The organism is Thermostichus sp. MS-CIW-37, assembly GCF_054060065.1.
In genome coordinates this window covers 1-53,322 of the sequence record NZ_JBSSCV010000023.1, presented here as the reverse complement: position 1 = coordinate 53,322, position 53,322 = coordinate 1, and the positions used below count along the sequence as shown (strand labels likewise).

45 protein-coding genes and 2 pseudogenes are annotated in these 53,322 nt (G+C 58.0%); 18 read left to right on the top strand and 29 right to left on the bottom strand.

Annotated features, from left to right (window positions below; all coding sequences use genetic code 11):
* The 4 genes and pseudogenes from ACVWYZ_RS10825 to sufR form a co-directional block, all read right to left on the bottom strand.
* Positions 1-105 (bottom strand): annotated as a pseudogene (locus ACVWYZ_RS10825) (IS5-like element ISSoc13 family transposase); the annotation flags it as partial.
* Between the two features lie 155 nt (positions 106-260).
* The gene (folB, locus tag ACVWYZ_RS10820; RefSeq protein ID WP_457467051.1) at positions 261-707 is read right to left on the bottom strand and encodes a dihydroneopterin aldolase; all 447 of its coding nucleotides are present in this window, start codon (positions 705-707) and stop codon (positions 261-263) included.
* Between the two features lie 141 nt (positions 708-848).
* Positions 849-1,919 (bottom strand): 3-deoxy-7-phosphoheptulonate synthase, encoded by a 1,071-nt coding sequence (locus ACVWYZ_RS10815; RefSeq protein ID WP_457467050.1) that lies wholly within the window; start codon positions 1,917-1,919, stop codon positions 849-851.
* Between the two features lie 289 nt (positions 1,920-2,208).
* Positions 2,209-2,925 carry an iron-sulfur cluster biosynthesis transcriptional regulator SufR gene (gene sufR, locus ACVWYZ_RS10810; RefSeq protein WP_457467049.1) on the bottom strand — a complete coding sequence of 239 codons (717 nt, stop codon included), beginning with the start codon at positions 2,923-2,925 and terminating at the stop codon, positions 2,209-2,211.
* Positions 2,926-3,104: 179 nt separating this feature from the next.
* On the opposite strand from sufR, the gene sufB reads away from it, so the two are divergent.
* The 5 genes from sufB to ACVWYZ_RS10785 all read left to right on the top strand — a co-directional run bounded on the left by sufB (position 3,105) and on the right by ACVWYZ_RS10785 (position 8,887).
* Complete coding sequence (gene sufB, locus ACVWYZ_RS10805) at positions 3,105-4,541, top strand: Fe-S cluster assembly protein SufB (RefSeq protein ID WP_414349663.1); 1,437 nt, start codon at positions 3,105-3,107, stop codon at positions 4,539-4,541.
* A gap of 245 nt (positions 4,542-4,786) precedes the next feature.
* Positions 4,787-5,185, top strand: a complete 399-nt coding sequence (gene mscL, locus ACVWYZ_RS10800) for a large-conductance mechanosensitive channel protein MscL (RefSeq protein WP_011431004.1) — start codon at positions 4,787-4,789, stop codon at positions 5,183-5,185.
* A gap of 97 nt (positions 5,186-5,282) precedes the next feature.
* Positions 5,283-6,098, top strand: coding sequence for a Fe-S cluster assembly ATPase SufC (sufC, locus tag ACVWYZ_RS10795; protein ID WP_457467048.1), 816 nt, complete (start codon positions 5,283-5,285; stop codon positions 6,096-6,098).
* A complete protein-coding gene (sufD, locus tag ACVWYZ_RS10790; RefSeq protein WP_457467047.1) occupies positions 6,095-7,387 on the top strand; it encodes a Fe-S cluster assembly protein SufD in 1,293 nt (430 codons plus the stop codon). Before sufC ends, sufD begins: the two co-directional genes overlap by 4 nt.
* A gap of 336 nt (positions 7,388-7,723) precedes the next feature.
* Positions 7,724-8,887 carry an S-layer homology domain-containing protein gene (locus ACVWYZ_RS10785; protein ID WP_457467046.1) on the top strand — a complete coding sequence of 388 codons (1,164 nt, stop codon included), beginning with the start codon at positions 7,724-7,726 and terminating at the stop codon, positions 8,885-8,887.
* A gap of 38 nt (positions 8,888-8,925) precedes the next feature.
* On the opposite strand, the gene ACVWYZ_RS10780 is transcribed toward ACVWYZ_RS10785, so the two are convergent.
* Positions 8,926-9,561 carry an exopolysaccharide biosynthesis protein gene (locus ACVWYZ_RS10780; protein WP_457467054.1) on the bottom strand — a complete coding sequence of 212 codons (636 nt, stop codon included), beginning with the start codon at positions 9,559-9,561 and terminating at the stop codon, positions 8,926-8,928.
* Positions 9,562-9,691: 130 nt separating this feature from the next.
* Here ACVWYZ_RS10780 and ACVWYZ_RS10775 point away from each other — a divergent pair, with 130 nt between their 5' ends.
* The 4 genes and pseudogenes from ACVWYZ_RS10775 (at position 9,692) to ACVWYZ_RS10760 (ending at position 12,262) form a co-directional block, all read left to right on the top strand.
* Positions 9,692-10,117 carry a hypothetical protein gene (locus ACVWYZ_RS10775; RefSeq protein WP_457467045.1) on the top strand — a complete coding sequence of 142 codons (426 nt, stop codon included), beginning with the start codon at positions 9,692-9,694 and terminating at the stop codon, positions 10,115-10,117.
* Between the two features lie 193 nt (positions 10,118-10,310).
* A pseudogene (locus ACVWYZ_RS10770) lies at positions 10,311-10,493 on the top strand (ATP-binding cassette domain-containing protein); the annotation flags it as partial.
* A 150-nt stretch (positions 10,494-10,643) separates the two neighbouring features.
* A complete protein-coding gene (locus tag ACVWYZ_RS10765; protein WP_457467044.1) occupies positions 10,644-11,246 on the top strand; it encodes a DnaJ domain-containing protein in 603 nt (200 codons plus the stop codon).
* Positions 11,237-12,262, top strand: a complete 1,026-nt coding sequence (locus ACVWYZ_RS10760) for a hypothetical protein (protein WP_457467043.1) — start codon at positions 11,237-11,239, stop codon at positions 12,260-12,262. The genes ACVWYZ_RS10765 and ACVWYZ_RS10760 overlap by 10 nt, the downstream gene beginning before the upstream one ends.
* A 164-nt stretch (positions 12,263-12,426) precedes the next feature.
* Here the strand turns inward: ACVWYZ_RS10760 and ACVWYZ_RS10755 are convergent, their stop codons facing one another.
* The 9 genes from ACVWYZ_RS10755 to trmFO all read right to left on the bottom strand — a co-directional run bounded on the left by ACVWYZ_RS10755 (position 12,427) and on the right by trmFO (position 23,285).
* A complete protein-coding gene (locus tag ACVWYZ_RS10755) occupies positions 12,427-13,407 on the bottom strand; it encodes a tyrosine-type recombinase/integrase (protein WP_457467042.1) in 981 nt (326 codons plus the stop codon).
* A gap of 72 nt (positions 13,408-13,479) precedes the next feature.
* Entirely contained in the window at positions 13,480-14,832 is a 1,353-nt protein-coding gene (accC, locus tag ACVWYZ_RS10750; protein ID WP_457467041.1) for an acetyl-CoA carboxylase biotin carboxylase subunit, read from the bottom strand.
* A gap of 158 nt (positions 14,833-14,990) precedes the next feature.
* On the bottom strand, positions 14,991-15,926 hold the full coding sequence (ispE, locus tag ACVWYZ_RS10745; RefSeq protein ID WP_457467040.1) for a 4-(cytidine 5'-diphospho)-2-C-methyl-D-erythritol kinase: 936 nt from the start codon (positions 15,924-15,926) through the stop codon (positions 14,991-14,993).
* Positions 15,927-16,031: 105 nt separating this feature from the next.
* Complete coding sequence (locus ACVWYZ_RS10740; RefSeq protein ID WP_414388642.1) at positions 16,032-16,484, bottom strand: hypothetical protein; 453 nt, start codon at positions 16,482-16,484, stop codon at positions 16,032-16,034.
* A 246-nt stretch (positions 16,485-16,730) separates the two neighbouring features.
* Positions 16,731-18,752 (bottom strand): FHA domain-containing protein, encoded by a 2,022-nt coding sequence (locus tag ACVWYZ_RS10735; protein ID WP_457467039.1) that lies wholly within the window; start codon positions 18,750-18,752, stop codon positions 16,731-16,733.
* Positions 18,753-18,927: 175 nt separating this feature from the next.
* Positions 18,928-19,470, bottom strand: coding sequence for an FHA domain-containing protein (locus ACVWYZ_RS10730; protein WP_414419741.1), 543 nt, complete (start codon positions 19,468-19,470; stop codon positions 18,928-18,930).
* A gap of 530 nt (positions 19,471-20,000) precedes the next feature.
* Positions 20,001-20,465: a hypothetical protein gene (locus tag ACVWYZ_RS10725; protein WP_414332256.1), complete on the bottom strand. Its 465-nt coding sequence runs from the start codon at positions 20,463-20,465 to the stop codon at positions 20,001-20,003.
* Between the two features lie 118 nt (positions 20,466-20,583).
* Positions 20,584-21,795: an acetate kinase gene (locus ACVWYZ_RS10720; RefSeq protein WP_457467038.1), complete on the bottom strand. Its 1,212-nt coding sequence runs from the start codon at positions 21,793-21,795 to the stop codon at positions 20,584-20,586.
* A 110-nt stretch (positions 21,796-21,905) separates the two neighbouring features.
* Positions 21,906-23,285, bottom strand: coding sequence for an FADH(2)-oxidizing methylenetetrahydrofolate--tRNA-(uracil(54)-C(5))-methyltransferase TrmFO (gene trmFO, locus ACVWYZ_RS10715; RefSeq protein ID WP_457467037.1), 1,380 nt, complete (start codon positions 23,283-23,285; stop codon positions 21,906-21,908).
* 183 nt (positions 23,286-23,468) lie between these two features.
* Here trmFO and trpD point away from each other — a divergent pair, with 183 nt between their 5' ends.
* On the top strand, positions 23,469-24,500 hold the full coding sequence (gene trpD / locus ACVWYZ_RS10710; RefSeq protein WP_414329730.1) for an anthranilate phosphoribosyltransferase: 1,032 nt from the start codon (positions 23,469-23,471) through the stop codon (positions 24,498-24,500).
* 51 nt (positions 24,501-24,551) lie between these two features.
* Here the strand turns inward: trpD and ACVWYZ_RS10705 are convergent, their stop codons facing one another.
* A complete protein-coding gene (locus ACVWYZ_RS10705) occupies positions 24,552-25,178 on the bottom strand; it encodes a nitroreductase family protein (RefSeq protein WP_011431721.1) in 627 nt (208 codons plus the stop codon).
* A gap of 275 nt (positions 25,179-25,453) precedes the next feature.
* Between ACVWYZ_RS10705 and dapA the strand changes: the two genes are divergently transcribed.
* Together dapA and ACVWYZ_RS10695 are read left to right on the top strand one after the other, a co-directional pair.
* Positions 25,454-26,374 carry a 4-hydroxy-tetrahydrodipicolinate synthase gene (dapA, locus tag ACVWYZ_RS10700; protein ID WP_414329732.1) on the top strand — a complete coding sequence of 307 codons (921 nt, stop codon included), beginning with the start codon at positions 25,454-25,456 and terminating at the stop codon, positions 26,372-26,374.
* A 219-nt stretch (positions 26,375-26,593) separates the two neighbouring features.
* Positions 26,594-28,429: a ribonuclease J gene (locus ACVWYZ_RS10695; RefSeq protein ID WP_457467036.1), complete on the top strand. Its 1,836-nt coding sequence runs from the start codon at positions 26,594-26,596 to the stop codon at positions 28,427-28,429.
* Positions 28,430-28,500: 71 nt separating this feature from the next.
* On the opposite strand, the gene ACVWYZ_RS10690 is transcribed toward ACVWYZ_RS10695, so the two are convergent.
* On the bottom strand, positions 28,501-29,460 hold the full coding sequence (locus tag ACVWYZ_RS10690; protein WP_457467035.1) for an SGNH/GDSL hydrolase family protein: 960 nt from the start codon (positions 29,458-29,460) through the stop codon (positions 28,501-28,503).
* Between the two features lie 160 nt (positions 29,461-29,620).
* On the opposite strand from ACVWYZ_RS10690, the gene ACVWYZ_RS10685 reads away from it, so the two are divergent.
* The 3 genes from ACVWYZ_RS10685 (at position 29,621) to purD (ending at position 33,582) form a co-directional block, all read left to right on the top strand.
* Entirely contained in the window at positions 29,621-30,910 is a 1,290-nt protein-coding gene (locus tag ACVWYZ_RS10685; RefSeq protein ID WP_457467034.1) for an HD domain-containing protein, read from the top strand.
* Between the two features lie 83 nt (positions 30,911-30,993).
* Positions 30,994-32,184, top strand: a complete 1,191-nt coding sequence (locus tag ACVWYZ_RS10680; RefSeq protein WP_457467033.1) for a glycosyltransferase — start codon at positions 30,994-30,996, stop codon at positions 32,182-32,184.
* A gap of 102 nt (positions 32,185-32,286) precedes the next feature.
* Complete coding sequence (gene purD, locus ACVWYZ_RS10675; protein ID WP_457467032.1) at positions 32,287-33,582, top strand: phosphoribosylamine--glycine ligase; 1,296 nt, start codon at positions 32,287-32,289, stop codon at positions 33,580-33,582.
* 366 nt (positions 33,583-33,948) lie between these two features.
* Here purD and ACVWYZ_RS10670 read toward each other — a convergent pair whose 3' ends face one another.
* The 11 genes from ACVWYZ_RS10670 to ACVWYZ_RS10620 form a co-directional block, all read right to left on the bottom strand.
* Complete coding sequence (locus tag ACVWYZ_RS10670; protein ID WP_457467031.1) at positions 33,949-34,437, bottom strand: nitrate reductase associated protein; 489 nt, start codon at positions 34,435-34,437, stop codon at positions 33,949-33,951.
* A 24-nt stretch (positions 34,438-34,461) separates the two neighbouring features.
* Positions 34,462-36,597 (bottom strand): molybdopterin oxidoreductase family protein, encoded by a 2,136-nt coding sequence (locus tag ACVWYZ_RS10665; protein ID WP_457467053.1) that lies wholly within the window; start codon positions 36,595-36,597, stop codon positions 34,462-34,464.
* A 108-nt stretch (positions 36,598-36,705) separates the two neighbouring features.
* Positions 36,706-37,239 (bottom strand): Uma2 family endonuclease, encoded by a 534-nt coding sequence (locus ACVWYZ_RS10660; protein WP_457467030.1) that lies wholly within the window; start codon positions 37,237-37,239, stop codon positions 36,706-36,708.
* A gap of 33 nt (positions 37,240-37,272) precedes the next feature.
* Positions 37,273-38,115: an ABC transporter ATP-binding protein gene (locus ACVWYZ_RS10655; protein WP_457467052.1), complete on the bottom strand. Its 843-nt coding sequence runs from the start codon at positions 38,113-38,115 to the stop codon at positions 37,273-37,275.
* A 38-nt stretch (positions 38,116-38,153) separates the two neighbouring features.
* Positions 38,154-40,145, bottom strand: a complete 1,992-nt coding sequence (locus ACVWYZ_RS10650; RefSeq protein ID WP_457467029.1) for a nitrate ABC transporter ATP-binding protein — start codon at positions 40,143-40,145, stop codon at positions 38,154-38,156.
* 72 nt (positions 40,146-40,217) lie between these two features.
* Positions 40,218-41,177 (bottom strand): nitrate ABC transporter permease, encoded by a 960-nt coding sequence (gene ntrB, locus ACVWYZ_RS10645; protein WP_011431708.1) that lies wholly within the window; start codon positions 41,175-41,177, stop codon positions 40,218-40,220.
* Positions 41,178-41,337: 160 nt separating this feature from the next.
* Positions 41,338-42,660 carry a CmpA/NrtA family ABC transporter substrate-binding protein gene (locus ACVWYZ_RS10640; protein ID WP_414330505.1) on the bottom strand — a complete coding sequence of 441 codons (1,323 nt, stop codon included), beginning with the start codon at positions 42,658-42,660 and terminating at the stop codon, positions 41,338-41,340.
* A gap of 61 nt (positions 42,661-42,721) precedes the next feature.
* Positions 42,722-44,269: a ferredoxin--nitrite reductase gene (locus ACVWYZ_RS10635; protein ID WP_414389720.1), complete on the bottom strand. Its 1,548-nt coding sequence runs from the start codon at positions 44,267-44,269 to the stop codon at positions 42,722-42,724.
* Between the two features lie 484 nt (positions 44,270-44,753).
* Positions 44,754-45,893 (bottom strand): CAP domain-containing protein, encoded by a 1,140-nt coding sequence (locus ACVWYZ_RS10630; protein ID WP_457467028.1) that lies wholly within the window; start codon positions 45,891-45,893, stop codon positions 44,754-44,756.
* Between the two features lie 16 nt (positions 45,894-45,909).
* The gene (locus ACVWYZ_RS10625; RefSeq protein ID WP_187147246.1) at positions 45,910-46,056 is read right to left on the bottom strand and encodes a hypothetical protein; all 147 of its coding nucleotides are present in this window, start codon (positions 46,054-46,056) and stop codon (positions 45,910-45,912) included.
* Between the two features lie 549 nt (positions 46,057-46,605).
* Positions 46,606-47,091 carry an ureidoglycolate lyase gene (locus tag ACVWYZ_RS10620; RefSeq protein ID WP_011431703.1) on the bottom strand — a complete coding sequence of 162 codons (486 nt, stop codon included), beginning with the start codon at positions 47,089-47,091 and terminating at the stop codon, positions 46,606-46,608.
* 221 nt (positions 47,092-47,312) lie between these two features.
* On the opposite strand from ACVWYZ_RS10620, the gene ACVWYZ_RS10615 reads away from it, so the two are divergent.
* Genes ACVWYZ_RS10615 through ACVWYZ_RS10605 form a run of 3 tightly spaced genes read left to right on the top strand, consistent with a single transcriptional unit; the run spans position 47,313 to position 51,769 of the window.
* Positions 47,313-48,098: a hypothetical protein gene (locus ACVWYZ_RS10615; protein WP_457467027.1), complete on the top strand. Its 786-nt coding sequence runs from the start codon at positions 47,313-47,315 to the stop codon at positions 48,096-48,098.
* Positions 48,095-48,736, top strand: a complete 642-nt coding sequence (locus ACVWYZ_RS10610) for an ABC transporter permease (protein ID WP_414351185.1) — start codon at positions 48,095-48,097, stop codon at positions 48,734-48,736. Before ACVWYZ_RS10615 ends, ACVWYZ_RS10610 begins: the two co-directional genes overlap by 4 nt.
* A gap of 18 nt (positions 48,737-48,754) precedes the next feature.
* Positions 48,755-51,769, top strand: coding sequence for an ATP-binding protein (locus ACVWYZ_RS10605; protein WP_457467026.1), 3,015 nt, complete (start codon positions 48,755-48,757; stop codon positions 51,767-51,769).
* Between the two features lie 3 nt (positions 51,770-51,772).
* Here ACVWYZ_RS10605 and ACVWYZ_RS10600 read toward each other — a convergent pair whose 3' ends face one another.
* Positions 51,773-53,032 (bottom strand): ABC transporter substrate-binding protein, encoded by a 1,260-nt coding sequence (locus tag ACVWYZ_RS10600; RefSeq protein ID WP_457467025.1) that lies wholly within the window; start codon positions 53,030-53,032, stop codon positions 51,773-51,775.
* Positions 53,033-53,106: 74 nt separating this feature from the next.
* The coding region (locus ACVWYZ_RS10595) for a zinc ribbon domain-containing protein (protein ID WP_457467024.1) at positions 53,107-53,322 on the bottom strand (216 nt) is incomplete at its 5' end.

Genomic DNA, 53,322 nt, shown 5'->3' with positions numbered 1-53,322 from the left:
AAACTGTTTGCAGTTTGCTTCTTTCCCAATGTTAACTCTCTCTTCTGTCTGTAAAAAAGCCAATATCTTCTGCCATTTGTTTTCATCTAAAAAAATCAACTTCATCCTCTCTCCTCTATAAATTGTTCTCTCTATCCTAACATAAGATCAACACGACCCAGATCGATGTGCCGGGTAGCCTGTTCGATCCAGTCCTCAGAGGTACGAGAAGCAAGTTCTAGAGCAAGCACAGGGTCGGTAGGAAAGGGTTAAGAGAAGTTCTAGGGACGAACAATCTCCACAGTAACCCGCCCCGTCAGCTCCGGGATCGGGGGATGACACTTGGTCAATCGGATCTTAGCTTTGCTGGCCCCCGTCTCCCGCAGCACCATTTCGGCAATCGCCTCCGCCAAACTCTCGATCAGCACAAACTGATTGCTTTTCACCAATTCCGCAATCCCGGCCACAGCAGAACGGTAGTCGAGGGTGTCGCGCAACTGGCCGCTGAGAGCAGCCGGGCGCAGATCCGCCCACAACTCGAAATCCACCTCAAACCATTGCCCCAAAGCCCGTTCCGCCTCATCAAAACCGGTATAACCGTAGTAGCGCAGGCCGGAGACGATCAGCCGATCCCGCAACTGCTCAGGGGGTTGCCGAGGGATCCGATCGGGATCCGGATAGGGCTGCTGACCGTCGCTGCTAACACTGGTGGGGATCTGTAGCTCCATCACAACCTCCCAGCTCGACCTGGAGACCCTATCCCGCAGGGCCTGACGAAACAACGAAACCTTGGCTCGACCCTAGGAGCAGGCTGCCCCTTGTCCCCATTTCCTTTTTGATTCTTTAACAAACTCCGGGATCCCCATCCCTCAATGGCTGAGGGCCAACGCTCTCCCCTCTACGGTCGCTGCCATCTCCCGCAACAGATCTTCCGTCTCTTCCCAGCCGATGCAGCCATCGGTGATGGAAACCCCGTACTGGAGCGGTGCCCCCTCATGCCAGGTTTGCTTGCCCGGATAGAGGTTGCTCTCCAGCATCAGTCCCATCAAAGCCCGCTGCCCCGCCTGGTACTGCTGTAGCACCGCCTGACAGACGGATCCCTGGTTGCGGTAATTTTTGTGGGAGTTGTCATGGGAGCAGTCCACCATCACCGAGCGAGGGATCCCTTGATCCTTCATCAGCAGTGCTGCCCGCGCCACATCTTCCGGGCCGTAGTTGGTCTTGCCCCCTCCCCCCCGCAACACAATGTGTCGATCCGGGTTGCCGGTGGTTTTTACCAAAGCCGTCATGCCATCTTGGCCAATGCCCAAGAAACTGTGGGGATGGCTGGCGGAGAGGATGGCATTGAGAGCGATTTCCAGCCGTCCATCGGTGCCGTTTTTGAAGCCCACAGGCATGGAGAGACCGCTGGCCATTTCCCGGTGAGTTTGGCTTTCGATGGTTCTGGCGCCAATGGCCGCCCAGCTCACCAGATCCGCCGTGTATTGAGGGGTCACCGGATCCAGCATCTCGGTAGCACAGGCCAGGCCCAGCTCGTTGATCTGCAGGAGAATGGAACGGGCCAGTTGCAAGCCGGTGGCAATGTCGCACGAACCATCCAGGTGGGGATCGTTGATCAGGCCCTTCCAGCCCACCGTGGTGCGGGGTTTCTCAAAATACGTGCGCATAACGATCACCAGGTGCTCCCGAGTTTGGTCGGCCACCCGCTTGAGGCGATGGGCATACTCCAGAGCCGCTGCGGGATCGTGGATGGAACAGGGGCCGACGATCACCACCAAGCGATGGAGATCCCGTCCGTGGATGATGTCGCGGATGGCTTGCCGAGTGGAGAGCACCACTTGCGCTGCCGTTTCCGTAAGGGGCAGCTTGGCCTTGACAGCAGCAGGGGCAATCAAGGGAGTCACCTCTTGGATGTTGCAATTGTCGGTTTGGGGGGGCATGGAACTGTCCTTAGTGTGCAAGTGGGTGGATGGGGTCGTCGAGCCATCAAAAAAGCCCTGGCGCTGGGCTCAGGGCTTCAGGACTGACTCGGGTAAACCTAGGTCTTTAGTTTACGCGCCACCCTTCCGCCCTGGTCGTTGCCAGGGAAAGGTAAAGTAGCCAAAAAAGGAAGCGCGCCAGACCATGCGGAGAGCAAACTTAAAACCTGTACGAGATAACTATACCCGAAAAAACCTCGTTTGACACCTCAGGGATCCAGTTTCCTGGCGGAGAGACCAGCGGGAAGTCTTAAGTCGACCGAGCCGCTGGCTTGGCAATCCAGTAGCCGCAGGGGTGTTCTCCCTGCACCTGCCAGGTGATGCGCTCTACCCGGCAATCGGGCAAGGCGGCAGCAAACATCTCCAGTTCGTGGCCGCAGACGCTGGGAAAGGTGTGGGCAATCTGAGCAATGGCGCAATTGTGCTCGACCAACACATACTGCTCGACGTAAGGCTCGGATCCCTCTGCTGCCATCGGCACAGTCAGGTCGGCAGGATAGGGGTAGTACTCCGCCATGTAACCCTCTGCCTGGCGCAACTGCACCAAACGCTCCAGCCGCTCCCGCAGGGATCCGGATCCCAGTTGGGCCTGATATTCCCGGGCTTTGCGCTGCCACTGGTGGTGGAGAAGGGATCCCATCTGCTCGGATCCCAGAGTTTCGGCCAGGGTGTTGAGCAGGCCAAGGGCAAACTCGTCGTAGCCGGCGGGGAACTGCTCTTCTCCCAAGGGGCTGAGCTGATAGAGATGCTGGGGTCGCCCTAGACCATTGGGTTGAGCGACATGTTGGATCAACCCCTCTGCCTCCAGATCCTTGAGGTGGCGGCGGATGGCCTGGGGAGAAATGCGCAGGTGCTCTGCCAGCGTTTGGGCGTTGGCCTGCCCCGCCTTGCGCAGGTAGACCAAGATGGCCTGCTTACTCGAAGCGGGTTGAGCGACCTGCCCGGTGATCTTGCGCGTGCTGTCCACCCTCGCCCTCCTGGTTAGACTGGGTTAATCGGCTGCCGCTGCCAGCACAACTCTCTGCTATTTTGACAACGGGATCATTGCTAAAGTAACCTGAGGATCAGTTAAACAACAACTCTGTTGTTTTATTTGGCCATCTGTCTTAGTCGCGTTTCTACCCTGTCACTACCCGAGAGCCATCCATGTCTACGAGCGTCCGCGCCCTGGTCAACCAGCCCTACAAGTACGGCTTTGTAACCGACATCCCCTCTGAGTCGATTGGCAAAGGCTTGAACGAAGAGGTGATTCGGCAGATCTGGGCCAAGAAAGGGGAGCCGGACTTTATGCTAGAGTTCCGCCTGCGGGCCTACCGCCAGTGGCTGAAGATGAGCGAGCCCACCTGGCCCAACGTCAGCTACCCGCCCATTGACTACCAAAACATTGTCTACTACTCGGCCCCCAAGGTGCAGCCCAAGAAAAAGAGCCTGGACGAAGTGGATCCGGTGCTGTTGGAGACCTTCGAGAAATTGGGGATCCCCTTGTCTGAACAGAAGCGGCTGGCCAATGTGGCGGTGGATGCCATCTTCGACAGCGTTTCGGTAGCCACCACCTTCCGGGAGAAGCTGGCCAAGGAAGGCGTGATTTTCTGCTCCATGTCGGAGGCACTGCGGGAGTATCCGGAGCTGGTGCGCAAGTACTTGGGCAGTGTGGTTCCCATTGCTGATAACTACTACGCGGCGCTGAACTCGGCAGTGTTCAGTGATGGATCCTTTGTCTATGTGCCCAAAGGGGTGCGCTGTCCCATGGAGCTTTCCACCTATTTCCGCATCAACAACGGCGAATCGGGCCAGTTTGAGCGCACCCTGATCATTGCCGACGAGGGATCCTACGTCAGCTACTTGGAAGGGTGTACTGCCCCCATGTTCGACACCAACCAACTGCATGCGGCGGTGGTGGAGTTAATTGCCCTAGACAATGCCGAGATCAAGTACTCGACGGTACAGAACTGGTATGCCGGCGACGAAAACGGCAAAGGGGGCATTTACAACTTTGTAACCAAGCGCGGCCTGTGTCAGGGGGCCAACTCCAAAATCTCTTGGACGCAAGTGGAGACCGGCTCGGCCATCACTTGGAAATATCCTAGCTGCGTGTTGGTGGGGGAAAACTCGGTGGGCGAGTTTTACTCGGTTGCCCTAACCAACAACTACCAGCAGGCCGATACCGGCACCAAGATGATTCACGTGGGCCGCAACACCCGCAGCAAAATTATCTCCAAAGGGATCTCGGCTGGGCACTCCAAAAACAGCTACCGCGGCCTGGTCAAAATCGGGCCGAAAGCGGAAGGTGCCCGCAACTTTTCCCAGTGCGATTCCATGTTGATTGGGGATCAGTGCAGCGCCAACACCTTCCCCTATATCGAGGTGCAAAACAACACCGCCAAAGTGGAGCACGAAGCTTCCACCTCCAAGATTGGAGAGGAGCAATTGTTCTACTTCCAGTCCCGCGGCATCTCTGCGGAAGATGCTGTGTCCATGATCATCAGCGGCTTCTGCCGAGAAGTGTTCAACCAACTGCCGATGGAGTTTGCTGTAGAAGCCGATCGATTGCTGAGCCTAAAGTTAGAGGGATCCGTCGGCTAGGGGATTGCTCCCAATGCGAAGCTGAGCAAGTGGGCGAGGCCGCTGACACGCTGTGGGAGCAGGCGCTGCCATTCTCAGGAGAAGGGTAAGGGGTTAGGTAACTCCCAAGGCAGAGGGCTGTGATCCCCTGAAGCCAGAGGCGGCCCAAGGGCTTGGCGACGTTGCAAACAGCGCATGGATGCAGGGGGGGGAGAGGAGATAATCAAGGAGTTTTGAACCGTAAGGCTAGGCAGGAGAAGTTCCCCATGAGGGCATTTCTGGAGGAGTTCAAAAAGTTCATCAGCCGGGGCAATGCCTTAGATTTGGCTGTTGGCGTTGTTATTGGAGGTGCTTTTGGGAAGATTGTGACTTCTTTTGTAGCAGATCTGTTTACTCCAGTTTTAGGCTTGATGATTGGTGGAGTGAGCTTCCAGAACTTGGTCTGGAAAATCGGTGGAAGTCCTGAAGACCCAGTTACGATTAACTACGGCAGCTTTCTGCAAGCTGTGTTTGATTTTGTGATTATCGCTTTTGCCATCTTCTTACTGGTGAAGGCGATCAACACCCTACAGCGAAAGGAGGAAGAATCTCCTCCCACATTGCCCCCACCAGAAGTGGTTTTGCTGACAGAGATCCGGGATATCCTCAATCGCCACTCCCAATAGAGCTATAGGGGATCCTTAGGCCCAAAATCCAAACCTGGTTTAGGGATCCCTTAACCTTCCAATCCCTGCCCTTCAGTGGCAACTCTAGAGTCTAGCCATGATCCGTGAAAACAGCCCTGTCATCTTATCCGTTCGAGATCTCAGCGCCGAGATCGACGGCACCCCCATTCTCAAGGGGTTGAGCCTGGAAATTCGCGCCGGAGAAATCCACGCCATCATGGGCCCCAATGGTTCTGGAAAAAGCACTTTTTCCAAGATCTTAGCCGGCCACCCTGACTACAGGGTGACAGGAGGCGAGATCCTCTATCTGGGCAAGAATCTTCTGGAAATGGAACCGGAGGAGAGGGCTTGGGCAGGGATCTTTTTGGCATTTCAATACCCCATCGAAATCCCAGGGGTGAGCAACTTGGATTTCCTGCGCGCCGCCTACAACGCTCGCCAGAAATATCGGGATCAGCCGGAACTGGATGCTCTGGATTTTGACGACCTGGTACGGGAAAAGTTGGATATTGTCAAAATGGATCCCGTTTTTTTGGAGCGCTCTGTGAATGAGGGCTTTTCCGGCGGTGAGAAAAAGCGCAACGAGATCCTGCAAATGGCGGTGTTGGAGCCCACGCTGGCCATTTTGGACGAGACGGATTCCGGCCTGGATATCGACGCGCTGCGCATTGTCGCCCAGGGCATCAACCGACTGGCCGGCCCTGAGAATGCCATGCTCTTGATCACCCACTACCAACGCTTGCTGGACTATGTAACCCCCGACTACGTGCATGTGATGGAAGGGGGGCGTATTGTCATCAGCGGGGACAAGACCTTGGCGCTGGAGCTGGAGGAACGGGGCTACGACTGGATCAAAACTCAGTTGGGCCAAGAATCAGCAGCCGCAACATCCCGGCGGGAGGAAGAGGGATGAGCGCCACCTTGCCCAAACCTTTCGCCCCAGAGAGCCGCCTATTCCTGGAGCACATCCTCGGCCAAATCCCGGAAAGGCAGGATCCCTACACCACCCTTAGGCAGCAGGCCCGCGCCCAATTGGCCGAACTGGGGATCCCGACCCCACGGGAAGAGGATTGGAAATACAGCGATCTCTCGCCACTGCTGGCCCACAAGTTTCGCCTGGCTGCCGCGGGGGATCCGGCTCTGGATGCAGCAACCCTAGAGCCCTGGCTTTGGCCGGAAGCCAGCTATAGCCGCGCCGTGTTCGTCAACGGCTACTTTGCCCCCCAGCTTTCTGATTTGAGCGGCCTGCCCACCGCTTTGCAGGTGATCCCTTTAGCCCAAGCCCCAGGGGAGTTGCTGCAAACCCTGGCCAAGACGGATGTGTTTACGGCCCTCAACACCGCTCATCTGGGAGATGGGATCCAAATTGGCCTACAGCCCGGCCAGGAAGTTCCGTCACCGCTGCACCTGCTGTTCATAACGGTGGCTCCTGAGGGAGAGGCGGTTTTGGCCCAGCCCCGCTGCCTGCTGTCTTTGCAAGCCCACAGCTCCCTCACGCTGATCGAAGATCATGTATCCCTGGGATCCGGGATCCCCTTTGGCAACGCGGTTACGGAGATCGCCCTGGCAGAGGGATCTCGTTTGCACCATGTGATTTTGCAAAGGCAGGGATCCCCAGCCTTCCACATCAACAAGACCGCCGTGCGCCAAAGCTGCGACAGCCACTACCGCCTCCAGGCGATTCAGTGGGGATCCCAGTTTTCTCGCCACAACCTGGAGATCACCCAAGCCGGAGCCCAGGCCCACACCCAACTGCAGGGGCTAACGCTGCTGAAGGGATCCCAGCACAGCGACACCCACTCCCGCCTGGTGCATCAGGCCCCCCACGGCAGCAGCCGCCAATTGCACAAGTGCATCGTTGACGAGACAGCCCATGCGGTCTTCAGCGGACGGATTCTGGTGAGCCGAGAGGCCCAACTGACGGACGCCGCCCAGACCAACCGCAACCTGCTCCTAGGCCCCAAAGCCCGGGTCGACACCCAGCCGCAACTGGAGATCTTTGCCGACAACGTCAAGTGTGCCCATGGGGCCACCGTCAGCCAACTGGAGGCGGAAGAGATCTTCTATCTGCAAAGCCGGGGTATTCCCCAAGCTGAGGCCAGGCAACTTCTCACCTGCGCTTTTGCGGCAGAAGTTCTGGAAGGGATCCCGTTGGCTCAACTTCCCGCCCTGGTGGCCCGCCAGTTGGCTGGGATCCCGTGAATCCAATCAATTCCAATAACAATAATAAGTTGTTGCTCCCCCATTACCCTCAAGAGTGACCAGACTTGGGCGTGATGGATAGGCATCACTGACGCGACAGAGATTTAGGAGCTTCCTTATCAATCCTCTGCAGTTGCGTTTTGCTGCAAATCTTGGGTTAGAAACGCTCAAATTACCACAGAGCAGGGGTTTTAGCCATTGTCATCACTGAGGAAATAGCCAGAATAAGAGTAGCCATTGACCCAGCGATGGGCGCTACGACAACTCGGTGAACGAACGATGTTTCCCTCTCTTTTAAATCCACGTGCAGCAGGCATACTCCTATCGGGAGCTGTCTTGGGCATCCACTGCCAGGTGGCCATGGCCGCTCCCTTCCGCGACACCTTTGGTCACTGGGCCCAAGCCTACATTGAGACCCTCTCCGCTCAAGGAGTGTTGAACGGCTTCCCCGATGGCACCTTCCGCCCCAATGAGCCGGTTACCCGCGCTCAGTTTGCCACCATTGTCAATACCGCTTTCCGCCTCCGCAATACCTCCGGTACTTTTATCGGCTTTCGGGATGTGCCCCCCACCCACTGGGCAGCCAGTGCCATCTCGACGGCAGCAGCCAACAATCTGGTGGCAGGCTTTCCCGATGGCACCTTCCGTCCTGAGCAGCCCGTTACCCGCACCGAAGCGCTGGTGGTTTTGACCAACGCCATTGGCAACACGGGAGCGATCCCAGCCGCTCAGCCCAGCGATCTCTTCAGCCGCTACCGAGATGCGGCAGCCATCCCCAATTGGGCCCTGGCACAACTTGCGGCGGCCAACCGCGCCGGGTTGATCGTCAATTATCCAGACCCGATGCTCTTGGAACCCAACCGTCCCGCCACTCGCGCCGAGGTAGCAGCCTTCACCCACCAGGCCATGCTCAGCCGGGGATCCTTGGTGGCGCAAAACCCAGGGGGATCCCTCTCCGGTTCCCAGCCAGGCTTCGACCTGCGCCTTTCCACGCTGGCGGCGGGCACCTTGATGCAAACCACCACCCCCTTCAACGAGCGCCTCTTCATTGCCCCCAACGAAACCCGGCCCATGTCTTTGATCGTCCGCAACCCGATTCGCAACGCCCAGGGGGATATTCTGGTGCCTTTTGGCTCACGGGTGGATGGCCGCTTTGAGCCGGCCCCAGGGGGCACCCGTTTTGTGGCGGAAAGCATTATCGTCAACAACCAACTGTTCCCCTTGGCTGCCCAATCGGACATCATTCACGATGTCAAGGATCCCCGCTACACCACCACAGGCAAAATCATTCAGGATGCAGCCATCGGCGCGGCAGCGGGCGCCATTCTCGGCTTGGTAACCGGAGACAATGCCATTGCCACAGAGGAAGTGCTGGGGGCGGGGGTGGCCGGAGCGGTGATCGGCAATGTCACGGCGCCGCAAGTGGTGGTGCTGGATCCCAATCAGGTGATCGAGCTGCGCCTCACTCAGGATCTGGCGCTGGCCCCGACATCCCGATAACCGGTGCAAGGCCGGAATCATAAGTGGTGTCGGCACGGCTATCTCCCCAGCCAATCCAAAAGGGTTGTTCCCCCCAACCACAGGCCGATCAAAATGGAAGTGGTCAGCAGTCCTCCTGCTACACAGATCAGGGATCCCAAGCTGCACAGGATCCCGTCTTCTTCCAGGAGGCCAAAGGCGGTGACGAAAACCCCCATTGCCGGCAGGGTGTTGGTGCCTGGAACGGGGATGATCATGGAAATCCCCATCAAGCCGATCCAGGTGCCCAGCCAGACTTGGCCGAGCCGTGTGGTGCAGAGCTGCTTCCAACGGGGGCGGGCAATTTTTTCAATGCGCTGCAACCATGGGATCCCGGCCTGCACCCACTTTTGAAAATGCTTCCGTTCAACAGAGGTCTGCAACACCCATTTCGGCAGCCAAGGAGTGGTTCGCCCTGCCAGCATTTGTGCGGCCAGCAACAGGATGACCACGCCAAAGGGAGTGGAATAGCCGGGAGCCGGCAAGGGCAAAGCAGAAGGGAAAGAGAGCACCGCCAAAAACAAGCCAAAACTGCGCTCACCGGCTAGTTTTAGAATGTCTTCGATGCAGATCGACCCTTCCGGGGAGGGTTCGGGTTGCTCTGGGCTCTCGGGAAGGCGGGAAAACCGGGCTAGCTCTTGAGACAGACGGGCCATAGAGGGGGCAGGGCTGGAGCGGGCAAAGTTTGGCAACGGGTGGGCACTACCTGGAGGGCCAACGATAGCCTACTGCAAATTCAAGTTGTGTTGGATATCTTGAGCAAAGGGGTGGTTTCGGAGAGGTGACATGCTCGGTGGTAGGTTTAGCAGGGCTACACCCATCAGCAGCCTTGAGCGACAGCAGAAGGCTCCGACTCAGTTCCGCAAAGGGGGGCGTGGGCTGGGATGGCTCCTGTTGCTGGGATCCCTGTTGATGGTGGGGCGCGGTGTGGCCCTGGCAGAAGCGCAGTTGGAGGTGGGCACTTCCACCACCCTATCCCCGCAGGCAGCTCCGCCGGTGTTGCCACCCCCCCCTGTGGGAGTCCGACCAATTTCCGTGGATACCGATCCCGAACAAACTGCCGATATGCCCCTTTCCCTGATGGCCGAACAGGTGTTGGAGGCGGTGTGCGAAGCCCAGATTGATGCCCAACGGGCCTTGGCTCTCATGCCCGACCTGAGCGAATCCCACATCCGTGCTGCCTGTCCGAAGCGGCTGATCCCCAAAAGCTGAAGGGGCGGCCCCAAGTTGGCGCTGAAAAGTAGCCGGAAATACGTTCACTGCCAAGGAAAGGTGGTACTCAACCTGTGTACCTCTTTCTTCAGAGAGCCTTCCATTTATGATCAGCCTTTTTATGAGAGAGCCTGTCTGGTAGGGATCCTGGCGGGGGAACTCAACCGAACAGGCAAGCTGGGGGCGCTCTAGCGTGGACTTTGAACTACGGGCCGGGGAGATTTACGCTCTCCGGGGGGAGAATGGCGCCGGGAAAACCACCCTGATGAACATGCTGGCGGGCCTCTACCAGCCGGATGCTGGCGAGATTCGCCTGCGGGGCCGCCCAGTGCGGATCTGCTCCCCACACCAAGCCATCCAACTGGGCATCGGTATGGCGAAGCTTATGTGGTGCAAAGCTTTACAGGTACCGGCAACATTGTTACACTGACCTAAGATTGTCTGCATCATTGTGCAAATAAATTCACAGACAGCCTATAAGTTTTGTGCGGATCTACACTTGGCATCACTGACTTGAGGGGAAGCCATGCCCAAAAAAGCCGCCAGCACAAAACCAAAAACAACTAGGGCAACCTCAAGAGAAGAGACCAAGCCCGATCCGCAAGGGGCGATTGCTGCAGAAATCCAGCGCCTTTCCGATACCTACGGCATCTCTAAGGAACTCCTGGAGAATTTTGCGCGGTTTGTGGTCAGGCAGCTACAGCCACCGCCTCGGTTGTCTGTCAAAGAGCTGCAGAAAGCGATTTACAACCACTTTGGCGTTAAAAACGCAGCCGAGCTGAGAAAGTCAGCCAGCTTCAAACTGGCAACCAGCGGCATGGGCAAGCTGAGCTTATCCAACATAGACGATTTGGAGCGCATTTATCGTCAGCACATCGGGATCCTTCCCAACGAAGAGGGGGAAGAGGGGTATGGCTGCATCAACGGGATCAACATCTTCAAGTACGACTTGCCATGGCGGGTTTTTGGACTTGACCCCGATCGAGCTACCGATGAGGACATCAAAGCTGCCTTTTATCGCCTGAGCAAGATCTACCATCCCGATTCTCCAACCGGGGATGACAAAATTTTCCAGCGATTGACTCTCTTCTACAAAAGCCTTACGGAGAAATTTGAGCAATGGCTATAGTCTATGTTTCTTCAAACAAGCTCGCCGAATTTTTGGGTATCAGCCTTGAGGAACTCAGGGAGATTGAAGCCTACTTTGACAGTATCCCTGATGATGAGTGGGAACTGGTGGAAGGTAAAGACTATCGCGTTATCAACAAAAGTTCGGGGCTGAGAGAATACACGCAGTCTGGTGCTTACGCCATTTTATCCTTTTTAAGGTCTAGGTCAGAGCAAGGTCGTAAGTACTCTACAGACACAAGCATTAGCACAAGCATTAGGAATTGGTTCAAGGAAGAGTATCGCAAGAGGCAGAAGGCTCTGGTGGATCATAGGATCCTCGAAAACAGCTCCTCTCTGGTCAGAAGACAAGATCATTTTTGGCTATCTCTTCAAGATGTTGTGACGATCTTTGGAACTCGAACTGATTACCTTAAGAAAGCGCTTGAGATTGCATCAAAACAAAGTAAACTCATCAAAGACGTTCATTACACACGCTTTGGCAACGACGACACTGTCTACCTCTCTTTGCGAGGCATCTATGAGCTTGCCAAGATTATGGTAGAAGTCCTCAAGCAAAACCACAGAAAAGACTGGTGTCGAGATGTTGGCGAACGCATTGAACCCCAGATTCAGGCAATCGTCAAGACAATCCAGGATAGACAAAGGCAGATAGAAAGAGCAAAAGAGCTTGCAAGAAGAAGGGATAAAAATCTCTGTAGAGTTACTCGAAAAACAGCCAGTAGCCTAACGGTTCACCATCTCTACTCTGAAGCGCACTATCCAAAGATTGCAGCAAATCTTTCCAACCTGATTACTATAGCCAGCGAAGTGCATAGCCACTTTCATCAGTGGATGGGAGGTTTCAACGAGCCATGTACAATTGATGACTTCATCAAGTATGTTTTGGAATACTATCCTGAGAACAAAAACCTGATCATCTGGTTGGGACAACAGAAGGCCAGTCTTGGGCCGCAGTTGCCCATTGGCAAGGGGAGAGAGCATGTGCTCTACATTCCTCTCCAGCGTGTAACTTGAAATAACCCATTGGTTATCGGTTATTTTCAGGTCATTCCAACCACCTTAGTCAGGTTTGTCCGTCCTTGAGGATCCTTGATCTCTTTTTGGGGATCCCTCTTTCTGCGAGCAATCCGCGTCTGTCTCACTGGAAACGACAGAGGCCATAGTACAGCTAGGGATCCCTAAACCAAGCCCTGATTCAAGATCTCGCGGGAACGGGCGATGGCTGCTCTCAAGTTGGCCCGCTGGGTGTAGCGCATCGTCATGGCGGCAGTTGTGTGGCCTAGCAAGTGCTGAATGTGTTCGGGGGCAACGCCGCGATCCAGCAACAAGGTGGCAAAACTGTGGCGAAACTGGTGGGGGGTTTGATGTCCCGGCTCAGGCTCGGTGAGCTTGAGCACAATATGCCGCAGGCCATCGTAGGTGAGGGGGCGCCCCCGGTAGGCCAAGCAGCGAGATTGGGAAACAAACAAGGGATCCGTCGGCGCGCACGGGCCCCGTTCTCGGCTCAGATACTGTTGCAACAGCTCGGAGAGGGGATCCCCTACTGCCACAGCGCGAGGTTTACTCCCCTTGCCACAGCGCACTTCCAACAGGGATCCCTCAGGGCTGATTTGAAAATCTTGAACGGTTAAGTCCAACAGCTCCTGGGCCCGCAGCCCGCACTCCAGCATCAGGCGAATCAAAGCCGCGTAGCGCAGAGAATGGTTTTGGGCCCGCTGCAACACCCGCTGCAACAACAACCGATCCAGATCGCGGGGCAAACGCGCAGGCAGGCGAGCAGGTCGAATGGCTTGAGTGGGCAGGGGATCCTGAAGGTAACCCCGTTGCCTGGCCCATTCAAAAAATTGCTGCAAAGCCAACCGCTTGAGGTTGTAGGTGGCCGGAGAAGCGGGCGGATGGATTCGCTGGCCGGAGCGGCTCTGGAACGGACGCCCTTTCAAGCTGTTCAAAAAGGACTGGACGTGGGCGGGCTGCACCTGGGGCAGCGGCACCGGGCAAGTTTTGGCAAACTGCTCCAAAGCAATGCGGTAGGTACGGCGGCTGGCGGGGGCCAGATCCCGCTCCCGCTCCTGCAAAAATTGCGCCGCCAGATGGCTGAGGCTGGGAGCAGGGCCGCTCGGTTGAGTCTGTCGAACCTGACCAGGTCGGGGATCCCTCATCTTTAGCCCACTGGCAACCCTCAACCAACTCTATCCTTCCCCTGCGAGCAAGCTCCAGCTTGGACTCGGCCCCTACCCCGGCATCAAATGCTGAGCGATGAAGTCCGTGTACACTTCGCCCCTCAAAAAAGCCTCGTGGCGCAGGATCTGCTGGTGGAAAGGGATCGTGGTGGGCACCCCAGTGATGGCGCATTCCCCCAAAGCCCGCTGCATGCGGCGGATGGCTGCTGCCCGGTTAGGCCCCCAGACGATCAGCTTGCCCAACAGCGAATCGTAATAGGGGGGAATGGTGTAGTCGGTGTAGATGTGGGAATCCATGCGCACCCCCGGCCCCCCAGGGGGCAAATAGGCACTGATCGTGCCAGCGCAAGGCCGAAACTGCTGCTTGGGATCCTCGGCGTTGATGCGGCATTCGATAGCATGGCCCCGCAACTCCACATCCTTCTGGCGAAAGGTGAGGGGTTGACCTTGGGCAATGCGAATCTGCTCGGCAATCAGATCCAGCCCGGTCACCATCTCAGTAACCGGATGCTCCACCTGGATGCGGGTATTCATCTCGATGAAGTAGAACTGGCCATTTTTGTCCAGCAAAAACTCCACCGTGCCCACCCCCACATAATTCACCACCTTGGCCGCTTTCACCGCCGCTGCTCCCATGCGGGCGCGCAAGCTTGCAGTCAAAGCCGGGCTGGGGGCCTCTTCCAACAGCTTTTGATGCCGCCGTTGAATGGAGCAATCCCGCTCGTACAGATGCACCACATTGCCCTGGCTATCCGCCAAGATCTGAAACTCCACATGACGGGGGCGCTCGATGAACTTCTCCAAGTAAACCCCGCCGTTGCCAAAAGCTGCTTGGGCTTCCCCCTGAGCGGTGCGCAGCATCTTCAGCAGCTCCTGGGCATCCCGCGCCACCCGCATACCCCGCCCCCCGCCACCGGCGGTGGCTTTGATGATCACGGGGTAGCCGATTTTCTCCGCCAGCTTCACTGCCTCCTCCTCAGAGGTGATCAACCCGCGGCTGCCCGGCACCGTCGGCACCCCCACCGCTTGCATGGTCTCGCGGGCCGTGGCCTTGTCGCCCATCTTGCGCATCGCCTCTGGCGAGGGGCCGATGAAGATCAAGTTGTGGTCGGCACACATCTCGGCAAATTTGGCATTCTCCGCCAAGAACCCATAGCCCGGATGAATGGCAGTGGCTCCGCGGGTGAGGGCTGCCGAGATGATGTTGGGGATGTTGAGGTAGCTTTTGACCACCGGGGCATCTCCTACGCAAACAGCCTCGTCCGCCAGTTGGACATGCAGAGAGTTCTGATCCGCGGTGGAGTAAACGGCCACCGTTCGGATCCCCATTTCCTGACAGGTGCGGATGATGCGCAGGGCGATCTCACCTCGGTTGGCGATCAGGATCTTGGTGATGGGCGGCATGAGGGAGGTTCAGAGCAGAGAGATGGATCGACCGCCGAAGCCAGCGGTCTGTGAACACAAGGTTAAATTTAGATGCTTATCCTAACTACTATGCCAAGTCGAGGGAAGAGTAGAGAAGGCTGGTGGGGATCCCACATTCAGCCCATCCAGTCGACAACCTAGGTAGGACTGAGGCTACAGGGATCCGGCTGCAGCAGAATCCCAGTGGGGGCAAACTGCGTCACCCAAAACTCTACATCCTGAAACTGGCGACGCAGGGTGTCGCGCACTTGGGCGGCCAGCTCCAGGCTGGGCATGATCCCGAAGACCGTTGGCCCCGACCCCGACATCAGGGATCCCAGGGCCCCCGCCGAGAGAAGAGCTTGGCGCAGTTCCCCTACAATCGCGTACTCCGGCAAAACCACCTGTTCCAGGTCATTGCGCAAACTCCTGGCCAATGCCGGCGGATCCTGACGGCTGAGAGCCGCCAACGCCTGCGGCAAGGTGGGCAGCGCGGGTTTGGGTAGGGCATCCCCTCCCAAGCTCCCCTGACGAGAACGAAAGGCTCGATAGGCCCAGGCGGTGGAAACCCCCAGGTGCTTGGGCTTGGCCAGCAGCACAGGGATCCCTTCCCAATCGGCCAGCGGCTCCAAAACTTCCCCGCGCCCGGTGGCCAGTTGCGTTCCCCCCTGGATACAGAAGGGAATGTCGGATCCCAGACGGGCTGCCAAGCTCTGCAACTCTCCCACCGTCAGGCCCAGCCCCCACAGTTGGTTTAACCCCACCAAAACCGCCGCCGCATCAGCCGAGCCCCCCGCCAAACCTGCTGCCACCGGAATGTGCTTTTCGATGTGAATCTCCACGCCAGCGGCAGAGTGACACTCTTTTTGCAGCAGCTCAGCGGCTTGATAGGCAAGGTTGCGGGCATCTGCAGGCACTTCTGGACGATCGCAGGTGAGGTGGATCCCGTGAGGACGGCTCTTCAACTGCAGTCGATCCGCCAAATGAATGCTCTGCAACACCATCGCCACCTCTGAATACCCATCAGGACGGGAGCCGAGGATTTCCAGGTAGAGGTTGATCTTGGCGCGGGCAATCAGGGTACAGGCTTGCATGGGGCAAAAATCTGGGTCAGCAACAACTTTTCAACTCCCCTCAGCCTGTACAGACTTATCCGGGGAGATCTCCCAGCCTGATTCTAGCGGCAGTGGATCCCCTCTCTAGCTGCCAGAGCGAGGCCATGGCCCCAGCCACTCTCCACCGCGAAAGCGCCAGCGGGGAAACAAAATGCGCATCACCACCCAAGCGCTGAGGTAAAGGCAAACCCAGACCACACTGTAGTGGAGAATAAAATCTCCCAAGTCAAACCGTTGGGTTGGGATATAAGGAAGACCCACCACCTTCAAGACTGTACCCAAAAAAAGCCCTTCCCAAATGCCGGCCAAAAGCTGAAGGATCCCAGGCCAATCGTGATCCCACATCCACCCCATCAGATAGTTATAAACGACATCCCAAACACAGCCAAACAGACCTACGTAGAGCAATACCCAAAAATAGGTGAGGCTGCCGCCATGTCCGGTGATCCCAAAATAAAAGGGTAAACTTGCCAAAACACCAACGGTGGCCAATAAGAAAATGCGAGTTTGCCAGCGGCCAATCAGGGTCGGAGTCATCTTTTCCTCCAGCAGTTTTGCCTATCGAGATCATCAGGATCCGTGTCGCTCCCAGTCTGTTTGAGGGAACCTTCTGGCCCTCACCCCCAACCCTTCCCCCTTTGGTATAGAAGAGTTGGGGATCAACGCAACACCCCTTTCACCAAGTTCAACGGGATGGGGAATAGCCATGATGTGTCGCCAACAATAGCGTTGATAACCATAAACATCCGGCAAAATCCAGGAGCGTTGCCCAATGTCGGCAAGCTAAGGGCTGATGTTCAAGGCCCACTTGCACCATTGCCACAGGGATCGGATCCCTTCTAGACCTTTGACCCCCGGTGCCCGCAGTCGAGCCAGGTGTTCCACCGAGCGATGGGCACAGTACTGTAAGCCCAAAAACGTATCTACCGGCGCATAAGGCCCGCCCAAGGTGATGATCCCGGCAGCGTACATCCGCCCATCCCGGTTGCGCATCTCCGCCAGCTCAAAATCGTTGGAAACGTGCAGGCGTCCGTGAGGATTGAGGGGCAGGTTGTAGTGGGTAATTAGATCGTTGAGGAGAGGATTGGTCATGGGATCCGAAACCAAACCCGTACAGTCGATAACGAAATCGGCCTCCACCTTTAATTGCGTGTTGTTGTGGGTACCTCGAATGTAGGTTACCGGCTTACCCTTGTCGCCGGGAACCACCGACTCCACCTTGCCGAACACAATCGAGTACCAGCCCTCTCGCAACCCTTGCCGCACGATCCGCCGCCATTTCCGCCGACTTGCTGTCGTGGTGCCGCCCCAAGCTTCCAGCAGTTCGCGCCGTTCCAGGGGGGTCGCCGCTTCCAATTTGGCCCGCAGAACTCCTCCCCAAGTGCCCTTGGGCCAGTTGAAGGGCTGAAACTCCCAATGGTTATCCACTGCCCGTTTGGCTCGTCCGAAGCGATTACCGCTTTTGGGCGCACGGCTCAGATGCACCACCGAGATGCGGGGGTTGACTTTGCGGGCTTCGTAAAGGCGTTCCATCACCTGAGAGGCGACGATCCCAAATCCCCGAATTAGGACGGTGCCACCTTGTTTCTCCAACTGCTCATAAACGTGATCATGAGGCTCATAGCCGTGTACCACCGATCTCAAATCTCCTGTTTTTTCGCGAAACTCCTGCAGGTCGTTGAGCAACTTGATGGCCGGATATCCAGTTGCCAAATGGAGATACTTGGCCACCATAAAACGGTGATCCGTATGGCCGGGCCGCGTTGCCGAATAGGCCACCACATATCGCCCATCCTCCGTTTTGCGAATGGCGCGAATATGGCCGTAACACAACATTTGCTCCCAACCAATTCGGGCTGCCTCCCGATCCATTGAGGCAAATACATCCCCCGCCCGCGGCGTATAGGTATCTGCCAACAAGGGCTCACTAAATACCTGCCACAAAAAGCCGAATGCTTCCAACAATCGGCCGGAGAAAAAGGAACGCCAAGCATCCCGCAGAGCATAGCCAGGCCAGCCCCAAATGTTGTCTGGACAAGAATCGGAGCCAGAGCGAATTCGCTTCCAGCGGGGGATCTGGCAGTTGGTCAAAAGCCGTTCATACCGTTCGTAGGGTTTGCGGGCAATGCTGATGACGCGGATGTGTTCCGGTCTGACCCCGTAGATGCGCAGGGTATCCACCCAGACAAAGCTGCCGATACCGCCGCCCAAGGCCAAATAGAGGGTCTCTTCCACAGGTAGTCCGGTGGCTTTGAGGGCGCTCAGGGCAATTTGCTCAGCTCGAAACAAATCCGGCGGCGGAAAATCCGAGCCAGGCCGCACCTCGGGAAGCTGCTCTGGGGCAAAAACCACCGTGGAAGCCGGGGGAACCTCAAATGCGGTGTCGGGTTGGGTGGCCGGGCGAATCAGTTCGGTGCGCGGCTCCAGCAAAAGAGTAGGGGTGCCGGTCAAAAGGGTGGCATTGGGATCCCTGGGGGACACCAAACCCACGGTGATGCTGTAGGGGCCAAGCTCCACCACTTCTCCCCCCTGGAGCACCCGGCGTGCCTGACGGATTTTTTCCCCATTGATGCGGCTGCCGTTGGCACTGCGATCTTCATAGATGACCTGGCCATCCTCACCGAGATAGACGAGGGCGTGATAACGGGAGATCTCCTGGCTGGCAAACACAGCCCGCGCCACTTCTCGACCTTGCCATTCCTGTGGCAATTGGGCCAGCTCCCTGCCCAAGGCGAGAGGCAATGGAAAAATCAGCTCCTGCTGTTCTTCGGTGATGGGATCTTCCCAGCTCAGTTGAATTTGCATAGCTTCTGCTTACCTTTACAAAGATCATGAAGAGGCCATTGAGAAAACACAGAACAGCGCGACCTCACAGGTCACTTTTGGTTTGCCCGGGATCCCTTTTTTCTATCCCCCACGGACTTGGATCAGCCACTGGGATCTGTAAGAAGAATTAAGAAGAATAGAAAGGGTTGGTCCTCTAGAGAGGAGGTTGTGGGGCTTTGCCAGCTTCTGGAGGAGGGATCACCAAGGTAGCGCTCAAGACCAAATGTCCACAGTAGGGACAATTCTGACCCTGATATTCTGGGGGCAGGTAGTGAGGGTTTTCCAGGCGGCTGCACTTAACCTTGAGGGTGTCCAAAGTGCCGCGGCTGAGGGGAACCCCCTGATTCTTCCTGGCAACTTCTATGGACTTCACGCTCAGCACAACGCGCCCCAATTGAATTTGGCTATTGGCCTCAAGCGCAAGCTCTTCCTGAATTATTTTTCGGCCATTCACCCAGACAGGGTTGGGCTGCTTAGGAGGCAAACGATCCCGAGTTAAGTTGCGAATGTGAAAGTTTAAGGTTTTGGGATCAAAATAAAGCCCGGCGTGAACTCCTGAGACCGAGCGAGTTGGGTCATTGAGCACCACATCACAGCTGGGATCCCGTCCAATGGTAACCAGCTTAGAGGGAACAGGCGAAACCGTTTGCGATCGACGCCGGTCGGCTTCGGTCCATTCTAAAGTGAGTTGACACACGATCCCATTCTCCACCGTTCAGTGCCTCCATTCCCTGTGATCGGCTTCAGCTTATCGAAAGGTCAGCTTGGGAAAAGCAGAAGATGTCTTTTTTGTCAAAATTGTTATCTTTTTGGATAACTATAACCTACTCCCCTGACCAAAGGCTTGCGCTGATCCGGATCACCTGAGTTGGGGTCTCCGAGTTACATTCCTGCTGGAGACCGTGCCCAAACGCTCCGCGCCGCTTCCGCGACCACCCTCAGCTCCTCTTCCAGAGGGAGAGGGGAGCCAGACGGAAAGGTTTCATTCATGATGTTTAGACCATGATGTTTAGAGTGACTACATACTCGACTTTATCCCCACCCGATTTGAAGCAACAAAACTCGATCTCCTCAGGAACGGCGAGGCCGTTCAAGTTTGACCGAGGTGGCCTGATCCCTTGGCCGGAAGCCTCAGAAATCCACCTGAGAGATAGGGCCTAGAGTGAGTTTTGAGTTTCTGGGGATCCTGCAAGACTAGTATCCTCTGTGTCTTTATCCAAACCGTTTTCAAAGCACTCCGGTAAATGGGAAACTGCCGCTGCCCAGCCGCTCCTGCCGATCGAACACACTGATGGTGAGCTGATGGGATCCCGTTTGAGTGAGGGTAAAGCGATTCTGGGTCAGGGTCAGCCCTGTAACGGTGCAGGTGGTCGCCCCAACGAAGCAGCCGGGCAACTGAGCGGCATCAAAAGCTCCCAGAGTTACGAAATTGCCCAGTGGGGTGGTGACGGAAGCCAAAAAGGCGTTGGAACCCCGGATCCCGGCAGGGGCCTCTACCCGGAAAGACACCACAAAGGTTGGAGTTTGCCCCACCAAGACGGTGCGCGGAGAGAGATCAGTAATGGTGAGGGACGGAGCAGGTATGGGAGGCGGCAGGGGCAGAAGATCGCTGCTGCCGGTCGTGCCCCCACACCCCACCAGAACACTGCTCAGCAGCACCAGCAATGGGATCCGTTCATGCCTTCGCTGCATGGTTTTCCTCCACTCCAAAAGGTCTTCTTTTTTTGAGCTTATTGTCTAGAGTTTGTCTCCACCAAGCCAGCGGGCGGAAAGGAGAGAACCTGGCAAGCAGCGGCCTGGGATCCTTCGCTTATTCCCCTTGCAAAAGGTTTTGGCAAGCTGTGGCAATGGCCCAGTCCTCTTGGGCTGAGATCACCAGAACCCGCACCGGAGCATCCGAAGTGCTGATATCGCAGTTGCGGGGGGATCCGGCATTCAAAACCGGGTCGATCTGGATCCCCAAAAAACCCAGATCTGCACAGGTTGCTGCCCGCACCGGCGCCGAGTTTTCCCCAATCCCCCCAGAGAACACCAGCGCATCCAGCCGATCCAAGCTCATGAGCATCGCCCCAATCTGGCTGCGCAGACGGTGGACAAACAGATCGAAAGCCAGCTCCGCCCGGGCATGGCCTGCCTCCATTGCCTCCAACACAACCCGCATATCGCTGCTTAGGCCGGAAACGCCCTTCAGCCCTGATTCTCGGTTCAAGATCCGATCCAGTTCATCCACGCTCATGCCCTGGCGCAACTGATGGATCAAAATGCCCGGATCCACCGACCCCGACCGGGATCCCATCATCAAGCCCTCCAGGGGGGTATAGCCCATGGTGGTATCCACGCTTCTGCCCCCGCGAATAGCCGCCAACGAACAGCCGTTGCCCAGGTGACAGGTGATCAGCCGCAACTCTTCCAGGGGTCGGTTCAAGATCTCGGCAGCGCGACGGGCGCAATGCTCGTGGTTAATGCCATGAAACCCGTAGCGGCGGATCCCTTGTTCAGCCCAGGCATAGGGGAGGGGGTAGAGGGCTGCTGCCGGGGGCATTTGCTGGTGGAAGGCGGTGTCGAAAACGGCCACCTGAGGGATCCCGGGCAACAGTTGACTCAGCAGACGAATGCCGGCTAGCGCGGCAGGGTTGTGGGCTGGGGCCAAGGGGATCAGTTGCTCGATCGCCCTCTCCACCTCTGGCGTAATTAAGGTGGGCTGCCGGTACAGGGATCCCCCATGCACCACCCGATGGCCAACGCCGCCGATCTCAGCCGCCTGGGAGAGCAGGGATCCCTCCCCTTGCCAGAGGCTTTGAAACAGCGGGGCCAATTGGCCGATCCCCCTCTCAGGTGAAACGGAGGGAAAAGGTTCCCACCCACCGCCTCGCCGACGGGTCTGGATGAGGGCCTCCCCCGGCTTGTAGGTGAAATCCACCTGGGCTTGCCAGATGGGCGTGGCCTCCACCCTTCCCTCAACCGCCAGAAATAGGGAGGATTTGAGGCTGCTGGAACCGGCATTGACGACCAGAATATTCACAGCGTGTCTTCGTCGGCCTTCGCAAGGCTTATCGACTTCAAGCTAACGCTCAATCTCGACTTTGACTTAGGACTGCAACCGTTGGTAACACGCTCCAGCCTGGGCCTCCCCTAGGCAGTTTGCACTTGGCGCACCAACCCAGTCGCCCTCAGAGCAGCCAAAGCGCGATCCCGGTAACGGCCATAGCGCTCCTGCTTGTTGCGAAGCTTGCGCCCCTCCAAATCCGGCAACAGCCCAAAGTTGGCCGGCATCGGCTGAAAGTGCCTGGGATCGGCGCTGCTGATGAACTGAAACAGGGATCCCATCATTGTTTCGGGGGGCAGCGTGATCAAGGGCAACCCCAGAGCCAGGCGGGCGGCGTTCTGTCCGGCCAACCATCCCCCTGCCACCGCGCAGGCATAGCCCTCGGTGCCCACCAACTGGCCGGCGGCAAACAGCGTGGGTCGGCGACGAAATTGCAAGGTCGGCCACAGAAGCTGGGGCGAATTCAAAAATGTATTGCGGTGCATCACCCCAAAGCGGACAAACTCCGCCTGTTCCAGGCCGGGGATGAGGCGAAAGACCCGCTGCTGTTCTCCCCATTTCAAGTTGGTTTGAAAGCCCACCAAGTTCCACAGCTGCCCTGCTTTGTCCTCTTGCCGCAACTGCACCACCGCGTAAGGACGGGATCCCGTGCGCGGATCCACCAGCCCCACCGGCTTCAAGGGGCCGAAACAGAGGGTGTCTTTGCCACGGCGCGCCATTTCTTCAATCGGCAAGCAGCCCTCGAAAAACTTGCGCTCCTCCCGTTCAAAATCCTTGAGGGGCGCCTGCTCCGCCTCCACCAGCGCCCGCCAAAACCGTTCGTACTCCGCTTCCGTCATGGGGCAGTTGAGATAGGCTGCTTCCCCCTTGTCGTAGCGGGAAGCCTGAAACACCACCGCTCGGTTCAACGAATCCCCGGTAACAATGGGGCTAGACGCATCAAAAAAGCTCAGGTACTCCAGGCCCGTAAAGGCTTGCAGTGCCTTGGCCAGGGGATCGCTGGTCAGAGGGCCGGTACAGAGGACGGCAATGCCCTCCGGGATCTCCGTCACCTCCTCCCGACGCAGGGTGATGCGGGGATGGTTTTGAATGGCTTCCGTGAGAGCCTGGCTGAAGCGGGCCCGATCCACTGCCAATGCCCCTCCTGCCGGCACTGCATGGCAATCCGCCGTCGCGATCACCAGGGATCCCAGTTGTCGCAGTTCTTCCTTGAGTAGCCCTGCCGCCCGATCGCTGGCCGCAGCCCCAAAGGAGTTGCTGCACACCAGCTCCCCCAACTGATCGGTGTGATGGGCCGGGCTCTGGCGCACGGGGCGCATCTCCGAAAGAATGACAGGCAACCCTGCCTGGGCAATTTGCCAAGCGGCCTCTGTCCCCGCCAACCCCCCGCCCACAACATGGATGGGGGCGAAGGCTCCCGCTCGTGCAAGCGGGCTGGAAGCCCTTGGGTTAGTTGGAGGGTTCATCACAACCTCCGGGAGGGAAGAGAAGAATAGAACGCACCCTGCCGAGGCCGGAAACGGCCCAGGTCAGACCCACTATACCAACTATCAGCATGGCCCGACCTGCACGAGGCAAGTGACCCAGAGGCGGGATACGCTACTAGATACGCTACTATGAGTACCCGCTGACACCCAGGATCCCGACCCATGACGGAAACGGCTGACCTTTGGCCACAGCTTTTGGGGCAGTTGCTGGATCGGCAATCTCTCAGCGAAGCCCAAGCTGAACAGTTGATGAACGGTTGGCTCCAGAACCAAGTGCCAGATGTGGTGTCGGGGGCGATTCTGGCGGCCCTGCAAGCCAAGGGTGTGAGCGCTGGTGAACTGGCCGGCATGGCACGAGTGCTACAGCGGGCTTCGCTGGGATCCCCGCTGGACTTGCCTCTCCTGGTGGATACCTGTGGCACCGGCGGCGATGGGGCCGGCACTTTTAACATTTCCACGGCGGTGGCCTTTGTGGTCAGTGCAGCCGGGATCCCGGTGGTTAAACATGGCAACCGTTCCGCCTCTGGCAAGGTCGGCTCGGCGGATGTGCTGGAGGCCCTGGGGGTGAACTTGGGGGCTGAGCCAGAGCGGGTGCGGGCGGCTGTGGCGGAAGTGGGCATCACCTTTTTGTTTGCTCCCCAGTGGCACCCGGCCATGCGGGCGGTGATCCCCTATCGGCGGGCCCTCAAGGTTCGCACCATTTTCAACCTGTTGGGGCCCTTGGTCAACCCCCTCTATCCCAACCGCCAGGTGATCGGGGTTTACGCCCAGGAGCTGGTGCCGGTAATGGCAGAGGCCCTGCGCCTGTTGGGACGGGAAGGGGCCATTGTGTTGCACAGCCGCGAAGGTCTCGACGAGGCCGGTCTGGATCAACCCACCGATCTGGGCATCCTGTCCGGTGGGCTGGTACGGACGGAAGTCTTGAACCCTGCAGATTACGAGCTGACCCTGGCACCCACCCAAGCTCTCAAGGGGGGGGATGTGGCGGAAAATGCCGCCATCCTCACCCAAGTTCTCCAGGGATCCGGGACGCCTGCCCAGCAGGATGTGGTGGCCTTGAATGCTGCTTTGGCCCTGCAGGTGGCCGGAGTGGCCCCCGATTGGAGAGCCGGGATCGCCCAAGCTCGCGAGATTCTCGCCAGGGGTGCCGCTTGGGATCGCTTGCAACAGCTGGTTCATTTTCTCAAGGCTTGATGCCGGTAGGAGCCCAGGAGAGGGCGACAGGGATCCCACCTGAGCCTAGGGCTAAAACTCCCGCCCTCGCCCAAAGGCCAGAACTTCATCCACCCCCAAGCGAGGCTTGCGCGGCAGGTTACCCGCTGCCGCATATCCAACCGCCAGCAGCATCACCGGCACGTAGCGGTCGGCAATGCCGAACTCCCGCTTTACCCCTTCCGGATCAAAGCCGATCATCGGCCCGCTCACCAAACCCTTGGCCTGGGCTGCAATCATCAGCGCCATGGCAGCCATCGCCCCAGAGCGAATCGCTTCATCCCGCGCCAAGGTGGGATTGTGGAGATAGGTTGCCTGGGCCATGTTCACCCAGCCTTCCGCTTTTTCGGGGGGGAGGATCCCGGCAGCAACGCTTCTTTGCACAATTTCAGGCAGTTTCTCATACCCCCGCAGATCCCCCAGGATGATAAACACCACCGATGCATCCGCCACCTTCTGTTGGTTGTAGGCCAGAGATTTGAGGCGCTCTTTGTCTTCCGGGTCGGTGACCGCAACAAACCGCCAGTGCTGAATGTTGAAGGAAGAAGGAGCTTCCGTAGCATAAGCCACCAGCTCTCGGATCTCCGCTTCCGATAAACGGCGGCTGGGATCCAATTTGTCGGCGGAAATGCGCTCTTTCAGGGCAGTTAGGGCGTCCATAGGGATCCTCAAGTGTCGGTAGAAAGGCTGCTCCCCCCAAAGGTAGGGGCAGGATTGGCAAATGGCTATACATTCCGTGTTCAAACGGTCTGTCTTCTTTGTTATCTCCCTTTTATCCAGTCTGTGGCAACCGGGTGAGGCACAAACTGGGCCTTGGCAGGGCAGGCAAGCGGGATCCCTAACGCAAAGGCAGGTATGATGGAAAAACAAACTGGTCTCATCTGGGTCGCCCGGTTAATCGTCGGATTGGTGTGGTTGATGGGGAGAAGCAATCGGTGAACTTCGGTCGAGTGCTGACGGCCATGGTTACCCCCTTTACTGATGAGGGGGAGCTTAACTACGATGAGGCCGCTCGTTTGGCCGATTACTTGGCAACCCACGGCAGTGACGGCTTGGTGGTCTGTGGCACCACAGGCGAATCTCCCACCCTAACCTGGCAAGAGGAGTATGAGCTGTTCCGCGTGGTGCGAGATGCCGTAGCCGGTCGGGCTAAGGTGATCGCCGGGACGGGATCCAACTCCACCCGTGAGGCCATTGAAGCCACAAAAAAGGCCGCTCAACTGGGTTTGGATGGCTCTCTGCAGGTGGTGCCCTACTACAACAAGCCTACCCAGGCCGGCCTTTATGAGCACTTCAAGGCCATCGCCCAAGCCAGTGACCTGCCCATCTTGCTCTACAACATTCCCAGTCGGACAGGGGCCAGTTTACAGCCGGAGACCGTAGCGAAATTGGCAGAATTGGAAACGGTTGTCGCCATCAAAGAAGCCAGTGGTATGATGGATGTAGCTTCGGAAATTCGGCGACTCACTCCCTCGCGTTTTGCCATTTATTCGGGAGATGACTCTTTGACGTTGCCACTCCTATCTTTGGGAGGCAGCGGTGTGGTCAGTGTAGCCAGCCACCTGGTTGGGTTGCAGTTGCAGGAGCTGATCCAGAGCTACATCAGGGGGCAACACGATCAAGCTTTGGCCCACCACCTGCGCCTGTTTCCGTTGTTCAAGGTTTTATTCATCGAGACCAACCCAGTTCCGATTAAGGCCGCATTGGAGATGCAGGGTTGGCGAGTGGGTCGGGCGCGCCTTCCCCTAGCGCCTCTACAGCCCAGTTCTCTGCAGGTTTTGCGACAGGTGCTTGAAGAGATGGGCCTACTGGCTGAATCGAAGGGATCCGAACAAATGGCGACGAAAGTTTCATGATTGCATTTTTAGGCTTTGCTTCTGCCATGACCACGGTTTTCAGGGGTTTACAAGGGGCTCTTTTGTGGCGTTTGACCTGTGGGTAGGTAGCTTTTTCCCTGAAAAGCTCTTCCCCGGCCTGGGAAATGGATGAGTTGCGGCTTTCGCCCACAACTTTGTCGGGGATAGCCTGCGCCTATTTCTGTTTTTGTTTTTTTACTGTTGAGGATCTAAACCCATATGCCAACACCACGTTCTTCAGTTGTTTCTCGTTCTGTAACCCCACAATCCACCTCTTCCGTTCAGATGATTCCGCTGGGCGGCGAACGGGAGATCGGCAAAAACACATGGGCCTTCCGCTACGAGGATGACATCATCCTCTTGGATGCCGGTTTGGCTTTTCCCGATGAGAGCATGCACGGCATTAACATCGTGCTGCCGGACATGACCTACATCAAGCAAAATCGGGACAAAGTGCGGGGGATGGTGGTTACCCACGGCCACGAAGATCACATCGGTGGCATCCCGTATCACCTGCGGGAATTTGATATTCCGGTCATCTACGGCCCCAGATTGGCGCTGGCGCTGCTGGAAGAGAAATTGCGGGAAGTGGGCCTGCTCAACCGCACAGAGCTGCGTCCTGTTGGCCCCCGTGAAATCGTTCCCTTGAGTAAGCACTTTTTTGCCGAATTCATTCGCAACACCCACTCTTTTGCCGATAGCTTTACGGTGGCTCTGCACACGCCTGTGGGCGTCATTATTCAGACCGGCGACTTTAAGATCGACCATACCCCCGTGGATGGGGAGTACTTCGACCTGCAGCGGTTGGCCGAACATGGAGAAAAGGGAGTGCTCTGCCTGATCAGCGACTCCACCAACGCTGAAGTGCCGGGGTTCACCCCCTCTGAAGCCTCAGTGGTGCCCGGTCTCACCAAGGCCATTGCCGGAGCCAAGGGACGGGTGATCATCACCACCTTTGCTTCTTCGGTACATCGTCTCAACTTGGTGCTGCAGATTGCCGAACAGCAAGGTCGGGTGGTGTCTCTGCTGGGCCGCTCCATGCTAAACGTGGTGGCTCATGCGCGGCGCTTGGGCTACATCCGCTGCAAGGACGAGACGCTGCAGCCAATGCATGTGATCAACAGCCTGCCGGATGACCGGGTGATCATCCTCACCACCGGATCCCAGGGAGAACCGCTGGCTGCTCTTACCCGCATCGCCAACGGCGAGCACCCGCAGTTGCAAATCAAGCCAGGAGACACGGTGGTGTGGTCGGCCAACCCGATCCCTGGCAACACCATCGCGGTCTCGCGGGTCATTGACAAGCTAATGGAGCTGGGAGCCAATGTCATTTACGGCAAAGACAAGGGCCTGCACGTTTCCGGCCACGGCTGCCAGGAAGACCAAAAGCTGATGATTGCCCTCACCCGCCCCAAGTTCTTTGTCCCCACCCACGGGGAATACCGCATGCTGGTCAAGCACGCCGAAACCGCCATGAGCATGGGGATCCCGCGGGAAAACATTGTAATCATCGACAACGGCGATGTGGTGGAGGTGAACCGGGAGCGCATTGCCATCACGGGCCGCGTCCCCTCTGGCCTACAGATGATCGCCGCTTCCCACGATGGAGTGGTGATGGATGAGATGATGCAGGAGCGGCAGCAGATCGCCAAAGACGGTATGGTGACGGTGGTGATCAGCCTGGACGGCAGTGGCCAGTTGCTCTGCACCCCACAGGTGCAAACCTTTGGCTTGGCGGGGGAAGGGAACCAACTCAAGGGATCCGACCTGAAACCCCTTCTGGAGAACACCCTTCGGCAAGCGTGGCCCCAATTTGCTCGCTCGCTGGAGCGGGGCAGCCTGGACATCGACTGGGCCGGCCTCAAGGGCGAAGTGGAGCGGGTGGTGCGCCGTTTCTTGCGAGAACAATTGCCCGGCAGGCCCACGGTGGCGGTTTTTGTGCAATCCCCTGAAGAGGAGTCTGTGTCTTCCCTGAGTGTGGAAACCCAACCGGAGCCGGTAGCGGGTGCTCTGGGCCGGCGGCGGCGTTCCTCGGCAGCGGTAGCTGCTTCCTAAAACTGGCCCGTTCTCCGTGGCTGGATCGTCTAAGCGCCTTTGGGATCCCTTGCCGAGCGCAGGGATCCTTCCTATTGTGCCGGCTTGTATCCATCCGTGAGAAAACTGCGGAGGGCGGACTCTGCCGCCGCATCCCATTGCAGGGATCCCACCTCGCTAAAGGGAGGGCAGCGGGTTTGGGGAGGGATCGGTTGCCGAAGGGCGCTCAAGAAGGCATCGGCCAAATCGGCGTAGCCCCGGTCGTTGGGGTGAAAGCCGTCGGCCAGCGGGCCGGGAAAGAAGGACTCGCGTCGGTAGGAGCGGGGATCGCAGAGCAAGTCCACCACTGGGATCCCCTGTTGGCTTAAGGGGTTGATGGCCCGTTGCGTGAGGCCGACCGAGATCAGGGAGAGCAGTTGGCGCACGCTGCTGGGTTGCTGCTGACCCAGAGGAATCAGGGCGAAGTTGGGCAGGTTGGCCACCGCCAGGCGAGCTTGAGGGGCACGGGCACGCACCGCTTGCAGCAGGGTTTGGTAATCGGCGGCGAATTGTCGGATCTGCTGATCGACGAAGGGCAAGGGATCCTCACCTTGGAGAGCCCGTTGAGCCGCCGCCAGAGCGATGGCGTTGGTATCGTTTCCGCCCACCCAAATGGTGATCAGGGTGGCATCGGGGGGAAGGCGCGGCACTTGATCCTGCAGCAAATTGGCCGGGATCCCCTGCCTCAGGGCTTGCATGGCGGGGCTGAGCACCGCTCCCGAACGGCCCAGGTTGATAAGCTCCACTGGGCCGGGCAGCAAGCGAGCCAGGCGGGGCACATAGGCCGTTCCATTGGGGCAGTCCAGGGGCTCTGAGCGCTGGGGTCGAGTGCCGGCGGCGTTGGCTGGGCCATCACAGGAAATGGAGGCGTTGTAGCCAACGGCATCGCTGGCTCCCAGGGCAACGTAGCGGGTGAGGGTGGGTGGGCTGGGCACAACAGGGGATCCAGAACTGGCAGAGCAGCCGGTTAGCCCCAAACTGAGTATCAAAATCAGCAGGGAGAGGAGGAACACTCAGCTGTCTTGTTGTCTTGGAGTCGAGTTTTCTGGGGTTCGGGTGCTGGCATCCTTTGCAGAGAGAGGCATGGGAAAGCGGGCATAGATAGGGCGAGGCGGGAAGCACCCCCAGACAGGCTAGCCAAGGATCCCAAAATCGGCGAGGTATGGTGGGAGTATGCCGCTACGGTTTTGCAAGTCCCGCACCTACCACGATCCCCTGCATGGCGCCATCAGCCTGAATGGAGGGGACGCGGTTGAGGCTCTGCTCATTCGCCTGATCGATACACCGGCCTTTCAGCGGCTGCGCCGCATTCGCCAGTTGGACACGGCCTTTTTTACCTTCCACGGGGCAGAGGGATCCCGCTTTACCCATTCGGTGGGAGTGTTGCAGGTAACGCGGCGGCTGTTCGACAAATTGGCCCATCGCTACCCAGAGCTGCGCCCCTATCGGGCGGTAACCTTGGCCTCGGCTCTGCTGCACGACATTGGCCATGCCCCTTTTAGCCATGCCGGGGAAGAGATCTTCGGCTGCCGGCACGAGGTTTGGACGGCCCGCATTCTCCGGGAGGATCCCCAGGTGAGGACGCTGCTGGCGGAGTTTGATTCCCAACTGCCGGCCCAGATGCAGCAAGTGCTGCAGAAGCAATTTCCCCTGCCGCTGGTGGGGCAACTCATCTCCAGCCAACTGGACTGCGACCGCTTCGATTACCTGATGCGGGATAGCCTGCTCACGGGTGCCCAATACGGCCACCTGGACTTGGATCGCATCCTAACGGTGCTGGATTATGACCCGGAGACGGGATCCCTGTCCATCCCCGCCCGCAAAGGCCTGGGGGCCATCGAGCACTACCTGGTGGTGCGCTATTTCATGTACACCCAGGTGTACCAGCACCCCAAGAGCCTCTGTGCCCGTTTTATCTTGGAGCGGCTATTCAGGCGGGCAGAGGCGCTCCTGCAAAGGGGGGAGATTGAGCTGGATCCCATCCTCAGCGCTTGGTGCTGGGCTTCGCTGGCGGCCCAAAAAGGGGATCCCTTCGAGTTGCCGCTTCCTCTCTACTTGGCTGCCGACGACGTTGTCTTCAGCTACCCCATGCGCCTCTGGGCCATGTCGGGGAAGGATCCCATCTTGGCGGATTTGTCGCGGCGCTATTTGGATCGGGATTTGTTCAAGGCCCGCAACATTACCCAGTTGTCTGAGGAACAACGGCAAACCCTGGTGGCTGCCGTGCAAGCCAAAATGGTGCGGGATGGGCTAGATCCGGAAAGTTACTTGGGCATTCGCTCCGCCCATGTCCAGGGCTACAGCTTCTATGACCAAGGGATCCAGTTGAAAACCGAGCGCGGCTATGAAGAAATTGCCCATCTTTCCCCTTTGGTGCGGGCCTTGGTGGAAACCCAGAGCCAGGTTTGGCTGATCTTCCCCCGGGCCTATAGCGATATCGTAGAAGGGGCTTTGTCTGCTTAGAGGATTGGGGCATCCCAGGGCTAGGGTGGGAATCCGTTCCTGAACAAATCTGAATCAAGGCAAAAAGCAAGAGGAAAGCAGACGTGGTGGAAGCAGGAGTGGGGATCCCGGAGATCCTGGTGGGTGTGTTGTCTTTAACAGCTTTGGCGATTGCCCTGGTGGCCCTGCAACTGGGGCGAGCGTTGCGGGCTTCCCCCTGGCTGAGGGATCCCCCGGCGGAACAGGCAGGGGAAATCGCGGCCGGGATGGAGCGGCTGGCGGTGATCGTGCCCGCCTACAACGAGGCCGAGAACGTGGTGGGCTGCCTGAGCAGCATTCTGGACAGCACCTCTGCCCCTTTACAGGTGTGGTTGGTGGACGATGAATCCACGGATGCCACCTGGGAGTTGGCGCAAGCCCTGGCCGCCGAACGGCAAGATCCGCGCCTACACCTGCTCAAGGGGGATCCCCGTCCCAAAGGCCAAAGGTGGGTGGGCAAAAACTGGGCCTGTGCCCAAGCCGTCGCCCGCGTAGAAGCCGACTACTTGCTGTTTCTGGATTGCGACGTGCGGCTGGGATCCGGTGCCATTGAAGCGGCCTTAGGACATTTGCTGGCAAGCGGCAGCGGCTTGGTGAGTGTAGGGCCGCAATTGGTGTGCGGTTGCCTGGCGGAGTGGCTGGTGCAACCCATCATGATGACCATCCTGGCGGTGGGTTACAACTTTGCCGCCGTGAACGATCCCGACAACCCCAAAGCCTTTGCCTTTGGTCCCTTCCTGCTGTTTCGGCGCTCTGCCTACGAGCAAGTTGGCGGGCATGCCGGAGTGGCCGATGTGGTGATCGAGGATGTGGCCCTGGGGCAACGGATCAAAGCCCAGGGGTTGGGCCTGCAAATTTGCCTGGGAGGGCCGCGGGTGCGCAGCCGCATGTATGCCAACGGGGCTGCCCTTTGGGAAGGGTGGACCAAAAACTGGTTCCTGGGCCTGGAGCGCAACTGGGCCTTGGCCGTGTTGGCGATGGTCACGGTTTTGGGGATTTGCAGCTTGCCCTGGTTGGGGGTGATCCTGGCTGGGGCTACGGGATCCCTGGAGGTGCTGTTGGCCAGCTTGGCAGGGATCCTGGCCCAATTGGCCATCCGGCTTCTGCTCCGGCATTGGGCGCATCTGCCCCTCTGCTACTGGTGGCTAACGGCAGTGGGGGGTTGGGCGACAGCGGCCATCATCTTGGCTTCGGCCATCCGCACCACCACCGGCCGCAACTGGACTTGGCGGGGCCGTTCTCTCGCCGTCCACTGACCGGAGTGCGCCAACACCCCAGAAATGGTACAAGAACATGGTCTAATGGGGGATGTTCGAAAAACAGGCAAGCTGGGTTTAGAAACAGCGGAATAGCACACCATGCAGGCTCTGGTCATCGGATCTGGGGGGCGAGAACACGCTCTGGCCTGGAAGCTGTTGCAGTCTCCCCAGGTTACTCGGATCTACTGTGCCCCCGGCAACGGCGGCATGCAGCAGCTGCCGCGCTGTCAATCCGTGGCTTTGGCGGCTACCGACATCGAAGGGCTGGTGCGGTTTGCTACCGTACAAGGGATCCGCCTGACGGTGGTAGGGCCAGAGCTGCCCTTGGTGCAGGGGATCGTGGACGCCTTCCAGGCAGCAGGGTTGCCCATTTTCGGGCCTAGCCGCGCCGCTGCCCAACTGGAAGGAAGCAAACTCTGGGCTAAGCAATTGATGCAAGAGGCGGGGATCCCGACTGCTCGCGCTACCGGCTTTGCTGAGCTATCTGCCGCTGTGGCCTATCTCGACTCCCAGAGTTTCCCAGTGGTCATCAAAAAAGACGGACTGGCTGCCGGCAAGGGGGTAACCGTTGCCCAAAACCGGGAAGAAGCCGTGCAAGCCCTGGAAGCAGCCCTGGCCAAGCCGGGCGATCAGGTGCTGATCGAGGAGTTTATCCCCGGCCAGGAGGTGTCGGTTTTGGCTCTAACCGATGGCCAGATCTGTGTGCCGCTGCCACCTGCCCAGGACTACAAGCGCCTTGGCGAGGGCGATACTGGCCCCAACACCGGCGGCATGGGAGCTCATGCCCCTGCGGATCACCTGGTCACTCCAGAAGGGTTGGCCCGCATCCAAACCCAGATCCTGGATCCCACCCTGGAGGCTTTGCAACGGCGGGGCATCCGCTACCAGGGGGTGATCTATGCCGGTTTGATGATCACGCCCAGTGGGGATCCCTACGTGTTGGAGTACAACTGCCGCTTTGGGGATCCAGAGGCTCAAGTCCTCCTGCCCTTGCTGGAAAACCCTTTGGACGAGGTGCTGCTGGCCTGTATAGAAGGACGGCTGGCCCAAATCCAGCTCAAATGGAAACCCGGCTATGCCGCCTGCGTGGTGATGGCAGCCCCAGGCTATCCCGATGCCTACGAGCGAGGGATCCCCATCTCCGGCTTGGATGCAGCTGCCACCACGGGGGCGTTGGTGTTTCATGCGGGTACCCGCCAGGCAGGCAAGCAGCTCCTGAGCGATGGCGGGCGCGTTCTCTGTCTTACCGGCCAAGGGGCAACCCTATCCGAGGCCCTGCGCCAAGCCTACGCAGCTGTGGAGCAAGTGCAGTTTCCCAAGGCCTACTATCGTTCTGACATCGGCAGCCACGCCCTGGGGCCTGCCGTCCGCCGAGGAGTGATCCCTACCCCATAAAGCCATCCCTTGCCCTCTCAGCTGCAGCCGGATGGAAGAAGCCCCAGAGGGGTCGCTCCTCCAGGGCCCATAAAGCAGCTTTGAAAAAAGCTTTGATGCTTAGACGATAGCGCTTTCGGTAACAAGACGGCAACAGTGATATCAAAAGCTCAACTCTACTTTAGATTCCTTAACAATAGCCCTCTGCTTTGACTAGGCACGGATATTGCTGAGCTGAGTCTCTCCCCTCTCGAGGGGGATCCCCCATTAGCCCACTTGAACTGTTGCGGACCCGGATCCCCTAGAGCAGGCATTTCCTCTCCCAGGGTGGAAGAGGGGTTGGGGGTGGTCGTCTGGGGCAGCGCATGGCAGAGGAGACTATCTCTCTCAAATAGATTCAGAGTAACTGCAATCACCATCCCTCGCCATCTTCAGGCCAAACTCTCGCAGAGCGGGCAAGAAATTTTTGTTTTCGTGATGGGATCGGCTCAACTTCAGCAAGGCAAATCTCTGGATATCGTGCAAGTTTCTCCAGAAATCGAGGGCAAGCCGGATCCCCAGGTCTTGAGCTTTTTGTTGGACAGCCATTGGGATCTGGTGCGGATTTTGCCATTCAGGCTGGGGGTCAATGGGAATCTCTTGCGCCTCTTCGTGGCAGATGGAGCGAACCAAATGGCGCAGATGGTTGCGGAGTTCTTCTAGATCCTGTGGAGATTCAGAGGGCCAATCAACACACTTCCGCCGCTCTTCTAAGGAAAACTTGGCCCATTGATGGAGCTTGAGCTTGATCCCGCACAAATCCAGCTTTAGGCGCAAGGTCATGGGGATGCATCGCAGAGAGTCGGCAAAATCTTGCTCAAACTGAAACAGAGTCATGGGAACCTCGATTAGGAACCAAATCTAGAGTTGAGGGGATTGCTTGAGCGGTGGGTCGGCTTTCTCAAGAGCAACGGCACAGGCTTTTAATTCCGGCTGGCCGGAATCGGGACAACTGATGTCATGGGTAAGGGCATTACACTCGGCTTGTTCTGCCCAGAGGGATCCCCAGTGCATGGGCACAAACACTGTTCCAGGGGCGATGTTGGCAGTTATCTTGGCCGGGAAATAGGCCCGCCCGCGGGCAGAACGCACCTGAACCCAATCCCCATCTTGGAGGCCCAGCTTTTCCGCATCGCGAGGATGGATTTCAATAAAGGGTTGGGGGTGCATTTGCTTGATTTTTTCAATCCTGCCGGTGCGGGTTTGGGTGTGCCAATGGCCGTAAAGCCTGCCCGTGGTTAATACGTAGGGAAACTGGGGATCCGGCGGCTCTGCTAGGCCACGGGAATGGTGGGGGATAAAGCGGGCGCGGCCATCGGGGGTCGGGAAACGCCAATCTGTGTAGAGGCGAGTGGACTTAGGGGCCGAGGTTCTTTCTTTGGGATAAGGCCATTGCTGAGGGCCTTGTTCTGCCAAAAGGGCATGGCTGAGGCCGGAGTGATCACAGAGGCGATTTGCGGTAAGGGCGGCAAATTCTGCATAAACCTCTGCCGCGGTTTGGAAGGAAAATTGCGCTTCAAAGCCCAACCTGCGCCCCACTTCAGCAAAGATCTCCCAATCGGGTCGGGCTTCGCCAGGGGGATCTCGAAAGGCTTGACAAAGGGTAACCCTGCGCTCGGAGTTGGTCATCACCCCGGTTTTCTCGCTCCACTGGCAGGCGGGCAAAAGCAAATGGGCATATTCTGCCGTTTCTGTAGGGTAATAAGCCTCTTGGTAAACGGTAAAGGGAGACTTTTTCAGGGCTTTTTTGACCCGTTCCAGATCCGGAAAGCTCACCAAAGGATTAGTGGCCACAATCCAAAAGAACTGCAGGGATCCCGTCTCCAGAGCGGCAATCATCTCGGTGGCCCTCAGCCCTGGGCAGGGAGAGAGGGAACCGCTGGGCAAACCCCAAGCCTGCTCCACCTCTGCCCGATGCTGGGGCTGGCTCACCAGCCGATATCCCGGCAGCAGATGAGATAACCCCCCCGCCTCTCGACCACCCATGGCATTGGGCTGGCCGGTCAAGGAAAAGGGGCCCGTCCCCGGTCGGCCAATTTGCCCAGTTAGGAGATGGAGATTGATTAAGCTGGTGATCTTGGCGGTGCCCTCACTGGACTGGTTTAGGCCCATCGACCAAAGGGAGAGAACCCTTTGGGATCCCTGCCAAAGCTTGGCTGCTTCGATCAAATCCTCGGTGGCAATTCCACAGCGCTGGGCTACAATCTGCGGCTCATAATCGGCCAGCAAAGCTGCATATTCGGCAAAACCTTGGGTGCAGCCCTCGATAAAATCGGTAGCCATTGATCCCCACTTCAACAGCAAATGGGCAATCCCATTGAAAAGATCGATATCCGTACCGGGGCAAATTTTTAAGTGGAGATCGGCAGCTTCTGCTGTCTGAGTGCGCCGGGGATCCACGACCACCATTTTGAGGGGGGATCCGGGCTTGTGCCGCTTCTTCAAGCGATTAAAAAGAATGGGGTGGCAATCGGCGGTGTTGGTGCCCACCAGAAAAGCCAGATTGCAGAGATCGAGATCCTCGTAGCAGCAGGGGGGGCCATCGGATCCCAGGGATTGGGTGTAGGCCGAGACGGCTGAGGACATGCACAGGCGCGAGTTGGTGTCGAAATTGTTGGTTCCCAGACAGCCTTTCATCAGCTTTTGAGCAACGTAATAGTCTTCAGTGAGCAACTGCCCCGATCCATACATAGCCATGGAGTGAGGGTTGTCTTTGAGGCGGCGCAGCCGAGAAACCATCTCCTCAAAAGCCTGATCCCAAGAAATGCGACGAAAGGGCTGGCCCAAGCTCTCCCGAAACAGGGGAGAGAGCAGCCGATCTCGACCAACTGCCTCCAGAACCGTAGCCCCCTTTACACAGACCATCCCCAAGCTGGAAGGATGCTCCCGGTCGCCTCTCATTTTCCAGTCACCTGAGGCTGTCGAAACCGCCTCCAATCCACATCCCACACCGCAATAGGGACATAGGGTTTTGATGACGGCTTTTTCCGGCTCCATCGCGGTCACCATGAGTTGGGATCCCTATTAAACGCCCAATTCTCTCGCATTTTGGATCCCTTAGCTGAGAAGAGCGGCAACTTGGATCTCCAAGCCAGGTAATACAACCTAGCTCTTGTCAGTGTCCTGTTCAGCTAGCCAAAGATGGCCATCTTGAGTTTGGATAAAAACGTATTTGCTTCTGGGAAAAATCAGCCAGACTTCCAGTACATCGGAGCTGAGATACTCTTGGGCTTTTAGGAAAATATCTTCTCCACAGTCGGTTGGAGAGAAGATCTCCTCAACCAGAGGATAGCTCTGCGGCAAAGTGGCAATATCCTCTCCAAATTGCTGGATTAAATCTGGAGATGAGTAGGCAGCATCAGGTCTTCTGACTCCGCCTTTCGTTTGGCCGGGAGCCTTCACCAAAACCATACCCCCCACTGGCAGACATTCAACATAACCGAGCCAACGGAAGAGAAGTCGGGTTTGGATCTTGGCATGCCCTAAGGTTTGCCCCACTTTCTCCACAATGTAGCCATCTACCCATTTGGTTTGGGCAACTGGATTGGCCAGATAGTCGGCAAGGGTTTTGGGCAGGGTAGAGACCCGCTTCTCCATTGGGAGATCGGTTGGAGCTACCTGAACCGGAGCAGCGGCCATCAACTTCCCTCCCCAAGCGTTTTGATTCCTAGCTTAATCCTCCCTATGGGCAAAGCGACGATAGAGGAAGTCAAGGGCGCGGTTACGCAATTCGTAGAACTCGGGCATTTCCATAATGCGGGAGCGGATGCGCGGTCGCTCAAAGGGAATGGTCAAGATCTCACCAATATGGGCAGCGGGGCCGTTGGTCATCATCACCACACGGTCTGACAAGTAGAGAGCCTCGTCGATGTCGTGGGTAATCATCAAAACTGTGCAGCGGTGATCCCGCCAAATGGCCAGCAGCTCATCTTGTAGATCTTCCTTGGTAATGGCATCCAAGGCCCCAAAAGGCTCATCCAAGAGCAAAACTTGCGGACGAACGGCAAGAGCACGGGCAATGGCTACCCTTTGCTTCATGCCTCCAGAAAGCTGCTTGGGCCGCTTGTGGGCTGCCTCTGCTAAACCTACCAATTCTAGGTGTTCTTCAACGATTTCCCTTTTCTCCCGCCGGGATTTGTTTGGGTAAACCTGATCCACCACCAGATAAACATTTTCAAAAGCCGTCAGCCAGGGCAAAAGGGAATAATGTTGAAACACCATCATCCGATCCGGCCCTGGGGAGGTGATGGGCTGGCCCTTGAGGGTAATGGATCCCGAAGTGGGAGTCGAAAAACCCGCCACCATGTTGATCAAGGTGGATTTGCCACAACCCGAGTGGCCGATAATGCAAACAAACTCACCGGCGGCCACTTCCAGATTGATATTTTCCAGCGCAACGAAGGGCCCTGCTGAGGTGAAGTAGGTCTTGCCCACATTCTGAAGACAAAGAAGGGGCAGTCCTGCAACCGGAGATGCAGAAGATAGCGGTGAGGAAGATAGGCGAGAACTGGTCATCATGGTGTTTTCCAATTGAGGGGCTAAGGTAACAAAAGCTAAACTTCGCTGAGCCGGTACTCCTGCAGCTTCAGATCCTGCCGGATGGCCACCGACTCCAGGTAAGCAACGGGATCCTCTCCGTCGAAGCGGGATCCATCGGCAAAGAGCAAAGCTCCGCGGTCATGGGCCCGATCCGGCAGGCCCAGTTCTCTGGCGGCTAGGGCGTAGGTTTCGCTGTCCAGAACTTGGTCGAGAACCGAAACCCAATTGCGGGGAAAAGGGCAGAGTCCCCAGCGAGCCATCTGCGTCAGGATCCAGAGGTGTTCCAATCTTTCCGGACAGGTGTTGCGCCCGTTGGCAAACTGGTGAAAACCGGTGAGGGCTTGGGATTCATCGGCAATTCCCCGCTGCAGAATACCCGTCCACCCCGGCTGCAGATCCTCCAGGGCCACGCCCACATACTGGGGCTGAGCCAGCCACTCCAAGATCTCAGAACGGTGCTGCGGCTGATCGCAGTAGTGACAAGCCTCCAGTAGTGCTTTGACCAGAGCCACGTGGGTGCGGGGGTAGCTTTGGGCCCAGTCCTGGCGCACCGTCAGCACCTTTTCGATGTGGCTGGGTAAGATTTCAGGGGTGGTGGTGACGATAAATCCCAACTGTTCCCGCACGGCGCGGGAGTTCCAGGGCTCGCCCACGCAGTAGCCATCGATGTTGCCGGCCTTGAGGTGGGCCACCATCTGCGGCGGCGGGATCACCGTCAACGTAACGTCCCGATCCGGATCCACCCCCCCACCGGCCAGCCAGTGCCGCAACAGGAAGTTTTGCATGGAAGCCGGATGAACCACTCCCAGGGTGTGGACTGTGTCGGGGGTGTGGTTGAGGTATTGGCGAAAATCCGCCAGGCTTTGAACGCCTCGCTCCAAAAGTCTGCGCCCGAAGGTAATGGCGTTGCCGCCGCGGGAGAGGGTTAGCGCGGTAATCAAAGGCACCGGAACTCCCCCTACTCCCAAGGTGGAAGCCAACGGGATCCCGGCCACCACCATAGCCGCGTCCAGCCGACCAGAGCGGATCCCTTCCCAGATGGTCTTCCAGCCTGGCTCCCGCACCAGGGTGACCTGCTCCAGGCCATGCTTTTGAAACAGGCCCTTTTGCTGGGCCACCACCAGCGGGGCGCAGTCGTTGAGGGGCACAAAGCCAACCTCCAAATTGACCTTCTCCAGGCCATGCTTGGCAATAGCCACAGAGATAGGCGTTTTCTGGCGAGCCCGCTTTTGCTGGTTGAGAAAGTAGATCATCTCTCCCCGCAGGCTGTAGTAGTCGGGGTGACGCACCACTTCCAAACGATGGCGGGGCCGAGGAAAAGGGATCCGCAAAATCTGGCCAATGCGGGCAGCGGGGCCCTGGGTCATCATCACCACCCGATCCGAAAGCAAGAGGGCCTCATCCACATCGTGGGTAACCATGACACAGGTGAGCTGCTCCGCCTGGGCAATCTCCATCAGTTGCTCCTGCAGGTTGCCGCGCGTCAAGGCATCCAGAGCGCCAAAGGGCTCATCCAACAGCAGCACCCGCGGACGGATGGCCAAAGCCCGGGCAATGGCTACCCGCTGTTTCATCCCTCCTGACAGATGGGCCGGTCGCTTGTCGGCTGCCCCCTGCAACCCCACCTGGCGGATGTGCTCTTCCACAATCCGGCTTCGCTCCGCTTTGGGAAGGGATCCCAGCACCTCGTCCACGGCCAGGGCAACGTTCTCCCGCACGGTCAGCCAGGGCAGCAGGGAATAGTTCTGAAACACCACCATGCGATCCGGGCCGGGATCCGTAACCTGTCGGCCCTCCAGGAGAATGCCCCCTCGGGAAGGCTTTTCCAGGCCGGCGATGATGTTGAGTAGGGTCGATTTGCCACAGCCGGAGTGGCCAATTAGCGAGACAAATTCCCCTTTTTGGATCTCCAGGTGGATGTCTTTCAGGACAGGATAGACCTCTCCGTTGTCGAGGAGAAATTCCTTGTCGACATGATCCACTTCAATGTAAGGCTGGGTCTTCATGATTCCCCTGAGATGATTTCTGAGAGCATGGAGAAATTGTCAGCAACCAATCTAAAACTCGGCCAAGCTCATTTAGCGATCCTCAGCCACCACCAGCGAGCCAATCCAAGCGGTGATGCGATCCAGCAGAAGACCCACCATCCCGACATAGATCAAAGCCAGAATGATTTCGCTGATGCGGGAGCTATTCCAGGCATCCCAGATGAAAAATCCAATGCCCACACCGCCAATCAACATTTCCGCTGCCACAATGGCCAGCCAAGACAAGCCCACCCCAATGCGCAAGCCGGTAAAAATATAGGGCACAGTTGCCGGGAAAACGATTTTGAAAAAGTACTTCCAGCCAGACATGCGCACAATTCTGGCCACGTTGCGGTAGTCCTGTGGGATCTGCTGTACGCCGACAACGGTGTTGATCAAAATGGGCCAGAGGGCCGTAATGAAGATTACAAAAATGGCGGAAGGGTTGGCATCTCGAAAGGCAGCCAAAGAAATCGGCAGCCAGGCCAAAGGCGGCACCGTGCGCAGCACCTGAAAAATGGGATCCAAAGCCTCGTACAGCCAGCGATTGACCCCGATGATCATGCCGCCCACAACCCCCACCAAGCCGGCCAGGGCAAACCCAATGAACACCCGCCGCAAGCTGGCCCAAATTTGCCAGAACAGCCCTTTGGCATTGCCGCCATAGTCAAAAAAGGGATCTTTAATGAGGGGATCCCAGGTGTCCTGCCAAACCTGGAGAGGGGTGGGCAAGTTGGCTCCGGGGCGGCTGTAAATGATTTGCCAGAGAATCAGGACGAGCAAAATGGCCGTAGCGGGCAACAGAATGCGACGCAGCGCTTTGTGGATTTGGACTCTTTGCCGCCAAGCAGAAGAAGGTGCAGAACTGGCGGGAGAACCGATTCCGGTACTGGACTGAAGAACAGAACCTTGGCCGGTTTTCAGCAGCCAGTGGCCTAGGCCAACCAGTAGGGGAAGCAGGATCCGAAAGAGGTGGTAGCCCAACTGTAGGGCAGAGTGGAAAATCCTCATGGCTTGCTGGGAGTAAGGTTGAAGTCAACTTAAGAGGATCCCAAGAGAGAAGGGGTTTCAGTTGAACACTCTTTGTGGGGATTCGGGGATCCCTTCTCTCCTGGGCAGAGGGCTTGCAAGGGTTTTTGCAACTTGCTCTGGAAGAATTGAGAAGATCAGGCTAGGCCAGCTTCTTAATCGCCAATTTCTCCAGGTAGGCGGCAGGATTTTCGGGATCGAACTGCACCCCGTCGAAGAAGGTTTCCACTCCTCGAGAGGTGCTGGGGGGAATGGCTGCCCCCTGACCAATGGCTTTGGCAGCTTCTCGCCAGAGTTCTTCCCGATTCACCCGCTCCACCAAGGCTTTGGTATCGGTGTCGGCAGGTAGGTAACCCCAGCGGATGTTTTCGGTCAAGAACCAGAGATCGTGGCTCTTGAAGGGGTAGGAAGCGTAGTTCTGCCAGAACTTCATCAGGTGGGGGCTGTTTTCAACGACCTTGCCGGTGCCGTAGTCAAAAGTGCCCCGAGAACGGCCCAAGATATCGGGCACAGGCACCCCCAGCCAGCGGCGGTCGCCGATGATGCGACACATCTCCTCTTTGTTTTCCATCTGGTCGCACCAGATCTGGGCTTCTAGCACCGCTTTCAACAGGGCAAGGGTGGCTTTCGGGTGCGCATCCACCCAGTCGGCCCGCAGGGCAAAGGCCTTTTCCGGGTGGCCGTTCCACAGCTCGCCGGTGGTGAGGGCACTATACCCCTCTTTTTGGTTCACCAGCTGGGCATTCCAAGGCTCGCCCACACAGAGGGCTTCCATGGTTCTGGATTTCATATTGGCCACCATCTGCGGCGGCGGCACCACAATGACGGAGACGTCGCTAGTGGGATCGATCCCGCCTGCGGCCAGCCAGTAGCGCATCCATAGGTCGTGGGTGCCACCGGGGAAGGTCATCGCACATTTGGGATCTTTGCCGGCAGCTCGAAGCTCGGCAAACTTGGCCTTGAGGGGGGAACTATCCAGGCCGATTTGCAAATCCCGATATTGGTTGGAAATGCTAATGCCCTGACCGTCCAGATTGAGACGGGCCAAAATGTACATAGGCACCGGCTTGCCATCGGTAACTTTGCCGGTAGTGATGAGGTAGGGCATGGGGGTGAGGATGTGTGCCCCATCGATGCCGCCGGCGGCGGATCCCAGCACCAAGTTGTCGCGGGTGGTGCCCCAAGAGGCCTGCTTGACCACCTCTACGTCCTTCATGCCGTACTTGTCAAAGAACCCCTTTTCTTTGGCGATGATCAGGGGGGCCGCGTCGGTTAGAGCGATGAACCCCAGCTTGGCGCTGGTGGTTTCGGGAGTATCGGCCTGCGCCACCCAGTAGCCTTTGCCCAAGGATTGCGATTGGGCGCGCGGGATCCCAGCCGTGGCCGCCCCAGCCGTGAGAGCAGCCACCCCGGCCAAAAATTGCCGACGGGAGACGGGAGAGGAAGTGCTGAACAGCTTAGACATCGAAACCTCCAAGATTTACAACGACGAAGAAAGAAAAACTTTCAGGACGGCAACAGAACCGCTAGCGGGTTACCAAAACAGAAGCCTGGGCAGCGGACGGATGCTGACGCGGCTTGGCCCCAAAGTGTTCAATGAGCAACTCCACCAAGACCGGCTTGAGGTCTTCGCAAGGGATCCCTTTGCGCACGCATTCGCCCAGCTTGGCGTCTTTGCCCACCTCTCCCCCCATGTAGATGTCCACGGCCTCCACCACCCTGCCGTCCTTGCGAGCAGTGGTGCCCATAAGGCCGATATCGGCTACTTGGGGTTGGCCGCAGGAGTTGGGGCAGCCCGTCCAGTGGATGCGCACCGTTTGGGGGATCTCCAGCTCCGCCTCCAGCTCCTCCATCAAGGCCACAGCCCGGTTTTTGGTCTCGATAAGGGCAAAGTTGCAGAACTGGTTGCCCGTACAGGACACCAACCCCCGCTGCAAGGGCCCTGGGTTGGGGGAGAACTTCTTCAAGAGCGGCTCTTTGAGGAGCGGGGCCACTCGGGAGTCGGGCACATTGGGGATGAGCACGTTCTGCTCCACTGTCAGCCGCAGCTCCCCGGAGCCGTACACCTCCGCCAAGCGGGCCAGCTCCATCATCTCCAGGGCGTTGAGCCGCCCCACCGGCACATGCAGGCCGACAAAGTTGAGGCCCGGCTGCTTCTGGGCATGCACCCCCAGCAGATCCCGCTTGTGCCAGACCACCTCATCTTTTTCCGCTGCCCTGGGCAGAGGGTGGCCTATCTGGCGCTCCACAGCCGCCCGGAACTTCTCTAGGCCCCACTCGTCAATGAGCCACATCAGCCGTGCCTTTTGTCGGTTGGCCCGCAGGCCGTGATCCCGGTAGACCAGCAGCACCGCCTCGCACAGAGGAACCACATCGCGGGGATCCACCCAGACATCCAGGCCAATTGCCTCGGCGCAGCGGCGAGCAGAGAAAAAGCCGCCCACCAGGACGTTGAAGCCCAGGCGGCCATTTTTGAAGGCGGGCACAAAGGCCAGGTCGTTGATCTCCGCATGCACGGAGTTGTCGCGACAACCGCAGATGGCGATGTTGAACTTGCGCGGCAGGTTGCTGAAGGAAGGGTTGCCCTCGCCATTGTTGGTGATCATGTCCTGCACCTTGCGGGTGAGGCCGCGCACATCGATCAGCTCGTCCGGGTCAATACCGGCCAGAGGGGATCCCGTGATGTTGCGCACGTTGTCCATGCCCGACTGGATGCTGGTCAGGCCTACCTCTTTCAGGTAGCCCAGGATCTGGGGCATTTCTTCAATGGGGATGCCCCGCAGTTGCAGGTTCTGCCGGGTGGTGATGTCGGCTACGCCCTGTTCTCCATAGGGGTGGATGATTGCGCCCAACATGCGCATTTGGCCGCTGGTTAGGATCCCATTGGGCAGGCGCAGCCGCAGCATGAACTGACCTGGGGTGCGCTTGCGAAAGAAGATCCCCAGCCACTTGAGGCGGTGATCCCGGTCGTCTTCAGGAATGTTCTCCCAACCCATCCGGGCAAACGCCTCCAGCTCGGCCTTGACCGCCAGCCCATCCTTTTCGCTTTTGAGGCGTTCAAATTGGTTCGCCATGATCGCTGCCGTGGGGTGAACACTGGCTACCCTAGCGATAACGAACCGTTAACTTTGGTATTGGCAGTTACACTTTGTAACAGGTTATGCAGTTTTGTCATTCTCGAATTGCGCTTTATGCATAAAGTCAGGCTTCCAGGAGCATGCCTCTAACCCCCAAAACCCTGAACTTTGCTGAATTTACTGAGCTTTAGGCGGTTTGGCAAAAGTCATTGAGAGGGATATAGTAGACCAAGTTTCCCCCTGATCCTTGAGTCCACCGCAACGGTTGCCGGGAAGTGAAGGGGGAAAGCGCTCGGGGGGTATTCCTCAGGGCTTTGCGGGATACCGCCTTCCTGTTTGGACTCCGTCCCGCTGACGCGAACAGAGATAGGCAGGATGCGATCGCTTCTTTCCTGAACCATGTTCAGGAGAGTTCAGCGTGAATGTATCAGCAGCAGACCCCTCTTTCCCCTTTGGGAAAGGGGCTGGGGGTGAGGAAAAGCTAGTTGAGAGGGTTGAAAGAGTTGAAAGGCTCCATCTGCCAGAGCAGACGGGGCGGGATCCCCAGCCCTTCGGTGAGGGGTGCGGGCCGTTGGGAAGTTTGGGGATCGCAGTCGTAGAGAGCGGTGGTGTAGCGGTAGCTGCGGGGGGGGCCACCGTTGAGGCGAATGCCGCTAATTTCAAAGGTGTAGTTGCGATTGGGCTGGATCGAACCCACGGAGTAGGTCAAAGTTTCCAGGCCAAAGGCGGGATCCCCCACGCGGAGATCTCCAACAGGCACCGGCTCGCCGCTGAGGGCATCGGTGATGCGGACTTGGGCTTGGCTGAGATCAGCCTTGCCGCCACGGCTGGGCACCGAGAAAGACCAGCGGTAGGCAGACAGGGGCTGGCCGGAAAACCCTTCTAGGCGGTAGAGGTAGCCGTCTTTCTCCGGGAAGGCGATGAACTCTGGATCTGGCACCGACTCGTCAAAACCGAAGATCCAGTTGGCGTTGGCCTGGGTCACCCGTCCAGCCCGTGGGTCAAAGACAATGCCGTAGGCCCCCTGGGCGTACTGAGGATACAGGTTCCAGCGGCGATGCCCCACATCCACAAAGTTTTCTCGACCTCGCTCGGCAAAATAGATGTCCACCTGCCGCGCCAACACCCGGCCTGGATCGGGGCCGTTCAGCTCTAGGATGGGCCCAACCGCCAGGTTGCTGAAGCGGGATCCCGCCTCCCCAGCAGGGGTAAAGCAGCGCCAAGAAGGGGGCGGCTGGTGGCTGAGAGTACCATTGGCTACCTGCATCAAGGCCGCTTGCTGGGCGGCTTCTAGGAACTGAGGATTGAGCTTCACCGGCGGTAACTGGTGCAACAGCCGTAGAAAATTCAGCCGATCCATCATCTTTTGGGCTGCTGCAGGCGTAAGGCGACCGGGGTTGCAGGTAGCAACCTGGGGCTGTTCGGCGTAAATAGGCCCCGTAAAGCTGCGGGTCTGGCGATCCAACCGGCACAGGAAGCTGGCAATCGGCACTTCCCCTGCCCGCGGTGGCTCCATCGAGGTAGGGGATCCTCCACAGGCCGCCAGCAGACAAAGACAAAAGATCCCCGCGATCCTCAAAGCCCAAAGCTGAACCAACTTGGGCAACCGCTGCAAGGGCATGCAAAAACCAGCCGAATTATGAGCCGGTGGGGGTGGGGGTGATGCTGGGGGGGCTGACGGTGCTGCTGCTGCTCTCGCCACAAGCAGGCAACAAGCCCAGACAGGCAAACAGGGCTAAGGCCGCCAAAAGCTGGTGGGTCACTTTGGGTTGCAACGTAGCCATGACAACAAACCTCCCAAATGCTGCTGGGTTTGACCCTGTTCTATCACCTGGCCAGGTGGGTTACAGCACCAAGATCCATGGCGACAAGGGTATAACTTAAGCCCAAGTCAAGGAACGCTCACCCAAGTCGGCTACATCCACCAGGACTGGGATCCAAGCCCACTTTTTCTCTCCACCCATAGTGGAGTACGGATCCCCACAACTGATACATTCACGCTGAACTCTCCTGAACATGGTTCAGGAAAGAAGCGATCGCATCCTGCCTATCTCTGAGCAGGAAGGCGGTATCCCGCAAAGCCCTGAGGAATACCCCCCGAGCGCTTTCCCCCTTCACTTCCCGGCAACCGTTGCGGTGGACTCAAGGATCAGGGGGAAACTTGGTCTACTATATCCCTCTCAATGACTTTTGCCAAACCGCCTAAAGCTCAGTAAATTCAGCAAAGTTCAGGGTTTTGGGGGTTAGAGGCATGCTCTTCTTGCGCTCAAGCGAAAGATTGCTGTGATCAATGCTGCTTTTTGCCCGATTGATAAGGGATCCCCAAAAGCTTGTCAGGGGGTGATCTGGAACTCCAGGTTGTAGGTTTGGAGTAAGTTTATGGTTTCGTGATCGGTGATGTTGGTGTCGGCCAGCTCCAAGTTGTAGAAATCGATGAACTCTTCGTGGTCAAAATAGGGGCCGGCATGCCAGGTACCCATCTCCAGTTTGATAAAGCGATCCCCAGGCACCCGAAAGGCTTGAATCTGATCCACGTGCAGCTCATCGGCAGGCGGTGCAACACCAATAAACCACTCCTTGCCATTGAGGGATCCCAGGCACTGGGTGCAGCGGATGTGGTGGGTGATCTGAGTAAACTTGAGGCCGCGGCGAGGCAAGCGCATGATGTAAAAGCGGGGCTGCCCTTGATTCAAGAACAACTGAGCATCTTGACTGTCGAAGGGTTTGTGATCGGGAGTGGGGCAAATGACCTGTCCGTAGGGGGCAAAGTTTTCCGGTTCAGCGAGATGGGCCTTCAGTTGGCGCAATTGGCTGGTCACCCTGCTCTTCTCCTTTGCGTTTGACGAGCTGTCTTGTGTCTCACTGTTGCCCTACAACGTGAGCACGAGGGCGTGAAGACGCAAACAGCCCAGCGAACCCCATTCTATCGAGACTTGGCCAGGCAGCTTCCCTTCTGGGAAGGGATCCCTGGGCAAACCCGGGCTGCTCAAGGTCGCAAGTACAATGGGAAAACTTCCCAGCCTCAGCAGAGCAAATGGCGATGCAGCGGGACTTACAAGAGCTGATCATCTCCCCAGCTCAAGTTGAAAGCCTCTCTCAAGTGCCGGTGGCTTGGTTGTATCGGCCTCGGCCCGTTCGTCGCTTTAAGGATCGCCTGCGCCAGTTCTCCGCCTTCTGGGATCTCCTGCGCTTGTTGCTGACGCTGGACTTGTTCTTGCGTTTCTTGACCTTCTGGACAGGGGGATCCCTACTTACCCTGGTGGGGCGGATTTGGATCCCTGGCCTACAGGCCACTTGGGGCACTTGGCTGGTGGAATGGGGGATCCTGGCGGCTATTGCCGCTCTGGGCCAAGCCTATTGGATTTTCCGCAGCCGCCGCATGCCGCTGCTGTTGAATTTGCTGGGGGAGGTGGATCGCTACAACCGAATCATCCAGGCCATCCACGTCAACGACCAGTTGGTGGAAGCGGGCAACCCCGAGGTGAAGCTGGCCCAGAGGGCTGAGGTGATCGAAGCCCTGAAGCTGACCCGGGCCGATCTCATCCGTGCCTTGAAAACCGAACGGATCTTGCGGCAAAACGAAGACTTGATCGAGCAGCAGAGCGAGTTTTTCGGGGATAACTTGGCAGCGCTGACGGCCCTACAGGTGAGCGAGCAGGCCAGCGAACAGGGTCGTATCCTAGAGACTGCTTTACAGATTGCTTTGCAGGTGCGCTCCCAAATCCGCCGTTTGCAAGAGCGAGAAGCCAACCAGGCCCCAAGCAGGGATCCAGACACCATTAGGGAAGATAGGCAGGATACAGACGACAACTCGGATTGGCAATGAGCCTTTTGGCCCGCTCCCTCAGCTACGCCCAGAACCACAGCGACATGCTGTTTCAAGCTTTCGTCCAACACCTGCAACTGGTGGCGGTGCCTTTGGGAATGGGGCTGCTGTTGGGCTTGCCGCTGGGCTTTTTCAGCTCCCGCTCCCAGATGCTTTCCCTGGTGGTGATCAATGCGTTCAGCAGCCTGCGGGTGATCCCCAGTTTGGCCATTTTGTTTTTGGCCATCCCCTATTTCGGCCTCAGCTTCCGTTCGGCAGTTGTGGCTCTAACCCTTCTGGCTTTGCCCCCCATTCTGATCAGCACGGATGTGGCCTTCCGCAGCCTTGAGCCGGCCCTACGGGAAGCTGCCCTGAGCATGGGCATGACTCCTGGCCAGGTGTTACGGCACGTGGAGATCCCCTTGGCTTTGCCGGTGATCCTGGCCGGTGTTAAAACGGCTACGATTGAGGTGATTGCCAGTGCTACTCTGGCAGCGTTTATCGGTGCGGGAGGGCTGGGCACTTTTATCACCCTGGGGTTTGCTCTCTATGACAACGCCATCTTGCTGGTGGGGGCGGTTCCAGTGGCCCTTCTGGCTATTGCGGCCGAGATCGGCCTTGGCACTCTGCAGCGGGCTTTGGAACCTCCCCAAGCCTGAGGTTCTGTGAGGGATCCCATGCTGTTTTTCTCTGGTTCTTCTGAAGTGCGATCCCGGTGGCCTTTCCGCTCCATTCCTTTGCGGGTGGCGTTGCTGCTGCCCCTAGTGCTCTCAGTAGCAGGGGGAGTGGGGGGAGTGGCCTATCTCTCCTGGCAGGGCGGGCGACACCTGGCGCTGCGCTTGACGGAGCAACTGAGGCGGGAAGTTACCGACCGCACCGAAGAGCATCTTGCCAGATATTTGCAAATTCCCCTTCAGATCAATGCCCTCAATCAAGGGGCAGTGAGGGGGGGGCTGCTGCCCGATTTGACAACCCCCAGCCCAGCCGATCTAGAGGTGCTGGAAGCTCACTTTGCCCGCCAGTTGCAGCCATTTCCTGAGCTCAGCTATGTCGGCTTTGTCTCGGCTCAAGGGGGGTTTGTGATCGCCCGCCGTCACGCCGATGGGTCGATCTGGACTTACCACACCCCCGGCCTCTTGCCGGGATCCGCCCAGGGCCGCCAACGGGATCCAGAGACAGGGGATCCCACAGGGTTCACTCGCCGGTTGGGCTTTGTGGATCTGGAGCAGTTGTTCTGGTTTCCCCAGCTCCTGCAGTCGGAAGGGATCCGCGACACTTGGGTGGTAACCCGATTTTTTGCGGAGCTTCCTGCCCAGGATCCAGAGCGGCTGATCGTGACGTCCCTATCCCTGACCGACTCGGAGGGACGGGTTTATGGCAGCTTGGTGGCTTCCCTGTCCATTCAGCAGCTTCAGGCTTTTCTGGAACGAGTACAAGGCAGCTCTGCTGTGGGGGTGAGCTTTCTGCTGGACGAAGAGGGGCAAGTGGTAGCCAGCACGGCAGGGCCTGCTCCCCACCCGCTGCTGGTGGCCGTGCAAGAGCAGGTGGGCTCCTGGGAGACGGCCTCTTCTCAGAATTCGCTGCGCCTCAAGGTCGGAGGGATCCCCTACTGGGTGGAGGTGGAGTCCGTTCAGAGTGAAGGGAGGCTAGGTTTTTATTTCGTGTACGGGATCCCAGAGGCAACCCTTCTGGCCAAAGTCCATCGGAGCGCCCAACAGGCTGCGCTGCTGGGGGGTGGGCTATTGCTGAGCATGCTGGGGACAGGGATCCTCCTCGGCGAAGCTCTCTCCCGTCCCCTGTGCCGCCTCACCCAAATCGCCGAGCAATTTATCCAAAGCGGCTTCCAGCCCTGGCCCCCTTTGGATCCCGGCCCCATCCAGGAGGTGCAGACGCTAACCAAAGCCTGGCAGCAGGCGGCAGCAGCCCAGCAGGCCCTGCTGGATCGTCTGTGGCAGCAGCAGCAAGAATACCGCGCCGTGGTGGAGCAGCAGACAGAGCTCATTTGCCGCTTTCGGCCCGATACCTGCATCACCTTCGTCAATCCTGCCTACTTGCGCTTTTTTGGCTGTTCGGCAGAAGAGAAGTTGGGCACCTGCTGGCGGGATCGGCTGCCGGAAGAAGAGCGGGAGGAAGTGTTGCAAGCTTTTGCCGCCCTCACTCCTGAAAGTCCCTTTTACTGCAGCGAGCGGGAGTACCCCGGAGAAAACGGCCAGTCCCGCTGGATTAGCTGGGTGGATCAGGGCATTTTCGACAGCCAAGGCCGCTTGGTGGAGATCCTGTCGGTGGGGCGGGAGATCACCGAGCAAAAGCGGGCAGAACAACAGTTGCAAGCCCTCAACCGGGAGCTGGAAGCCCAGGTGGAGCTGCGCACGGCCAAGCTGCAGCAAGCCTTGTATTTTGAGGGGGTGCTGCGCGCCATCAGCAGCCGGATGGTGGTCAGCCTAAACGAGGGGGAAATCCTGGAAGAAGTGGTCAGAGCCCTTGCCGAAGCGCTAAGCCTGACCTGCTGCCAAATCCTGCTGCTTTTAGAAGATGGGTCAACCTGGATCCCTGGCTACTGCTACTCCCCCCTTCTCTCTTCTGATGCAGCTCAGGGCGACAGGGCGGATCCCTTGCATGGGCCAGACTACGCCAGCGACCCGGAGTTCCTGCGCCTGCTGCAGTCCCATTCTTCCTCGCAGCAGAAATGGGAAATCCACTGCTGTTGTCGCACAGGGAAAGAGGGACGCTGGGTGCGGCTGCTGGTCTGCACCCTTTGGGACAAAGAGAAGCGGCTGGGAGCTTTGCTGTTGGAGCGGCTGCCGGAGCAAGAGTTTTCCGAAGACGAGATTCAACTGGCCTATCAGGTGGCCAACCTATGTGCCCTGGCCATTCGCCAAGCCCGTCTGTACCAAGCAGCCCAAGCGCAGGTGAAGGAATTGGAGCGGCTGAATTTGCTGAAGGATGATTTCCTCAGCACCGTCTCGCACGAGCTGCGCACCCCCCTGACCAATGTGCGCATGGCCTTGCAAATGCTGCAAATGACCCGCGATAACCCCGAGAAACAGCGGCACTACTTCACCATTGCCCTGAAAGAGTGCAACCGGCAAATCGAGCTCATTAACGACCTGCTGGATATGCGACGGCTGGAAGCCGGGACGTATCTGCTGCAACCAGAGAATATTTTTCTGCCGCGGTATTTACAAGATTTGCTGGCCGGGGCTCAGCCTTTGGCCCAAGCCAAACATCAACACCTGCAACTGCACCTGGAGGCAGGGATCCCCTCGCTTTGGGCCGACCCCACCTGCTTGGGGCGCATTCTGCGCGAGCTGCTGCACAACGCCATCAAGTACACGGCCCCCGAGGGATCCATCCACCTGCGGGCTGTCTCAGAAGGGCAGGGGATCCTCTTCGTCTGCAGCAACAGCAGCGAGATCCCAGAGCCAGAGCTGCCCCGCATCTTTGAAAAGTTTTACCGGATCCCGCAATCGGATCGCTGGAAGCACGGCGGCACCGGCCTGGGGCTGGCTTTGGTGAAGCAACTGGTGGAGCACATGGGGGGGAATATCTCCGTCAACAGCTCGGACGGATGGACCCACTTCCAAGTTTGGTTGCCCCAAGGTGAGGATCCTGCTCCGCCATTGCCCGGCCCACCCCCAATGTCAGAAGACCTCCCCTTTTGGAAAGAGGCTGGGGGTGAGGGGCATACCTAACCCCTATCCCGGCAAGACTTGTTGCTGCCAGAGGGCCTCCAGTTGCACTGTGTATTCGGAGTTCACGATGGGCACTGCCCCAGCAATGGCCTCTTGAATGGGGATCCCGGCAGCAGCCTCCAGCTGGGCAAAAGCTGTTTGGTAGTCGGCAGACAACCGGCTGACATCAATGAGCGGCAGATCCCCCCAGACCTCCGGCTTGAACTTTTCCAGCTGCCCCTCCGGGCTGGCCAAAACCTCCGCCAAGACCATCGCCCCCCAAGGATTGGCCGCATTGATGGGAATGGCTGTAAACGAGGGATCGATCAAGCTGGTGCCCGGGATCCCATAGGGGGTGGTGCTGGGGGGAAATTGGCCGTTGCCCTTGCGTAAGATCACCTGATCGATAAAGGTGGGGATGAGCCACACTTCGCCGTTGGCAAAGAGCTCCGCCAGGCGGGCAAAGGTGGGCGGGTAGGTTTTGCCCTGTCTCCACAGGAAGGGATCCAGCTTTCTCAGGTATTCCACCAGGGCAGGGGATTGTCGCGCCCAGAGATCGGCATCGAAGTCCGGCCCGCTGTACTGAGCATAGCCCCCGGTCACACCATAGAAGGCGCTCAACAAAAAGCGGCTGCCATGAAAATCCGGCGGGGCCACGTAGGTAAATCGCCCTGGGTTGGCCTCTGCCCAAGCCAACAGTTCGGCGTGGCTCTGGGGGGGATTGGGTACCCGTTCGGCATCATAGGCCATCAAAAAGTAGTTGCCGGTGTAGGGTGCAGAATAGCCCTCGGTGGGCAGGCCAAAATCCGTTGCAATATCGGCGGGATCGTAGAAGGGCAAGCTGGGCAATTTCTCAGCAAAAGGGCCGAAGAGCAAATTCCCCTGCTTGAGGGTGCGGAAGTTGTTGCCATTGATCCAGATGAGATCGATGCTGCCGCCGCTGCGCAGACCGGCCTGCACCTCCCCAATCACCTTGTTGACTGCTTCAACGGTATCCGTGAGCGGGATCCGGTTCAAGCGAACGCCATAACGCTCCTGCAACTGGCTTTTCACCCAGCCATCCACGAAGCCATTGATGGCCTCGCTGCCGCTCCACATGGCCCAGTTGACAGAGCTGCCCCGCGCCCGCTCCAGAATATCCGCCCAGCTCAGGGATCCCAGATCTACCGAACTCTGTGAGGTATTCTGGGCCAACGGAGAGCCTTGACTCAACGCCCAAGCTCCCAGGGATCCCAGGCCGGCCAATACCTGCCGCCGCTTCCAGAAAACGCTTTTGGGTTGCATAGCCTTGCCACCATCCCCATCCAACTTTCAGGTTTCAGATTCAACTTAAACTGATACATTTACGCTGAACACTGCTAAGCATTACTGCTCAACGGTGAAGCGATAGCATTCTGTCCGTTTCCGAACAGAAAGGCGGTATCCCGCAAAGCTCTGAGCATAACACCCAGAGCGCCTTGCCAATCTCGTGGTAGCCTATGGTTGCACTTTGGGCATCTAAACACCTTTGCGCCACCCAACTTAGTGTGGATGTGCCCGCACTTGGTGCAGGTTTTGCTGGTGTACGCTTCCGA

Excerpts from the sequence above, each read along its gene's own strand:
- folB (WP_457467051.1), bottom strand. The coding sequence starts at position 707 with ATGGAGCTACAGATCCCCACCAGTGTTAGCAGCGACGGTCAGCAGCCC.
- ACVWYZ_RS10815 (WP_457467050.1), bottom strand. The coding sequence starts at position 1,919 with ATGCCCCCCCAAACCGACAATTGCAACATCCAAGAGGTGACTCCCTTG.
- sufB (WP_414349663.1), top strand. The coding sequence starts at position 3,105 with ATGTCTACGAGCGTCCGCGCCCTGGTCAACCAGCCCTACAAGTACGGC.
- mscL (WP_011431004.1), top strand. The coding sequence starts at position 4,787 with ATGAGGGCATTTCTGGAGGAGTTCAAAAAGTTCATCAGCCGGGGCAAT.
- sufC (WP_457467048.1), top strand. The coding sequence starts at position 5,283 with ATGATCCGTGAAAACAGCCCTGTCATCTTATCCGTTCGAGATCTCAGC.
- sufD (WP_457467047.1), top strand. The coding sequence starts at position 6,095 with ATGAGCGCCACCTTGCCCAAACCTTTCGCCCCAGAGAGCCGCCTATTC.
- ACVWYZ_RS10780 (WP_457467054.1), bottom strand. The coding sequence starts at position 9,561 with ATGGCCCGTCTGTCTCAAGAGCTAGCCCGGTTTTCCCGCCTTCCCGAG.
- ACVWYZ_RS10775 (WP_457467045.1), top strand. The coding sequence starts at position 9,692 with ATGCTCGGTGGTAGGTTTAGCAGGGCTACACCCATCAGCAGCCTTGAG.
- ACVWYZ_RS10765 (WP_457467044.1), top strand. The coding sequence starts at position 10,644 with ATGCCCAAAAAAGCCGCCAGCACAAAACCAAAAACAACTAGGGCAACC.
- ACVWYZ_RS10760 (WP_457467043.1), top strand. The coding sequence starts at position 11,237 with ATGGCTATAGTCTATGTTTCTTCAAACAAGCTCGCCGAATTTTTGGGT.
- ACVWYZ_RS10755 (WP_457467042.1), bottom strand. The coding sequence starts at position 13,407 with ATGAGGGATCCCCGACCTGGTCAGGTTCGACAGACTCAACCGAGCGGC.
- accC (WP_457467041.1), bottom strand. The coding sequence starts at position 14,832 with ATGCCGCCCATCACCAAGATCCTGATCGCCAACCGAGGTGAGATCGCC.
- ispE (WP_457467040.1), bottom strand. The coding sequence starts at position 15,926 with ATGCAAGCCTGTACCCTGATTGCCCGCGCCAAGATCAACCTCTACCTG.
- ACVWYZ_RS10740 (WP_414388642.1), bottom strand. The coding sequence starts at position 16,484 with ATGACTCCGACCCTGATTGGCCGCTGGCAAACTCGCATTTTCTTATTG.
- ACVWYZ_RS10735 (WP_457467039.1), bottom strand. The coding sequence starts at position 18,752 with ATGCAAATTCAACTGAGCTGGGAAGATCCCATCACCGAAGAACAGCAG.
- ACVWYZ_RS10725 (WP_414332256.1), bottom strand. The coding sequence starts at position 20,465 with ATGCAGCGAAGGCATGAACGGATCCCATTGCTGGTGCTGCTGAGCAGT.
- trmFO (WP_457467037.1), bottom strand. The coding sequence starts at position 23,285 with ATGAACCCTCCAACTAACCCAAGGGCTTCCAGCCCGCTTGCACGAGCG.
- trpD (WP_414329730.1), top strand. The coding sequence starts at position 23,469 with ATGACGGAAACGGCTGACCTTTGGCCACAGCTTTTGGGGCAGTTGCTG.
- ACVWYZ_RS10705 (WP_011431721.1), bottom strand. The coding sequence starts at position 25,178 with ATGGACGCCCTAACTGCCCTGAAAGAGCGCATTTCCGCCGACAAATTG.
- ACVWYZ_RS10695 (WP_457467036.1), top strand. The coding sequence starts at position 26,594 with ATGCCAACACCACGTTCTTCAGTTGTTTCTCGTTCTGTAACCCCACAA.
- ACVWYZ_RS10685 (WP_457467034.1), top strand. The coding sequence starts at position 29,621 with ATGCCGCTACGGTTTTGCAAGTCCCGCACCTACCACGATCCCCTGCAT.
- purD (WP_457467032.1), top strand. The coding sequence starts at position 32,287 with ATGCAGGCTCTGGTCATCGGATCTGGGGGGCGAGAACACGCTCTGGCC.
- ACVWYZ_RS10670 (WP_457467031.1), bottom strand. The coding sequence starts at position 34,437 with ATGACTCTGTTTCAGTTTGAGCAAGATTTTGCCGACTCTCTGCGATGC.
- ACVWYZ_RS10665 (WP_457467053.1), bottom strand. The coding sequence starts at position 36,597 with ATGGAGCCGGAAAAAGCCGTCATCAAAACCCTATGTCCCTATTGCGGT.
- ACVWYZ_RS10660 (WP_457467030.1), bottom strand. The coding sequence starts at position 37,239 with ATGGCCGCTGCTCCGGTTCAGGTAGCTCCAACCGATCTCCCAATGGAG.
- ACVWYZ_RS10655 (WP_457467052.1), bottom strand. The coding sequence starts at position 38,115 with ATGACCAGTTCTCGCCTATCTTCCTCACCGCTATCTTCTGCATCTCCG.
- ACVWYZ_RS10650 (WP_457467029.1), bottom strand. The coding sequence starts at position 40,145 with ATGAAGACCCAGCCTTACATTGAAGTGGATCATGTCGACAAGGAATTT.
- ntrB (WP_011431708.1), bottom strand. The coding sequence starts at position 41,177 with ATGAGGATTTTCCACTCTGCCCTACAGTTGGGCTACCACCTCTTTCGG.
- ACVWYZ_RS10640 (WP_414330505.1), bottom strand. The coding sequence starts at position 42,660 with ATGTCTAAGCTGTTCAGCACTTCCTCTCCCGTCTCCCGTCGGCAATTT.
- ACVWYZ_RS10635 (WP_414389720.1), bottom strand. The coding sequence starts at position 44,269 with ATGGCGAACCAATTTGAACGCCTCAAAAGCGAAAAGGATGGGCTGGCG.
- ACVWYZ_RS10630 (WP_457467028.1), bottom strand. The coding sequence starts at position 45,893 with ATGCCCTTGCAGCGGTTGCCCAAGTTGGTTCAGCTTTGGGCTTTGAGG.
- ACVWYZ_RS10625 (WP_187147246.1), bottom strand. The coding sequence starts at position 46,056 with ATGGCTACGTTGCAACCCAAAGTGACCCACCAGCTTTTGGCGGCCTTA.
- ACVWYZ_RS10615 (WP_457467027.1), top strand. The coding sequence starts at position 47,313 with ATGCAGCGGGACTTACAAGAGCTGATCATCTCCCCAGCTCAAGTTGAA.
- ACVWYZ_RS10610 (WP_414351185.1), top strand. The coding sequence starts at position 48,095 with ATGAGCCTTTTGGCCCGCTCCCTCAGCTACGCCCAGAACCACAGCGAC.
- ACVWYZ_RS10605 (WP_457467026.1), top strand. The coding sequence starts at position 48,755 with ATGCTGTTTTTCTCTGGTTCTTCTGAAGTGCGATCCCGGTGGCCTTTC.
- ACVWYZ_RS10600 (WP_457467025.1), bottom strand. The coding sequence starts at position 53,032 with ATGCAACCCAAAAGCGTTTTCTGGAAGCGGCGGCAGGTATTGGCCGGC.